This window comes from Ruegeria sp. BJ6 (assembly GCF_056537885.1).
In genome coordinates this window covers 167,981-224,319 of record NZ_JBQFSG010000007.1, presented here as the reverse complement: position 1 = coordinate 224,319, position 56,339 = coordinate 167,981, and the positions used below count along the sequence as shown (strand labels likewise).

The 56,339-nt window shown below is 59.0% G+C and carries 58 protein-coding genes (2 of these 58 running past the window's edge); 27 read left to right on the top strand and 31 right to left on the bottom strand.

What is annotated here, in order from left to right; translation table 11 throughout:
* From ACR0D6_RS15770 to ACR0D6_RS15755, 4 genes are all read right to left on the bottom strand, one after another.
* Nucleotides 1–355, bottom strand: partial view of an alanine/glycine:cation symporter family protein gene (locus ACR0D6_RS15770; RefSeq protein ID WP_170655834.1) — the 5' end (the start) only. 1,052 nt of this gene lie to the left of the window's left edge; only the first 355 of its 1,407 coding nucleotides appear in the window; it begins with the start codon at nt 353–355; the stop codon falls past the left edge of the window.
* Nucleotides 356–380: 25 nt separating this feature from the next.
* Nucleotides 381–1,325 (bottom strand): lipoyl synthase, encoded by a 945-nt coding sequence (gene lipA, locus ACR0D6_RS15765; protein ID WP_480766176.1) that lies wholly within the window; start codon nt 1,323–1,325, stop codon nt 381–383.
* 15 nt (nt 1,326–1,340) lie between these two features.
* On the bottom strand, nt 1,341–2,723 hold the full coding sequence (gene lpdA, locus ACR0D6_RS15760; protein WP_170655838.1) for a dihydrolipoyl dehydrogenase: 1,383 nt from the start codon (nt 2,721–2,723) through the stop codon (nt 1,341–1,343).
* A gap of 448 nt (nt 2,724–3,171) precedes the next feature.
* On the bottom strand, nt 3,172–4,356 hold the full coding sequence (locus ACR0D6_RS15755; RefSeq protein WP_480766175.1) for a Zn-dependent hydrolase: 1,185 nt from the start codon (nt 4,354–4,356) through the stop codon (nt 3,172–3,174).
* 158 nt (nt 4,357–4,514) lie between these two features.
* Here ACR0D6_RS15755 and ACR0D6_RS15750 point away from each other — a divergent pair, with 158 nt between their 5' ends.
* From ACR0D6_RS15750 to ACR0D6_RS15735, 4 genes are read left to right on the top strand one after another with little or no spacing between them, the layout of a single operon-like run.
* Complete coding sequence (locus ACR0D6_RS15750) at nt 4,515–5,165, top strand: histidine phosphatase family protein (protein ID WP_480766174.1); 651 nt, start codon at nt 4,515–4,517, stop codon at nt 5,163–5,165.
* 11 nt (nt 5,166–5,176) lie between these two features.
* Nucleotides 5,177–5,791, top strand: a complete 615-nt coding sequence (locus tag ACR0D6_RS15745) for a glutathione S-transferase family protein (protein WP_480766173.1) — start codon at nt 5,177–5,179, stop codon at nt 5,789–5,791.
* 14 nt (nt 5,792–5,805) lie between these two features.
* A complete protein-coding gene (locus tag ACR0D6_RS15740) occupies nt 5,806–6,867 on the top strand; it encodes a saccharopine dehydrogenase (RefSeq protein WP_480766172.1) in 1,062 nt (353 codons plus the stop codon).
* Nucleotides 6,864–8,006, top strand: coding sequence for a saccharopine dehydrogenase C-terminal domain-containing protein (locus ACR0D6_RS15735; protein ID WP_170655847.1), 1,143 nt, complete (start codon nt 6,864–6,866; stop codon nt 8,004–8,006). Before ACR0D6_RS15740 ends, ACR0D6_RS15735 begins: the two co-directional genes overlap by 4 nt.
* Before the next feature lie 165 nt (nt 8,007–8,171).
* Here ACR0D6_RS15735 and ACR0D6_RS15730 read toward each other — a convergent pair whose 3' ends face one another.
* The 6 genes from ACR0D6_RS15730 to ACR0D6_RS15705 form a co-directional block, all read right to left on the bottom strand.
* Nucleotides 8,172–8,372, bottom strand: coding sequence for a DUF1127 domain-containing protein (locus ACR0D6_RS15730; protein ID WP_170655849.1), 201 nt, complete (start codon nt 8,370–8,372; stop codon nt 8,172–8,174).
* 31 nt (nt 8,373–8,403) lie between these two features.
* A complete protein-coding gene (locus ACR0D6_RS15725) occupies nt 8,404–8,643 on the bottom strand; it encodes a DUF1127 domain-containing protein (RefSeq protein WP_170655851.1) in 240 nt (79 codons plus the stop codon).
* Between the two features lie 312 nt (nt 8,644–8,955).
* Entirely contained in the window at nt 8,956–10,053 is a 1,098-nt protein-coding gene (locus ACR0D6_RS15720; RefSeq protein ID WP_480766171.1) for a tetratricopeptide repeat protein, read from the bottom strand.
* 94 nt (nt 10,054–10,147) lie between these two features.
* Nucleotides 10,148–10,465, bottom strand: a complete 318-nt coding sequence (locus ACR0D6_RS15715; RefSeq protein ID WP_170655855.1) for a DUF3775 domain-containing protein — start codon at nt 10,463–10,465, stop codon at nt 10,148–10,150.
* Between the two features lie 134 nt (nt 10,466–10,599).
* Nucleotides 10,600–11,358, bottom strand: coding sequence for a DUF1365 domain-containing protein (locus ACR0D6_RS15710; protein WP_170655857.1), 759 nt, complete (start codon nt 11,356–11,358; stop codon nt 10,600–10,602).
* Nucleotides 11,355–12,653, bottom strand: a complete 1,299-nt coding sequence (locus ACR0D6_RS15705; RefSeq protein ID WP_480766170.1) for an NAD(P)/FAD-dependent oxidoreductase — start codon at nt 12,651–12,653, stop codon at nt 11,355–11,357. The genes ACR0D6_RS15710 and ACR0D6_RS15705 overlap by 4 nt, the downstream gene beginning before the upstream one ends.
* A gap of 108 nt (nt 12,654–12,761) precedes the next feature.
* Here ACR0D6_RS15705 and ACR0D6_RS15700 point away from each other — a divergent pair, with 108 nt between their 5' ends.
* The gene (locus tag ACR0D6_RS15700) at nt 12,762–13,421 is read left to right on the top strand and encodes a sigma-70 family RNA polymerase sigma factor (protein ID WP_480452459.1); all 660 of its coding nucleotides are present in this window, start codon (nt 12,762–12,764) and stop codon (nt 13,419–13,421) included.
* A 10-nt stretch (nt 13,422–13,431) separates the two neighbouring features.
* A complete protein-coding gene (locus ACR0D6_RS15695) occupies nt 13,432–14,082 on the top strand; it encodes a ChrR family anti-sigma-E factor (RefSeq protein WP_480766169.1) in 651 nt (216 codons plus the stop codon).
* An 8-nt stretch (nt 14,083–14,090) separates the two neighbouring features.
* Here ACR0D6_RS15695 and ACR0D6_RS15690 read toward each other — a convergent pair whose 3' ends face one another.
* From ACR0D6_RS15690 to ACR0D6_RS15665, 6 genes are all read right to left on the bottom strand, one after another.
* Nucleotides 14,091–15,323, bottom strand: coding sequence for a DNA recombination protein RmuC (locus tag ACR0D6_RS15690; protein ID WP_480766168.1), 1,233 nt, complete (start codon nt 15,321–15,323; stop codon nt 14,091–14,093).
* 57 nt (nt 15,324–15,380) lie between these two features.
* The gene (gene mutL, locus ACR0D6_RS15685) at nt 15,381–17,246 is read right to left on the bottom strand and encodes a DNA mismatch repair endonuclease MutL (protein ID WP_480766167.1); all 1,866 of its coding nucleotides are present in this window, start codon (nt 17,244–17,246) and stop codon (nt 15,381–15,383) included.
* Nucleotides 17,247–17,541: 295 nt separating this feature from the next.
* Nucleotides 17,542–18,471: a metal ABC transporter permease gene (locus ACR0D6_RS15680; RefSeq protein WP_480766166.1), complete on the bottom strand. Its 930-nt coding sequence runs from the start codon at nt 18,469–18,471 to the stop codon at nt 17,542–17,544.
* Nucleotides 18,468–19,673 carry a metal ABC transporter permease gene (locus tag ACR0D6_RS15675; RefSeq protein WP_170655870.1) on the bottom strand — a complete coding sequence of 402 codons (1,206 nt, stop codon included), beginning with the start codon at nt 19,671–19,673 and terminating at the stop codon, nt 18,468–18,470. The genes ACR0D6_RS15680 and ACR0D6_RS15675 overlap by 4 nt, the downstream gene beginning before the upstream one ends.
* Nucleotides 19,674–19,676: 3 nt before the next feature.
* Entirely contained in the window at nt 19,677–20,480 is an 804-nt protein-coding gene (locus ACR0D6_RS15670) for a metal ABC transporter ATP-binding protein (RefSeq protein ID WP_480766165.1), read from the bottom strand.
* A 3-nt stretch (nt 20,481–20,483) separates the two neighbouring features.
* Nucleotides 20,484–21,437 carry a metal ABC transporter solute-binding protein, Zn/Mn family gene (locus ACR0D6_RS15665; protein WP_480766164.1) on the bottom strand — a complete coding sequence of 318 codons (954 nt, stop codon included), beginning with the start codon at nt 21,435–21,437 and terminating at the stop codon, nt 20,484–20,486.
* Between the two features lie 197 nt (nt 21,438–21,634).
* On the opposite strand from ACR0D6_RS15665, the gene deoC reads away from it, so the two are divergent.
* Genes deoC through ACR0D6_RS15650 form a run of 3 tightly spaced genes read left to right on the top strand, consistent with a single transcriptional unit; the run spans nt 21,635 to nt 25,821 of the window.
* Nucleotides 21,635–22,624 (top strand): deoxyribose-phosphate aldolase, encoded by a 990-nt coding sequence (gene deoC / locus ACR0D6_RS15660; protein ID WP_170655876.1) that lies wholly within the window; start codon nt 21,635–21,637, stop codon nt 22,622–22,624.
* Between the two features lie 11 nt (nt 22,625–22,635).
* Nucleotides 22,636–24,969: an aldehyde dehydrogenase family protein gene (locus tag ACR0D6_RS15655; protein WP_480766163.1), complete on the top strand. Its 2,334-nt coding sequence runs from the start codon at nt 22,636–22,638 to the stop codon at nt 24,967–24,969.
* Nucleotides 24,970–24,993: 24 nt separating this feature from the next.
* Nucleotides 24,994–25,821, top strand: coding sequence for an SDR family oxidoreductase (locus ACR0D6_RS15650; RefSeq protein WP_480766162.1), 828 nt, complete (start codon nt 24,994–24,996; stop codon nt 25,819–25,821).
* A 21-nt stretch (nt 25,822–25,842) separates the two neighbouring features.
* On the opposite strand, the gene ACR0D6_RS15645 is transcribed toward ACR0D6_RS15650, so the two are convergent.
* The 7 genes from ACR0D6_RS15645 to ACR0D6_RS15615 all read right to left on the bottom strand — a co-directional run bounded on the left by ACR0D6_RS15645 (nt 25,843) and on the right by ACR0D6_RS15615 (nt 34,314).
* Complete coding sequence (locus ACR0D6_RS15645; RefSeq protein ID WP_480766161.1) at nt 25,843–27,153, bottom strand: M16 family metallopeptidase; 1,311 nt, start codon at nt 27,151–27,153, stop codon at nt 25,843–25,845.
* On the bottom strand, nt 27,150–28,490 hold the full coding sequence (locus ACR0D6_RS15640) for a M16 family metallopeptidase (RefSeq protein WP_170655884.1): 1,341 nt from the start codon (nt 28,488–28,490) through the stop codon (nt 27,150–27,152). The genes ACR0D6_RS15645 and ACR0D6_RS15640 overlap by 4 nt, the downstream gene beginning before the upstream one ends.
* A gap of 80 nt (nt 28,491–28,570) precedes the next feature.
* Entirely contained in the window at nt 28,571–29,089 is a 519-nt protein-coding gene (locus ACR0D6_RS15635) for a DUF3035 domain-containing protein (protein WP_480766160.1), read from the bottom strand.
* A gap of 50 nt (nt 29,090–29,139) precedes the next feature.
* Nucleotides 29,140–29,616: a signal peptidase II gene (gene lspA, locus ACR0D6_RS15630; protein ID WP_480766159.1), complete on the bottom strand. Its 477-nt coding sequence runs from the start codon at nt 29,614–29,616 to the stop codon at nt 29,140–29,142.
* A complete protein-coding gene (purH, locus tag ACR0D6_RS15625) occupies nt 29,616–31,205 on the bottom strand; it encodes a bifunctional phosphoribosylaminoimidazolecarboxamide formyltransferase/IMP cyclohydrolase (protein WP_480766158.1) in 1,590 nt (529 codons plus the stop codon). Before purH ends, lspA begins: the two co-directional genes overlap by 1 nt.
* A gap of 22 nt (nt 31,206–31,227) precedes the next feature.
* Complete coding sequence (locus tag ACR0D6_RS15620) at nt 31,228–32,967, bottom strand: heparinase II/III family protein (protein ID WP_480766157.1); 1,740 nt, start codon at nt 32,965–32,967, stop codon at nt 31,228–31,230.
* 87 nt (nt 32,968–33,054) lie between these two features.
* The gene (locus ACR0D6_RS15615) at nt 33,055–34,314 is read right to left on the bottom strand and encodes an RsmB/NOP family class I SAM-dependent RNA methyltransferase (RefSeq protein WP_480766156.1); all 1,260 of its coding nucleotides are present in this window, start codon (nt 34,312–34,314) and stop codon (nt 33,055–33,057) included.
* Nucleotides 34,315–34,406: 92 nt separating this feature from the next.
* Between ACR0D6_RS15615 and ACR0D6_RS15610 the strand changes: the two genes are divergently transcribed.
* Nucleotides 34,407–34,589 carry a DUF1674 domain-containing protein gene (locus tag ACR0D6_RS15610; protein ID WP_170655896.1) on the top strand — a complete coding sequence of 61 codons (183 nt, stop codon included), beginning with the start codon at nt 34,407–34,409 and terminating at the stop codon, nt 34,587–34,589.
* Between the two features lie 16 nt (nt 34,590–34,605).
* Here ACR0D6_RS15610 and ACR0D6_RS15605 read toward each other — a convergent pair whose 3' ends face one another.
* Nucleotides 34,606–35,466, bottom strand: a complete 861-nt coding sequence (locus ACR0D6_RS15605; RefSeq protein WP_480766155.1) for a LysR family transcriptional regulator — start codon at nt 35,464–35,466, stop codon at nt 34,606–34,608.
* Nucleotides 35,467–35,565: 99 nt separating this feature from the next.
* Between ACR0D6_RS15605 and tmpA the strand changes: the two genes are divergently transcribed.
* From tmpA to ACR0D6_RS15590, 3 genes are read left to right on the top strand one after another with little or no spacing between them, the layout of a single operon-like run.
* Nucleotides 35,566–36,702, top strand: coding sequence for a 2-trimethylaminoethylphosphonate dioxygenase (tmpA, locus tag ACR0D6_RS15600; protein ID WP_480766154.1), 1,137 nt, complete (start codon nt 35,566–35,568; stop codon nt 36,700–36,702).
* On the top strand, nt 36,699–37,289 hold the full coding sequence (gene tmpB / locus ACR0D6_RS15595; protein WP_480766153.1) for a (R)-1-hydroxy-2-trimethylaminoethylphosphonate oxygenase: 591 nt from the start codon (nt 36,699–36,701) through the stop codon (nt 37,287–37,289). Before tmpA ends, tmpB begins: the two co-directional genes overlap by 4 nt.
* Nucleotides 37,286–37,954 carry an ureidoglycolate lyase gene (locus tag ACR0D6_RS15590; protein WP_480766152.1) on the top strand — a complete coding sequence of 223 codons (669 nt, stop codon included), beginning with the start codon at nt 37,286–37,288 and terminating at the stop codon, nt 37,952–37,954. Before tmpB ends, ACR0D6_RS15590 begins: the two co-directional genes overlap by 4 nt.
* Here ACR0D6_RS15590 and ACR0D6_RS15585 read toward each other — a convergent pair.
* Complete coding sequence (locus ACR0D6_RS15585; RefSeq protein WP_480766151.1) at nt 37,941–38,624, bottom strand: DUF2306 domain-containing protein; 684 nt, start codon at nt 38,622–38,624, stop codon at nt 37,941–37,943. The genes ACR0D6_RS15590 and ACR0D6_RS15585 overlap by 14 nt on opposite strands.
* 38 nt (nt 38,625–38,662) lie before the next feature.
* Entirely contained in the window at nt 38,663–39,472 is an 810-nt protein-coding gene (gene dapB, locus ACR0D6_RS15580; RefSeq protein ID WP_480766150.1) for a 4-hydroxy-tetrahydrodipicolinate reductase, read from the bottom strand.
* Between the two features lie 92 nt (nt 39,473–39,564).
* Here dapB and rbfA point away from each other — a divergent pair, with 92 nt between their 5' ends.
* The 13 genes from rbfA to ACR0D6_RS15515 all read left to right on the top strand — a co-directional run bounded on the left by rbfA (nt 39,565) and on the right by ACR0D6_RS15515 (nt 50,684).
* Nucleotides 39,565–39,960: a 30S ribosome-binding factor RbfA gene (gene rbfA, locus ACR0D6_RS15575; protein ID WP_170655910.1), complete on the top strand. Its 396-nt coding sequence runs from the start codon at nt 39,565–39,567 to the stop codon at nt 39,958–39,960.
* Nucleotides 39,957–40,697, top strand: coding sequence for a phosphodiester glycosidase family protein (locus tag ACR0D6_RS15570; RefSeq protein WP_480766149.1), 741 nt, complete (start codon nt 39,957–39,959; stop codon nt 40,695–40,697). The genes rbfA and ACR0D6_RS15570 overlap by 4 nt, the downstream gene beginning before the upstream one ends.
* Before the next feature lie 91 nt (nt 40,698–40,788).
* Complete coding sequence (gene truB, locus ACR0D6_RS15565) at nt 40,789–41,700, top strand: tRNA pseudouridine(55) synthase TruB (protein ID WP_480766148.1); 912 nt, start codon at nt 40,789–40,791, stop codon at nt 41,698–41,700.
* Between the two features lie 122 nt (nt 41,701–41,822).
* A complete protein-coding gene (locus ACR0D6_RS15560; RefSeq protein ID WP_480766147.1) occupies nt 41,823–42,389 on the top strand; it encodes a hypothetical protein in 567 nt (188 codons plus the stop codon).
* A 109-nt stretch (nt 42,390–42,498) separates the two neighbouring features.
* Nucleotides 42,499–43,005: a DUF1643 domain-containing protein gene (locus ACR0D6_RS15555; protein WP_480766146.1), complete on the top strand. Its 507-nt coding sequence runs from the start codon at nt 42,499–42,501 to the stop codon at nt 43,003–43,005.
* 96 nt (nt 43,006–43,101) lie between these two features.
* Complete coding sequence (locus ACR0D6_RS15550; protein ID WP_480766145.1) at nt 43,102–44,130, top strand: calcium-binding protein; 1,029 nt, start codon at nt 43,102–43,104, stop codon at nt 44,128–44,130.
* A gap of 143 nt (nt 44,131–44,273) precedes the next feature.
* Complete coding sequence (gene rpsO / locus ACR0D6_RS15545; RefSeq protein ID WP_170655922.1) at nt 44,274–44,543, top strand: 30S ribosomal protein S15; 270 nt, start codon at nt 44,274–44,276, stop codon at nt 44,541–44,543.
* A 197-nt stretch (nt 44,544–44,740) separates the two neighbouring features.
* A complete protein-coding gene (locus ACR0D6_RS15540) occupies nt 44,741–45,619 on the top strand; it encodes a hypothetical protein (protein WP_480766144.1) in 879 nt (292 codons plus the stop codon).
* Between the two features lie 227 nt (nt 45,620–45,846).
* Nucleotides 45,847–47,997 carry a polyribonucleotide nucleotidyltransferase gene (gene pnp / locus ACR0D6_RS15535; protein ID WP_480766143.1) on the top strand — a complete coding sequence of 717 codons (2,151 nt, stop codon included), beginning with the start codon at nt 45,847–45,849 and terminating at the stop codon, nt 47,995–47,997.
* A 108-nt stretch (nt 47,998–48,105) separates the two neighbouring features.
* The gene (locus ACR0D6_RS15530; protein WP_480766142.1) at nt 48,106–48,609 is read left to right on the top strand and encodes a hypothetical protein; all 504 of its coding nucleotides are present in this window, start codon (nt 48,106–48,108) and stop codon (nt 48,607–48,609) included.
* Between the two features lie 12 nt (nt 48,610–48,621).
* Nucleotides 48,622–48,981 carry a hypothetical protein gene (locus ACR0D6_RS15525; RefSeq protein WP_170655929.1) on the top strand — a complete coding sequence of 120 codons (360 nt, stop codon included), beginning with the start codon at nt 48,622–48,624 and terminating at the stop codon, nt 48,979–48,981.
* Between the two features lie 211 nt (nt 48,982–49,192).
* A complete protein-coding gene (locus tag ACR0D6_RS15520) occupies nt 49,193–49,882 on the top strand; it encodes an outer membrane beta-barrel protein (protein ID WP_170655931.1) in 690 nt (229 codons plus the stop codon).
* Nucleotides 49,883–49,952: 70 nt separating this feature from the next.
* On the top strand, nt 49,953–50,684 hold the full coding sequence (locus ACR0D6_RS15515) for a glycosyltransferase family 25 protein (protein ID WP_170655933.1): 732 nt from the start codon (nt 49,953–49,955) through the stop codon (nt 50,682–50,684).
* A 69-nt stretch (nt 50,685–50,753) separates the two neighbouring features.
* On the opposite strand, the gene ACR0D6_RS15510 is transcribed toward ACR0D6_RS15515, so the two are convergent.
* Nucleotides 50,754–51,404, bottom strand: a complete 651-nt coding sequence (locus tag ACR0D6_RS15510) for a peroxiredoxin (RefSeq protein WP_170655935.1) — start codon at nt 51,402–51,404, stop codon at nt 50,754–50,756.
* A 252-nt stretch (nt 51,405–51,656) separates the two neighbouring features.
* Here ACR0D6_RS15510 and ACR0D6_RS15505 point away from each other — a divergent pair, with 252 nt between their 5' ends.
* Entirely contained in the window at nt 51,657–53,096 is a 1,440-nt protein-coding gene (locus tag ACR0D6_RS15505; RefSeq protein ID WP_480766141.1) for an aldehyde dehydrogenase family protein, read from the top strand.
* Nucleotides 53,097–53,228: 132 nt separating this feature from the next.
* On the opposite strand, the gene ACR0D6_RS15500 is transcribed toward ACR0D6_RS15505, so the two are convergent.
* The 4 genes in view from ACR0D6_RS15500 to ACR0D6_RS15485 are tightly spaced (at most 23 nt apart) and all read right to left on the bottom strand, a layout consistent with a single transcriptional unit that may run on beyond the window.
* A complete protein-coding gene (locus tag ACR0D6_RS15500) occupies nt 53,229–54,017 on the bottom strand; it encodes a heme ABC transporter ATP-binding protein (protein ID WP_480766140.1) in 789 nt (262 codons plus the stop codon).
* A gap of 3 nt (nt 54,018–54,020) precedes the next feature.
* On the bottom strand, nt 54,021–55,070 hold the full coding sequence (locus ACR0D6_RS15495; RefSeq protein WP_480766188.1) for a FecCD family ABC transporter permease: 1,050 nt from the start codon (nt 55,068–55,070) through the stop codon (nt 54,021–54,023).
* 23 nt (nt 55,071–55,093) lie between these two features.
* The gene (locus tag ACR0D6_RS15490) at nt 55,094–55,972 is read right to left on the bottom strand and encodes a heme/hemin ABC transporter substrate-binding protein (RefSeq protein ID WP_480766139.1); all 879 of its coding nucleotides are present in this window, start codon (nt 55,970–55,972) and stop codon (nt 55,094–55,096) included.
* Nucleotides 55,972–56,339, bottom strand: the 3' end of a protein-coding gene (locus ACR0D6_RS15485; RefSeq protein ID WP_480766138.1) for a hemin-degrading factor. The gene runs 688 nt beyond the window's last position; 368 of the gene's 1,056 nt are visible here — the last part of the coding sequence; its start codon lies beyond the right edge, outside the window; its stop codon occupies nt 55,972–55,974. Before ACR0D6_RS15485 ends, ACR0D6_RS15490 begins: the two co-directional genes overlap by 1 nt.

Here is a 56,339-nt window from a genome sequence, read left to right as displayed (position 1 = left end):
TCACGGCACAGACGGCTTCGGCATATTTGGTGGCCATGCCCACCAGGGCGGTCATCCACATCCAGAACAAGGCGCCCGGACCGCCCAGGAAGACAGCAGTGGCCACACCGGCGATGTTACCCGTACCGATGGTCGCCGACAGCGAGGTCATCAGCGCGTTGAACGGGCTGATCTGACCGTCACCCTGACCTTCGCGGCCCTGGAACAACAGCCTGAAGCCGGTGCCGACACGCAGAATCGGCATGAATTTCAGGCCGACCTGCAGGAAGAAGCCGGCGCCAAGGATGAGCACCAGCATTGGCACCCCCCAGACGACGCCATTTATGGCCCCTACGATTGAATTTAACGCTTCCATGGTTTCCCTCCCATATGCGTCAGGTTTATGCCCCGTTGGCGACGACCCGCTGGCGGGCCTGCTTGAGGGCGGCAAAATCTTCGTCCGCGTGGAACGATGACCGGGTCAGCGGTGTCGCTGACACGTGTAGAAAGCCCTTGGACCGGGCGATCTGTTCCAGTTGCTCAAACTCTTCGGGCGACCAAAAGCGGTCGATCGGATGGTGTTTCGGTGTGGGCTGCAAATATTGGCCCACGGTCAGGAAATCGACATTGGCCGCACGCAGGTCGTCCATGACCTGTCGTACATCATTCAAACTTTCCCCTAACCCTACCATAAGTCCGGATTTTGTGAAAATTCCGGGGTTTGCGCGCTTTGCATCGTCCAGCAAACGCAGCGATGTGTAATAGCGCGCGCCGGGCCGGACAGTCGGATATAGGTGTGGAACCGTTTCCAGATTGTGGTTGAAAACATCCGGTGCGGCCTCGAAAACAGCACTCGACGCGGCGCCCTTGCCCAGAAAGTCCGGCGTCAGCACCTCGACCGTGGTTTCAGGGTTCTGATGTCGCACGGCGCGGATGGTCTGCGCGATATGCTCGGCCCCGCCATCAGCCAAATCATCCCGGTCAACGGACGTGATGACCACGTGGCGCAGCCCAAGTTTTTTCACTGCAGCGGCAACCCGACCCGGCTCGAACACATCCAGCGCGTCAGGCCGCCCAGTGGACACGTTGCAGAATGAGCAGCCACGGGTACAGACTTCACCCATGATCATCATGGTTGCGTGCCGCTTGGACCAGCATTCACCAATATTCGGGCAGGCCGCCTCTTCGCATACGGTCGCTAGATCATGATCGCGCATCAAGCGGCGGGTCTCGTAATAGTCGCTGCTTTCGATTTTTTTCTTGCGAATCCACTTTGGCTTGCGCGGGATCACGCTGTCGGCCTTTTTGGCCTTTTCCGGATGGCGCGGGCGGAGCTGGATGGTCATCTGGCAGGCCTCAGTTCATGCGTGAATTGCACGGCCCATGGCGTCAAGGCAGGCCTCTTTGACCGCCTCACCCATCGCCGGATGCGCGTGGCAGGTGGCCGCAACCTCAGACACGGTCGCGCCTTTGGTCATCGCCAGAACCAGTTCGGCTATCAGGTCACCACCATGCGCGCCGCAGATATGTGCGCCCAGAATTTTTCCGCTGGCATCGGCCAGCACCTTAACCGCACCGTCGGTTTCACCGGTCGAGCGGGCGCGCGAATTAGCCATGAAAGCAAACTTGCCAGCTGTGTACTCGGTGCCTGCCTCCTTCAGCGCCTCTTCGGTCTGACCGACGGACGCCACTTCGGGATCGGTGTAAACCACGCCGGGAACCGTGTTGTAATCGACGTGTCCCGCGTGCCCGGCCAGCATTTCCACACAGGCAACGCCGTCTTCCTCGGCCTTGTGGGCCAACATCGGGCCGGGAATACAGTCGCCAATGGCATAGATGCCGGGAACCGAAGTCTGGAACGCGCCGTCCACCTCGATGACCCCGCGTGCGCTTACGGTGACACCCAGTTCTTCCAGCCCCAGACCGCGAGTCACAGGACGACGGCCAACGGCGATCAAAACCTTATCGGCTTCGATCACTTCTTCCTTGTCCTTACCAACGCGATCCACGGTCAACGCCAGAACATCGCCGTTTTTGTCTACCGCCTTCAGCGCGCGGCCAAGTTGGAATTTCAATCCGCGTTTGGACAGCGCCCGCTGCGCCAGTTTGGCAATCTCGCCGTCAATACCCGGCAGGATGCGGTCAAGGTATTCAACCACGGTCACCTTGGCACCAAGACGCGCCCATACCTGCCCCAGTTCCAGTCCGATCACCCCTGCGCCGATAACGACCAGATGCTCAGGCACGGTATCCAGAGCCAGCGCGCCAGTTGAACTGAGGACATCCACCTCGTCAATCTCGATACCCGGCAATGGGGTCGGCTCGGAACCGGTTGCGATCAGGATGTTCTTTGCCTCGTGGGTATCGTCGCCCACCTTAACCTGACCAGCAGCGGGAATGCTGGCCCATCCTTCGATCAGCTCAACATCGTTCTTCTTGAACAGGAAGCCGATCCCCTTGGTCAGATCGCCCACGATCTTGTCCTTGCGCCCCATCATTGCGCCCAGATCGATGCTGGCCCCCTCGACCGCAATGCCATGAGAGGAGAGATGGGAGAGTTCGGCATACTTGGCCGAGGAGGTCAGCAAGGCTTTGGAAGGAATGCACCCAACATTCAGGCAAGTGCCACCCAGAGCGCCGCGGCCTTCGACACAGGCCACCTTCATCCCCAATTGAGCCGCTCGGATAGCCGCTACATAGCCACCAGGTCCGCCGCCGATCACGATCAGGTCATATGCGCTCATCAATGTCCCTCCCAGTTCGTATCCCAGCATCGCGGCATAGGATGGCGCGCGATGATTTCGTCTCCTATAGGAAACTTTTTCTCCTTAATCAACATTTGTGTTCAAAAGTGCCCAGCATTCACCTTTGCGAATACAAAGACTGTTTGGGAAAATTTTGAGACCTTTCTGGTCGCGCGAACCTCCTGAAGGAAGAAGGTAAACGCCGAGAAATTCCGACGGGAGCGGCCGGAGACTTTTTTTCGACAAAGATTCAACAAGTTAGGGTGATCACCAAATTTTAAGCCATCCAACCATCGCTTCGCGAACATTCAAAAACGGTGAAAGTTACAGGGCGTTGCTTGGCCTGCGATAGCCAAGAGATTCAGCATCAGCCCAGTTTCCGAAACGACACAGACCGGTTTCCGCAAAGGGAATCAGCCTGCATTCTCTCGTTGGTAGAACTGTTTTTTCAGGTCAGTTTGGCGACTGCCTGTTCCAAAACCTTCAACCCGGCCACCAGATCCGACTCGGTAGTGTTTTCCGCAAAGTCGTGACTGATACCGTCAATCGATGGCACGAACAGCATTGCAACTGGCATCAGCCGCGAAACATTGGTGGCGTCGTGCAATGCCCCTGACGGCATCCGCCGCCACTTTCCGGGCGCCACTGCTTCGGCTCCGACCTCCAGCGCCTGCTGCAAACGTTTGTCCATGGCGACAGGCTCAAGCCCCAGCATTTGCCCGAAATGCAGATCAACGCCCCTTTTGGCGGAAACCTCCTGCGCGGTCTCGCGGATAATGTGTTCCATCCGGCCCAAGCGCTCGGCCTCGCTGTCCCGCCACTGCATGGAAAACCGTACCTGTCCGGGTACGATAGACGATGCGTTTGGATGAACAGACACATGCCCGATGGTCCAGACCGTGCGTGGCGTGACCACATTCCGGAAACGCTCATTGATAAGAGCGGTGAACTCGCCCAGCGCCTGAAAGGCATCCCTACGCAGATGCATAGGGGTGGTCCCCGCATGGTTTTGCTGCCCGTCAAACCGGATCGTCATGTCCCGAATGCCGACGATATCTGTCACGACACCTATCTGATCACCTTCGGCATCCAGCGTGGGACCTTGTTCAATGTGCATTTCGACAAAGCCGGTAAAGCGGTCGGGTTCAACAAATCCGGACTCGAGTTCGCCCATAGCTGCCCGGGCGGCCCCCAGTGTGACACCGGCATGATCCGTCAATTCATCGGCCTCAGACAAAGACAGCTGCCCGGACCATATTGCAGACCCCGTTGTCACGCCAAAACGACCCTCTTCGTCCTGAAAACTGACAACTGACACGGGGCGATCAGCCGAACGCGCCACTTCCAATGCGGCAATCACACCCAGCGCACCATCAAGCCAGCCCCCCTCTGGCTGACTGTCGGAATGCGAACCCAACAGGAGCGACGGCCCATCTGCCAAGCCAAAGAGGTTGCCGACCGTATCGAAATGCGCGTTCAGCCCGGCCTCTTCCATACGTCCTGCCAGCCACTTTCGCGCGTCAATATCCGCCTCGGAATAGGCGGGACGAACGACGCCCTTGCCAACGCCTGACGCGCCAAAGCTTCGCAGCTGATGCAGGTCCGCAAGAAACCGTTCTTCATTCACTGCCATGGCTGCCTCCTGTTATCGGGTCATTTTCAAGATATTACCGTCAGCCCCATCAACAAGATGCCCGGACGCAACGGCGCAGGTTTTCGCACGAATGGCGTCCGACACCTCTGGCCCCCAACCGAAACCTCCCCTAAGAGTTCCCGCAAGAGGAGCGGCCCATGTCCCACATCACACTAATCCGTCACGGCCAGGCCAACACCGAAGCGCGTGACGAGGAAAGCTATGACAAACTGAGCGAACTGGGTCATCAGCAGGCGCGCTGGCTGGGTACGCATTTGCACGAAACCCGCGCTCATCATAACCGCGTGTACTGCGGAACGCTTGTCCGCCATGGCGAAACCGCCCAAAGCATGGGATTATCGCAGCCCATAAAAGACCCACGACTGAACGAAGTGGAATATTTTGCGCTTGCCCAGTTGTTTCAGGAACAGCACGGTGTTCCGATCCCGGAAGACCGCGAAGGATTTGTCGAACACCTGCCAATGACATTCGAAGCCTGGGCAAGAGGTGAAATCCAAAATCCGCCGGAAACCTTTGCCGAATTCGAAGCGCGGGTTTCAGACGCCTTGCGCGAGATCGGCACCGAAGGCGGACCCGCCATCGTCGTGACATCCGGCGGCCTGATCTCGATGGTGGTGCGCCAGGCGATGGGACTGGACATACAGGCGATGGCACGCGTCGCCCTTGCCATCATGAACACGTCGATGCATCGTCTGTACCCGATTGGCACACATCTCAGCCCCGTGCTGTTCAACGCCGTCCCGCATCTGGAAGCACCAGAGCGGCAATACGCGCAGACCCATCTCTGACGGAGTTTTCGATGCAACTCTTCTATGCCCCGCGAACTATTTCAATCGCCGTAGCAATCGCACTGGAAGAGGCCGGTCTGGACTATGAAACTGTTCGGGTCGATTTTGCCAGCGCCGAACAGACGAAACCGGCTTACAAACAGATCAACCCCAAAGGGCGCGTACCGGCGCTGGTGGTTGACGGTGGAATCCTGACAGAAACCGGGGCTCTGCTGGATTTTGTTGCCGCCGCCGCACCCGAGGCGCGCCTGATCCCGGAAGACGCCGTAATGGCCGCGCGGATGCGTGAGGTGATGTATTATCTCGCCTCTACAATGCATGTGAATCACGCACATAAACTTCGCGGCGCACGCTGGGCCGACAAAAAGCCAAGCTGGAAAGACATGACGGCCAAGGTCCCGCAGACAATGACCGCCTCGTGCAAATATATCGAGGCGAACGGTTTGCGCGGCCCCTTCGTGCTGGGCGAGAGGTTCAGCCTGGCCGATCCCTACCTTTATGTGGTCTGCAGCTGGCTGGAAGGCGACGGTGTGGACGTTTCGGCCTTTCCCAAAATCCTCGCGTTCCGTGCTGCGATGGAAACACGCCCTTCGGTACAGGCGGTCAAAGCCGCCGGTATGCTCTGACAAAAGGAAACACTATGACACATCTCTGGGTCCGGGCAGAGCAACGCCCGAACGAGGATCGGGTCGGCCTGACGCCTTTCGGGGCAGAACAACTTATCTCGGCCGGTATCCGCGTGACTGTCGAAGAAAGCTCATCCCGCGCCATTCCGATTGAAGGATATGCCAATGCGGGTTGCGAAATTGCGGCCGAGAACAGCTGGCCACATGCCCCGCTGAACGCGATCATATTCGGCCTCAAGGAACTGCCCGAGGATGGCACCCCGCTGCCGCACAGCCACATCATGTTCGGGCACGCCTTCAAGGGCCAGCACTCGGGCCGCGCCTTGCTCGAGCGGTTCAGGACCGGTGGCGGCACATTGTACGACCTTGAGTATCTGGTTGATACAACCGGCCGCCGGGTGGCCGCATTTGGATATTGGGCCGGGTATGCAGGCGCTGCAGTCACACTCAAGACGTGGGCAGCGCAGCAAAGAGGGGAGCAGTGCCCTCCAGTCGGCGTTTACCCCAGCAAGGATACGCTCAACGCTGAACTGTCGGCCGAGCTTGACGTCGCAGGATCGCGCCCCCGCGCCATAGTCATCGGTGCCCTTGGCCGTGTCGGAACAGGTGCGGCGGATCTGTGCGAGTTCATGGGCGTCGAGGTCACCAAATGGGACATGGACGAAACCGCAAATGGCGGCCCCTTCCCCGAAATTCTTGAACACGATGTCTTCCTGAACTGCATCTTTGCCCGCCCGGGAACGCCCGTTTTCGTCCCGCGCGAGGCGCTGAACGCACCCCGGAAACTGACCGCGATCGGTGACGTGGCCTGCGATCCGGACAGCGACTACAACCCGATACCCGTCTATGACCGGGCTACCTCGTGGGAAAAACCGGCCCTGCGCGTCGCCACCGACCCGGTGCTCGACGTCATCGCCATCGACAACCTGCCGTCTATGCTGCCGGTCGAAAGCTCCGAGGATTATGCCGCGCAACTGCTGCCTTCGTTGCTGCGACTGACCGAGATCGACAGTGGCGTCTGGGAGCGGGCCAAAGAGACATTCAAAACTCATATGGAAGAAGGAACTGACCGATGACCATTCACTGGTGTGGTACCGGCCTGTCGGCCATTCCCGGACTGCGCCGCCTTATCGAGGCCGGGCAGCCCGTCATTGTCTGGAACCGGACCGTCGAGAAAGCAAAGGACGAAGTTGGTGATCTGACGGATGATATCCGCGCTTTCGATATCGACGTTCTGGCCGGCGTTCTGAAAAAGGGCGACGTTATCGTGTCTATGCTGCCGGGCGACTGGCACGTACCGCTGGCCGAGCTTGCGATCTCGAAAGGGGCGAATTTCGTTTCCTCATCCTATATCGCGCCTGAAATGCGGGCGCTGGATGACAAGGCGCGCGAGGCGGGTGTGGCGCTGGTCAACGAGGTCGGCCTGGACCCGGGCATCGACCACCTGATGGCCCACGCACTGGTGGACGACTACCGTGCCTCATCTGCGTTTGACGCCCAAAATCATCTGAGCTTCATCTCGTATTGCGGCGGAATTCCCAAGAACCCCAATCCGTTCCGGTACAAGTTCAGCTGGTCTCCGCTGGGCGTGTTGAAAGCGCTCCGGTCTCCATCGCGGTCGATCCGCGATTACGCACCGCTGGACGTAGCGCGGCCATGGGATGCGATCAGCAGCTATATCGCGCCCTTGCCGACACCGGAAAGTTTCGAGGTTTATCCGAACCGCGACTCGATCCCTTTCAAGGACCAATATCATTTCGAAGACCATTGGCCGGTCAAAGAGTTTGTCCGCGGCACCCTGCGCCTGAACGGCTGGGCCGACGCGTGGTCGGATGTGTTCGAGGAAATCGAGACACTCTCAGGGCCCGAAGGCGATGCGCGGCTCAAGGAGATGTCCGATCAGTTCTGGGCCGAGAACGCCTATGACGAGGGCGAGCCGGATCGCGTTGTTCTGTGCGTCGGGCTGAAGGCCGAGAAAGACGGCCAAGAGGTCTGGCACAAGACCTACGTCATGGATGCCTGGGGCGATGAACGCGGTACCGCTATGGCGCGTCTGGTGTCGATCCCGGTTTCACTGGCGGTTGAGGCGGTTCTGAACCGTGCCATTCCGGCAGGCGTTCATGCGGCGCCGAGCGATCCCAAATTGGTGTCGGGCTGGATGGGAGAGATCGACAAGCTGGCGCAGCATTTGCAGGTTGTGGATCATCTGGCGTAACAGGGTCAGTTGCCCGACCTTGAATGACCCGCCAGGGCAATCTGCTGATCTGACGCCTGAATTTGCAGAAGCCACTCCGCCGTTTCCGGAGTGGCTTCTGGGATCGCAACTTCAGCAATCCGCGTTCCCCTGTCAGACCGACATCGATTGCTTTCACTGCAGAGTTCAGATGTATCGTGCAATCGTATCCTCGATATCACTTCGATTGATACCAAGTTCTGAGAGCTCGCTATCCGACAGGCGATTCAGTTCGTGCGCCGCACCAACTATTTCCCCTTTGATCGCCTGAATTTTCATTGCCTGATCAAACAGCAACAGAGTGCTGGCAGACGCATTGGAACCTTTGAAACCGTCCACGTCAAACATCGTGTTCCTCCTTGAAAACTGATACCTTGCGTTACTGCCGAAGCGGCTGGTGATGATAAACACTGTCGTAGGCACGCCGTTTTATCTGATCACGCGGCAGGCCTATGTCCTGCAATTGCTCATCGCTGAGATTTTCGAGTTCCCGCACGGTTCTTGAAAAAATCCGGCGGCGAAAGTGTTCGACATTGGCTTCGACATAGTCGGAATACAAACCTGCGAAGACACCGGTCTGATTTTGGATTGCTGATGCGTGTTGCATTTGAAACTCCATCCAATTTCTGAACGTTGTGTTGCTCTGATTTCAGATAAAGGGTCGGCGTGTTAACCTTGTTGGAACAGAAGATTAAAGTTTGTTTAGTAAAATAACCTGAAGTTATGACTGGTGCTTGACTGCGTTTGGGATCAGACAGCTCAAAGCCTGCACCGACGATCCCGGCGGAGGTTTATGCGGCTTTGAGCGGAGATTGGTGTCCGTTGGATGGGCGAAGTCGACAAGCTGGCGAAGCATATGCGGATCGTGGATCAACTGGCGTTGCACAGCCATCTGATATGCCCCTTCCCGTCCCTGAATGGAAGGGGGCCGTCAGTTCACATGCGTATAAGCCAGATCCACCAGATTTCGCCGCAGTTCCGGGCCGTAAAGGTATTCTGCCGCGAACTTGCGTTCTTCGGCATCAAAACGCCCTCCGTCGGGGAAATCGAACACCCCGCCTGAGACGCAATCCAAAACACGGCTGTCCACGATCAGTCGGCCTGCGGCTTCTGCAGGCTTCCGTCCTTCAATCTCTCCGGCAGGTCCAATATATATCATATGCACGATCGCAGATGCACGCCGTTCCTCTTGGGTAAAAAAGTCGTCCAACGTATCATGCTCTGACGAGTTAAGGAGATCCTCCACAAGTTTGGGATATTGCGCGCCCCACTTTGCAATCGCATCCGTGCAACCAAGTTCGGGATAGCCAGCACGTCTTTCTGGAAACAAGGGTGGACATTCCGGTCCGGCGTACCTGCAGGCCGCAAGAAAACCCCTTTTGCTGAACTCGTCCATCGGATTAATCCGCAGAGCGTCGCCAAAGGTCAGCGCTGCCAAGCGGTACTCTTTGGACCGAAGTTGATATTCGCCACGAAAATTTAATACCCAGAGTTTCTCGGGATAGGTTTCGACAAGATTTGCAATGTAGTTCTCCATCTCATCAAACCGTTCCATGACCCGAAGCAGCTTTGCCTTTTGTTTCTGGGCGTAGTCATCTTTCGGTGCCACTTCCAACGCGCGGTCCGTGGCTTCCAGAGCAGCGGGGTAGTCTTTCAGATTTGCCAGAACAAAACCCTTCAACGACCAGGATGCATGACCCACGGGGTCAATCCGGGTGCCAGCTTCGGCGTCCCTCAAAGCGTTCGGCCAGTCCTTGAGCGCAATATAGGCCCGGCTTCGGTTTCGATACATCAAAGCCAGATCTTCATCGTTGAGAGGCCATTGTGCAATGACATCATCGCAGGCCACGATGGCCGCATGCGAGTCGGGGCCGGGGATTTTGCAGATATCAAACACGGCATAAAATTCTGCGGTGCGCTGCTGCTGCAAATACACCCAGCCCAACGAGGCGGCGGCCACAAGAACGGCCACCGCTCGGGTCAGGAATCTAATTTGGGTATCGCTGCCTGAAAGTTGATTTGAGCTCATGAAAACAACCAGAAGTAAGAACTCACGCAGAGTTCGCACTTTGGCTTAGAGCTGTCCATCGGAATAAACCGTGCACTCTGTTTGGGTGATCTGATTACATCAGATCGTTTTCGACGTCCTCGGCCGATATACCCAGTGCATCCAACCCGTTTTCCAGATGGTCCGACAGGTGTGGCGTTCCGATCAGATAGTCGGCGCAGGGGGTCGAGGCCTCGGACCTCGCAGTGGCGATGGCCTCGGCCAAATCTTCGGCGAAAAAGCTCTCGCGACCGATCCACATGATCGCAACCAATTCAGCCTGCTCATCCTCGCTCATGCGATCTACGAATGCGCGCAATTCGCCTTCGGCCCGGTCCAGTTCGCGCCCCATCATGGCGACCTGAGCAACCTTTCTTGCCGAGATTTCCAGCATTCTCCAAACTCCTCCGTCCGCTGTTCGAGCTTATCACAATCATCCCGGGCAGCGCCCGTCTTTGATCTTACGCAAACAAACGGTGATGGTGCGCAGAGTTACCGGCAAGTGGTGCAACCCGACCCCGATCGGGGTCATCCCCGGCTCACATCCGGTTTACGCGGGACTGGTGGCCGCCGGAAACCAGCACCCTTCAGCCACAATCTGAACGCCTGCCAATGGATCAACCCCAAAACGCGGCGCGCGCCCAAGGGGCGTCTCAGCATAGACCAAAGGATCGTTTTGTTGGTCAGTGGACGACGACGCCCAGCGAGAGTGGCAATCAATCCGCCCTTTTCGCGCCCGTAGTCGATCCAAACGCCAACGCGATCCTCCCGGTAGTCAAAACGGAACGTATAACCACCCGTCCGCGGCTGAAACGGGGATACGTGCAACTGCTTCTGCGCTGTCAGTCGGTCCGATGGCGCAATCCGGGACAGGTCAGGTTTGTGGCAGACATAGCTGTGGCGGGTGCCGTACGTATTCGTGACCTCAACCACCACCGCATAGAACGTGCCTGCCTCATCAAAACAAAACCAGAAGCTGACGGGATTAAAAACATGGCCCAGAACACGCGGCTGAGTCAGCAGCGACAACCGCGCAGGTTGTGGCAACTGAAATTCTGCAAACCTGTCGCGTACCCACATGGCCCCGCGCCCCATTCCGGGCGGGCCACCATGGTCACGATCGCGGACGCCGGTCAGATTTGCCCGATTGCGCGAGAACAACATAGGCGCGCTTTGGTCAAGCTCGGGGTCAAGCAATACGTAATCCACCGAATAGCGAAATCCGTTTTCAATCGTCCCCTTTCGCCCGTGATAGGTATGGGCGGCGATATGATCGACACTGCTCATTCCGCTGCCATCCGTGCCGCATCAGAGCGATTGATCCCTTCGGCAACATCAACCGCGCTAGCCAACCCGTCCTCGTGAAAACCGTGCCGCATCCACGCTCCGCAAAACCACGTTGAATTCGCTCCATTGAACTGCCTGATCTCCTCCTGCGCATTCAGGGCCGCAAGATCAAAAACCGGATGGCGGAACACGGCCTCGTCGTAAATCAGGTCTTCCCGAATGCGGCGGCGCGAGTTTAGGGTTACGAACATCGGATCGTCATCCGGTATCGGTTGCAGCGAGTTCATCCAGTAGGTGATATCGACGCGTGTGGAATCGGGGTGGGCATCCTCGGTATGCACCCAACTGGCCCAACATCTGCGACGGCGCGGCATCACGGACGGATCCGCGTGCAATACCACATCATTGGGCTGATATCGGATTGCGCCAAGGGCCGCGCTTTCCTGTGGTGTCGGATCGGAAAGAAGCGAAAGCGTGTCATCGGAATGCGTGGCAAATACGATCAGGTCGAACCGCTCCCACTCGCCCCCTTGCGCCTTCACCTGAGGTCCGTCAGCCATCCTGCGGACGCCGTCGATTGGCGCCCCCAGCCGAAGATCGACCTGCTTTTCCCGCAACACGGTTTCCATGCGCCTCACATACTCGATCGAACCGCCCTGCACCGTGTACCACTGATGATCCTGACGGGCGTCCAGCAAAAGATGATTGTCGAAAAACCTGATCATCGCATGTGCGGGGAAATCCAGGATCTTCTCCTTAGGGGTTGACCAGATCGCACCTGAAAACGGCTCAAGGTAATATGAGCGAAACCATTCTCCGGTTCCCAGATGATCCAGGAGTTCGCGTACTGTGATTGAACGGTCGTCAATGAAATCGACGGCACGGCTGTTGAACAGAAACAAATCCCGCAACATACGTAAAAATCGAGGCTGGACCAGATTTCGGCGCTGCGCAAACAGGGCATTCGCGCTGGACAGTGAATACTCCACGGCCCCGCCCCGCGCGGAGACACCAAAGCTCATATTGCTTTCGACAATCGGCACCTCTAGGCGATCAAACAACCGAACAAGATTTGGGTAAGTCGCCTTGTTGAACACGATAAACCCGGTATCAACGGGCTGATCGCCCCGTTTTCCCGCCACTTTGGTTCGGGCATGGCCACCAAGTCTTGGCGCGGCTTCAAACAGGGTCACCTGATTGGTGTCCGCCAAGAGGTTTGCAGCACCCATCCCGGAAATACCGCCGCCAATGACTGCGATTCTTCGTGGCGCCCCGGACATCTGGTCAAATGTCATTCCGTTCTCCGACTATCTTTACCAACAATTACGCAGATGAATGAAATCCGGATGACTTTTTTTACCGAACCAACTGATCCGGTTTGGGGGATCGTGCGTATTAGGTTTATGTTTACCGAGATGGACCCCGCAGATGAGATCCAGCCGGCCGAAGTTGAGGCCGGGTGTTTTCGATGTGAACACAGACCGAAACAGACCGGCAAGGCTTTGGTGAACAAAAGAAGTAACAATAAGGACACGCAAGGCGAATGGGTGGTTCATGTTCTGCGCATTCGGGACGCGCAGGACAAGGCGGCCTTTGCAGAGCTGTTTCGCCATTTCGCCCCGCGGGTCAAAGCGTTTCTGATCCGTTCGGGATCAGATGCGGCACTAGCCGAAGAGTGCGCGCAGGAGGTTATGGCGACCTTGTGGCACAAGGCCCATCTTTTTGATCCAGCCCGCGCGTCCGTGGCCACATGGGTCTTTACCATCGCGCGCAACAAAAGAATTGACGCGTTGCGAAAACAACGCCGCCCCGAGCCCGAGGATTTGTACTGGGGGCCCGAGGCTGAACCGGAACAGGAAGCAGTGATATCGCTGCAACAGGAAACCGTGCAGTTGCGCAGTGCCATGAAAGGCCTGCCGGACGCACAAAGGGAGTTGATCGAAAAGGCCTATTTCGGCGATCTGAGCCATCGCGAAATTGCCGCCCAGACGGGTTTGCCGCTGGGCACGATCAAATCCCGGATCAGACTGGCGCTGGATCGCCTGCGTCACGCGATGAGTTGAGTACAAGATGATGAACGAAAATATCAAACACCACCTGACAGACGATTTACTGATGGCCTATGCGGCCGGCGCCTTGCCCGAAGCGTTCAACCTTATGGTGGCGACGCATGTATCCCTGTGTGACCACTGCCGCGCCCGTGTTGAAAGCTATGATGCCGTTGGAGGCTGCGTGCTGGAAGAACAGAACGCCACGGAAAGCCTGAGCAACGATGCCCTTGCCGCCACTCTGGCGCTGATTGAAAAAGGTCCGCCACAGCCCAAGCCAACTCAGGCAACTTGTGACGTGTTGCCTGCCCCACTTCAGGATTACGTGGGCGGCAGAGTCGGCGATATCCGCTGGAAATCAATTGGCATGGGCGTAAAGCAATCCATTTTGCCAACGTCGAAAGATGCCTCGGCCCGGCTTTTGTTCATCCCTGCCGGGGCTGCGGTGCCGGATCATGGCCATCGCGGCATCGAGTTGACAATGGTCCTGCAGGGCGCTTTTTCAGATGAGGTTGATCATTTCGCCCGTGGCGACGTGGAAATCGCCGATCAGGAATTGGAGCACACGCCGGTGGCCGACATTTCCGAAGATTGCATCTGCCTTGCAGTCACCGACGCGCCGTTGAAGTTCAACAGCCTGATACCGCGGCTGGTGCAACCTTTCCTTCGGATCTGAATGCGCTGCTAGGTCTTGCTCAACGGGACCACATTTGCGGCCTCGTCCGGGGCCAGTTCCTCGAAGTCAAAATTGTCCAGCCTCTGCGCCCTGCGGCCTGCCTTTTCAGCGCTGATCTTGATCTCCGAGATATCCTTGGCTGCCTGACCAAAGTGACGGTCCAGATTGGCAACCCGATCTCCCAGACGTTCGACGTCCTTGTGCAGCAGGCCCAATTCCTTGCGAATTGCTCCGGCCTGCTCGCGCATCCGTGCGTCTTTAAGGATCGCGCGCATGGTGTTCAGCGTCGCCATGCAGGTGGTCGGGGATACGATCCAGACGCGTTTGGCAAAACTCTCCTGCACCAGTTCTGGGAACTTCGCATGCAATTCGGCATAGACCGCTTCGGACGGCAGAAACAGCAACGCCCCATCAGCGGTTTCACCATCAAGGATATATTTCTCGGAAATGTCGGTGATGTGCTTACGTACAGTACTGCGGAACATCTGGACCGCTGATTTCAACTCCATGTCATTCGTGGCGCCGATCAGAGCCTCATACGCCTCCAGCGGGAACTTGCTGTCGATCACAATTGGTCCCGGCGGGTTTGGCAGATGGATCAGACAATCCGCCCGCTTGCCGTTCGACAATGTCGCCTGCAGCGAATAGCTGTCCGATGGCAGCGCCTTGGACACGATGTCGTTCAACTGAATTTCGCCAAACGCGCCGCGCGTCTGCTTGTTCGACAGGATATCCTGCAGCGACAGAACATCACCCGACAATTTGGTTATGTTGTCCTGCGCCTTGTCGATGGTTGCCAGCCGCTCCTGCAGTTGTGTCAACGAAGTCGCGGTCTGTTTCGACGACCCATGCAGGGTTTCCTTCATCCGTTCCTGCATCTCGGCCAGAGCACGGGTGGATCTCATCGCATTGTCGGCAAGCCGGTCGTTCATCTGCTGCTGTACTGAGGACAGGCGCGCCTCGACCGTCTGGATTACCTGCACCTGCGCGTTGGCCTGAGTGTCCGAGACATGTTGCAAACCGCCGCGCAGCTGCTCCTGCCCCTGCCCCAATTGCTGAACATGCTGACCCAGATGGGCGAGTTGCTGCGACAACGGCGCTGCCATCCGTGCGGACCGGTTTGCCGCGCGCAACGACAGAAACAGCAGGAACAACACCAAAATCATCAGCCCCGCCCCAACCAGACCGGCCAGAACGAGCGGATCGCTCAGAGAATATTGTGTGCCTGCAATCTCAATCATCTCAATCCACGTGTTCTTGTTTTGTTTCTTTCCGTATACCCCTTGGGCACCGCGGGATCAACTGCGCCCGAACAGCCGCTCGATATCGCTCAGCTTCAGTTCCACATATGTCGGCCGCCCGTGGTTGCACTGCCCGGAGTGGGGCGTCGCCTCCATCTCGCGCAGCAAGGCGTTCATCTCTTCGGCGCGCATCCGGCGTCCTGATCTGACCGAGCCATGGCAGGCCACCCGACTGAGGATCGCTTCGATGCGGGCCTGCACAGTCTGGCTTTCACCCTGATCAGACAATTCGTCCAGAATGTCGTGAATCATCGCAGCCGCATCAACTTCGCCCAGAATTGCCGGGGTTTCACGCACCGCTACCGCACCGCCCCCGAACGGCTCGATGGTCAGGCCGAGACCGGTCAGATCGCTGGCAACTTCCATCAGGCGCGCGCAGTCACCCTCGGACAGCTCCACAATCTCGGGGATCAGCAGCGCCTGTGCCGCAACACCGTTATCCGCCATCTGGCGTTTGAGCTTTTCATAGACCAGCCGTTCATGCGCCGCGTGCTGATCAACGATCACCATGCCATCCGCGGTTTGTGCAATGATGTAATTTTCATGCACCTGCCCACGAGCCGCGCCAAGCGGCAGGTGCTCGGCAGGCTTCGGAGAATCTTGCACTTCTGGCTCTTGCTGCACCTCGGGTTCAACAACACTGCCGCTATAGTCCCTCGCGATTTCGGCAAAACCCGGGGACTGTGCCTGAAACGCTGTCCGACGCGCCGCCTGCGACGGGCGGTCCATCTGATACACACGCGCAGGTTCGGTTTTGTCCTGCTCAGGTCGCATCGCCCCCAATGTCGCCCCCGCAACCGTAGTAGACGCACGATGGCCCGCATCCGCCAATGCGTGCCGCAAGGCAGAAACGATCAGGCCTCGTGCGACACCCGGGTCGCGAAACCGCACCTCGGATTTTGCCGGGTGCACATTCACATCGACCAGCATGGGATCGCAGTCGATAAACAAGGCCGCCGCCGGGTGCCGGTCACGGCTGAGGAAATCGAAGTAGGCCGCCCGTAACGCTCCGGTCAACATCTTGTCCCGTACGGGCCGCCCGTTGACAAACAGGTACTGCGCAACAGCCGCGCCCCGCGAATAGGTCGGAAGCGCCGCATACCCGAAAAGTCGCACATCTTCCCGCGTGGCATCGATCCTCAGGGCATTCTCGGCGAATTCTCGGCCAAGTATCCGCGCCAGTCGGGCGTGAAGCGCGTCAAACAGGTCTCCGTTTTCCCGATCAGCCCGGAAAACCACGCGTCCCTCACCCCCGCCCGAAACATCGCGCAGGGTGAACGTGATCGCCGGTTCCGACATCGCCAGTCTCTTGACGGTATCGGTTATGGCCTGTGACTCGGCCCGGTCCGTTCGCATGAACTTGAGCCGCGCCGGCGTGGCAAAGAACAGATCGCGCAGTTCGACAATCGTACCCGCCCGCAAAGCTGCAGGTTTCACCGGTTCGATTTTACCACCGGAGACGTGGATCATGGCCGCCTCGCCTCCGGGGACACGGCTTGTGATCGTCAAACGCCCCACTGCGCCAAGCGAGGGCAGCGCCTCACCCCGGAACCCGAACGTATGGATGTTCAACAAATCCGACCCGTCGATCTTTGACGTCGCATGACGGGCCAGCGCCAGCGGCAAGTCGTCAGGCGCGATGCCGCAGCCGTCGTCAGTGACACGAATAAGCGTCTTGCCACCGCCGGATATATCGATGGAAATCCGGGACGCCCCGGCATCGATGGCGTTTTCAACCAGTTCCTTAACGGCAGAAGCCGGGCGTTCAACCACTTCACCCGCTGCAATGCGGTTGATCGCGGTCTCGTCGAGTTGGCGAATGACCGGACGATCTTCGCGGATATTGGGGTTTGCCTGCGCCATACCTCAATACCTAGCATGGCCAGCTACGATTCTGCCACCGGTTTGATTGGCATGATCAGGTCAGAAAGATACACCAGAATCGTTTCGTCCGGCTAATCCCGTGGGCCAACCTGATCGGTTGGTATCCGCGTGCTGGACTGGCCGGACGAACGTTGGTGAGTGGTGGTCATCCAATTGGTTATGTCGCAACACGTAGCATAGACGTGTTTCCAAATCAGCCAGAGCGCAAGCGATGTGTGATTTGAGCGATGTTCAGCCGATGCCCCGCAAAAGACAGTGGCAGGAAAGCGCCAAGTCAAGACTGAATTGGCGCCCCTGCACGAGTCCGGCATGGCCCGAAAATCGCCGTCAATGCGAGTATCAGGCCCGACATGGTTGCGATCATACCGGCCGCGCTGACGGCCTCGGCGCCACCCAGCCAGATCGGGCCATACCCTGCCAGAACATATCCGGAAACGGCAGAGGCAACAGCAAAACCGATACTCCAGATAATCTGCGCCTCCAGACGATTGGTCATCATCCGGGCAGCCGCCGGCGGGCAAATGAACATCGCAATAACGATGATCGAACCTACGGCATCAAAGGCGGCAACTGCGGCAACTGCTGCGGTCACGACCAGTGCCATACCCAGCATATTGGTCCGGATGCCGATAGTGCGGGCGAACCCCTCGTCAAAGGTGGAAATCTTGAGCGGACGCCAGAACAGCCAGGTGAAAAGGCTTACACCCACAAGTGCCAGTGCCATCCGGGGCAATTCTGCTGGCAAACCGGCCAGTGCCTCGGGATCAAGCAGTGAAGACCAGCCGGTTGCATCCAGCCAGATCAGGCTTTCAAGATTGCCATAAAGCGCGTGTTCGACATCCAGATGCACAGTCGATGTGTCGGTCTGCTCCAACAGCAGAACGCCAGCGGCGAACATCGTGGTGAATACCACACCCATCGCGGCGCCCGGCTCGATCTGACCCAGACGGCGCACCGCCTCGATCAGAACAACCGCCAGAACGGCCGCCCCGGCAGCGCCCAGCATCATCGGCCAAGTGGAAATGGCACCCGTCAGCAGAAACGCGACCACGATGCCGGGCAGCACCACGTGGCTGATGGCATCCCCGATCAGGGCCTGTTTGCGCAAGACCAGAAAATTCCCCGGCAAAGCGCATGCGATGGCTGCGAAAACGCCGATCAAAAGCGGTGTCAGTGAAAGGGGTACAAATTCTTCACCGCTCATGGCCGAACCTCTTGTGGGCCACCGATCCGGCGGTCGATTTCATCGATCTGATCACGGGTCAGCACCGTTTCGATATCGCGAAGCCCGTCGTAAAGCGCCGCTGCGGCTTCGTGCGCCTGATCAGCGCGAACGATTTCCCAGCGATTTTCGTCGCGCAGAGCCTTGGCCGCGCGTGCCTTGCCCGCCTCGGTCACAACCCCATCGGCACGCACCAGACCGGCGCGGCGCAGCAGGCGAAGGGTTAGCGGCTCATAAATCTGCTGACCTTGCGCCAATGCCAAAAGCCCCTGCCGCATGTGGACGCGACGCTGGAACCGCAGGTGGCGCAAGACTGCGGCCAATACACCTCGCACCGGCGCAAAGAACAACGACAGCGCGAAAAAGGCAAAGCTGACAAGGACGATGATGGGGCCCGTAGGCAGATTCGGGGCCGAAGCTGACAGCGCCGCCCCAAGATACCCGGCCAGCCCACCGGCAAGACCACTAAGCAAGACCACGCGATCCGACCTCTCGGACCAGAACCGGGCCGTCACGGGTGGAATGATCAGCAAGGCGACGATCAGGATCAACCCTACGATCTTGAGGCCGACGACAGTGACCGCCATGACAAGCCCCATCATCGCCAGATCGATGCGCCCGACCGGCAGCCCGCGTGCCGCTGCGTATTCCGGGTCGAACGCCACCAGCATCATCGGACGGCGAATGATCATGACCAGCGCCAGCGTTGCCGCCCCGCCAAACGCGATGATCAGCGCATCCGCCCATAGCATCCCTGCGGTCGATCCCAGCAGGAAACCCTCCAGTCCTGCCTGACGACCGGACCCCATGGTCTGGATAATTGTCAGAAGGACAACACCGAACCCAAAGAACACAGACAGAACCGCACCGATGGCGGCATCTTCGGCCAGCCGCGTGCGGTTGGTCAGCCAGTTCATGCATAACAGGCCTACCCAGGCCGAGATGGCCGACCCGGCGAGCAAACCGATCAGGTTGCGCCCGTCTGCGCCCAAGGCAACCATGGCCATGAAGGCGATACAAACCCCCGGCAAGGTCGCATGGCTGATCGCATCGCTGACCAAAGCGCGCTTGCGCAGGAACAGAAATGTGCCCGTCACGCCAGCGGAAACACCCAGCAATGTCGCACCAATGGCAACCAGCGTGGCGTTATAGCCAAGCTGAAGAGTCAGAGCATCCCAAAGCATGAATTATCCCAAGGCGCGGGAAATCTGATCGATCTGCGCCGTCGCCAGCCGCCCTCCATAAGCAGCCTGCAAAGTTTCGGCTGTGAAGGCATCGGCGACCGCGCCTTCGGCAACCTTACGCGTGTTGATCAAAAATACGTGGTCGAAATAGTCGGTCACGGTGGCAAGGTCATGGTGAACCACCACTACGGTTTTGCCGGCCTGTTTCAACGATTTCAAAACTGCGATGATCGCCTTTTCCGTGGCCGCATCGACGCCCGCAAACGGTTCATCCAGAAGATAGAGATCGGCGTCCTGCGCCAACGCCCGAGCCAGAAAGACCCGCTGTTGCTGTCCCCCCGACAATTGTCCGATCTGACGATCCGCGAAATCGTGCATGCCGACCCGATTGAGGCAATCCATCGCCTTGGCCACGTGGCGCGCACGAACCCGCCCCAACAGACCCAATTCATGATTGAGCCCCATAAGAACCACATCCAGAACGCGCGTCGGGAAATCCCAGTCAACGCTTGCACGCTGCGGTACATAGGCAATCTGACGTCGCTGTTCATCCAGCGGCTTGCCAAACACTGTGATCTGACCCGAAAGCGGTTTGACGATCCCCAGCGCCGCCTTGAGCATTGTGGATTTACCAGCCCCGTTCGGCCCGATGATCGCCGTCATCGCGCCCGGCTGTACAGTCATATCCACCGAGAACACGGCGGGCTTTTGACCGTATGACACCGTCAGCCCCCGAATACACAGCGGGCTTTGTCCCGGTTCGTCCTTGGAAAGGACAGTACCTTCGCTGGCCGCAAGCTCAATCATTCCTCAAAACCCCGCCGAAAGCTTGCTGTCCATGCCCCGCGCAGGAACATCGGCCCCTAGAGCACCCGCAATCACGGTGAAATTGTGATCCAGCATGCCTAGATAGGTGCCTTCATACGTGCCCGGCTCACCCATCGCGTCCGAGAACAGTTCGCCACCGACACCGACCTTGTGCCCTCTGGAAGCTGCGCCTTCGATCAGAGCCCGCATCGAGCGGTCAGAGACCGAGCTTTCTACAAATACCGCAGTCAACTTGCGATCAACCAAAGTGTCGACCAGAGCTCCGATGCGATTCAGTCCGGCCTCGGACTGTGTTGATATTCCCTGAATACCCAGCACCTCGAAGCCGAAATCCTGCCCGAAATACCCAAAGGCATCGTGGGCCGTAACCAGAACGCGGCTTTCTTCGGGAACCTCGGACAATACGCTATTTGCATAATTCACCAGACGGTCGATATCGGCCAGATGCCGTTCAGCATTGGCAGCGAAGGCATCCGCAGCCTCAGGTCGCGCCTCGGTCAGGGCCTTTTGCACTTCGACAACCACATCGCGCCACAAAACCGGGCTCATCCATACATGCGGATCGTATTTGTCGGCGTAATCATCGTGGGCGCGCAGTTTGGATTTGTCGACACCCTCGGCCACCGCGACAACGTTCCGCTTCCGCCCTAGGTCGTGAAAGAACTCTTCCATCTGCGCCTCAAGATAGAGGCCATGCCACAGAACCAGATCGGCGCGGGTCATCGCCACGATATCGGTGCGGGTCTGGCGATAGGCATGCGGGTCGACGCCCGGCCCCATCAAGCCCTTGACCTCGACCTGATCACCCCCGACCTGACGCGCGGCGTCGGCGATCATGCCCGTGGTCGCGACCACTTTCAGTGGTGCCTCGGCCCAAGCCGTCAGTGGCAATGCAGCCGCAAAAGCAAGCGCTGCAATAAAGCTGCGACGAATCATTTCCGACCCCTTTTCGGTATCTCTTGAGAATGAATATGCGAACCATTCGCAACTAAGTCAACGCTATTGCGAATTATTCGCAAAAAAACACTCAATTTGTCCAAATGGTCAAAAATTTCCCTCATTGGGAACGGGTGCACCTTCCATTCCTGTGTCTCACGTGCGATTTTGGCGCAAACCTCCCAAAGGAAGCGATGATGGAAACGCAGAGCCTTGAACGCACCGCGCATCTGCCGCAAGTGACCGAGCCCAGAAACCCCGGAATGGCCCTTGATCTGGACTGGGTGCGCGCCGTGCAGGCCAACACCTCGGCGATCGAGCGCCGCGCCGCGACCCTGCCCGGTCGGCGGTCAGTGAAAAAAGATTATCAGGCGGCGTGGCTGCTAAAGGCGATCACCATGATCGACCTGACCACCCTGTCGGGTGATGACACGGTGGGACGCGTACGCCGCCTGTGCGCCAAGGCGCGCCAACCGGTTGCGTCGTCCGTTCTGCAGGCGTTGGACATGCCGCCGATCACCACCGGGGCCGTCTGCGTCTATCACGACATGATCGAAACCGCCGTCGAGGCGCTGAAGGGCACTGGTATTCCCGTTGCTGCGGTATCCACCGGATTTCCGGCGGGCCTGTCGCCATTTCACCTGCGCGTGGCCGAGATCGAGGAAAGCGTAAAGGCCGGGGCCGAGGAAATCGACATCGTGATCTCGCGCCGCCATGTGCTGTCCGGCGACTGGCAGGCCCTGTACGATGAGATGAAGGCGTTCCGCGTCGCCTGCGGGGATGCACATGTCAAAGCCATCCTTGCCACCGGGGAACTGGGCAGCCTGCGTAATGTCGCGCGCGCCTCTCTGGTCTGCATGATGGCGGGCGCCGATTTCATCAAGACCTCGACTGGCAAGGAAAGCGTCAACGCCACTTTGCCAGTGTCACTGGTGATGATCAGGGCGATCCGCGACTTCTATGATCGCACCGGATATCGGGTTGGCTACAAGCCTGCGGGTGGGATCTCCAAGGCCAAGGACGCGCTTGTCTACCTGTCGCTGATCAAGGACGAACTGGGCGACCGCTGGTTGGAACCGGACCTGTTCCGCTTTGGTGCGTCGTCACTGCTGGGCGATATCGAACGGCAGTTGGAACACTATGTCACCGGGTCCTACTCGGCTGGCTACCGTCACTCCATGGGCTGAGGACAAGAACAATGACAGTCAAAGAGATTTTCGAAACCATGGATTACGGCCCTGCCCCCGAAAGCGCTGCCGAGGCCTTGGCCTGGCTGGTCGATCAGGGCGACAAGTTCGGTCACTATATCGACGGTGCCTTCACTAAACCTGGCAAAGGGTTCGAAAGCCGCAACCCAGCGACCGGAGAGGTTCTAGCTAAGCTGACGCAGGCGAAACAGGCTGATGTGGACGCTGCCGTCGCCGCTGCCCGCAAGGCGCAGCCTAAGTGGGAGAAGCTGGGCGGCGCAGGTCGTGCGCGGTACCTCTATGCCATTGCACGGTTGCTTCAGAAGCATTCGCGCTTGTTCGCGGTGCTCGAAAGCCTCGACAACGGCAAGCCGATCCGTGAATCGCGCGACATCGACATCCCCCTGGTGCAGCGGCATTTCTATTACCACGCAGGCATGGCCCAGCTGATGGAAAGCGAAATGCCCGATGCTGAGGCACTGGGTGTCTGTGGTCAGATCGTGCCGTGGAATTTCCCCCTGCTGATGCTGGCGTGGAAAATCGCCCCGGCGATCGCAATGGGCAACACGGTAATTCTGAAACCGGCCGAGTACACCTCGCTGACCGCGTTGCTGTTTGCCGATATCTGTTCGCAAGCCGGACTGCCTAAAGGCGTGGTAAACATTGTCACCGGCGATGGTGCGGTGGGTGAGATGATCGTGGCCTCGGACGTGGACAAGATCGCCTTCACCGGCTCGACCATTGTGGGCCGTCGTATCCGCGAGGCAACCGCTGGCTCGGGCAAAGAGCTGACGCTGGAGCTGGGTGGCAAGTCTGCCTACATCGTCTTTGACGACGCCGATATCGATTCAGCCATCGAAGGTCTGGTCGATGCGATCTGGTTCAATCAGGGTCAGGTCTGCTGTGCGGGCTCGCGCCTGCTGGTTCAGGAAGGTATTGCCGACCGGTTCCACGAAAAACTGCGCGCGCGGATGGATAAGCTGCGCGTGGGAGACCCGCTGGATAAATGCATCGACGTGGGCGCAGTTGTGGACCCGGTCCAGTTGCAGACCATCAAGGGTATGGTCGAAAGCAACACGGTCGGCCACGTGCATCAGGCGGCGTGCGAACTGCCCGCGAATGGCTGCTACTACCCGCCGACCCTAATCTCGGGGCTCGAAACCTCGGACCCGTTGATGCAGGAAGAGATTTTTGGCCCGGTGCTGGTGTCGTCCACCTTCCGCACCCCGGAAGAGGCGGTGGAGCTGGCCAACAACACCCGTTACGGGCTGGCCGCGACGGTCTGGACCGAAAATGTGAACCTCGCGCTGGATATCGCACCCAAGCTGGTTGCGGGCGTAGTTTGGGTGAACGCCACCAACCTGTTCGATGCCGCTGCTGGTTTCGGCGGTGTGCGCGAAAGCGGTTTTGGCCGTGAAGGCGGCTGGGAAGGGCTGATGGCCTACACCAAGCCCAAGGGCAAGGCCAAGCCGCTGTCAAAGGTCGAAGCGGTCACTGGCGAAGGTGCACCGATCGACCCGATTGACCGCACTGCCAAGATGTATGTCGGCGGCAAGCAGGCGCGGCCTGATAGCGGTTACTCGAAACCCGTCTGGGGCAAATCCGGCCTGCTGGGTCATGTGGGTCTTGCCAACCGCAAGGATGTCCGCAACGCGGTTGAGGCTGCGGCGGGGGCCAAGGGCTGGTCCAAGACCACCGGCCACTTGCGGGCGCAGATCCTTTATTACATCGGCGAAAACCTCTCGGCCCGCGCCGATGAATTTGCCACACGCATCGACGCCATGACCGGCAAGAAGGACGGCGCGAAAGAGGTCGAAGCCTCGATCCAGCGTCTGTTCACAGCTGCCGCCTGGGCCGATAAATATGACGGTCAGGTGCATGGCGTGCCGATCCGAGGTGTCGCCATCGCCATGAAGGAACCAGTGGGTGTAATCGGCGCGCTTTGCGCGGATGAGGCACCTCTGCTGGGTCTGGTCTCGGCCATGGCCCCGGCAATCGCGATGGGCAACCGGGTGGTTCTGGCGGCATCCGAGCCTTACCCACTGGCGGCGACCGACTTCTACCAGATCCTCGAAACCTCGGACGTTCCTGCGGGCGTGGTCAACATCCTGACCGGCAGCCACGCGGAACTGGCGAAACCGCTGGCTTCGCACCTGAACGTTGATGCGGTCTGGTCGTTCTCCTCTACCGACCTATCGCAGGAGATCGAGGTCGTCTCGGCCGGGAACCTGAAGCGCACCTGGGTCAATAACGCAACGTCCTTTGACTGGGGCGTGGACCACAGCAAACGCTTCCTTCAGGCTGCGACCGAAATCAAGAACATCTGGGTGCCCTACGGAGAGTAGGGCTCCCGCTTCAGGGAGGCCTACATGAATTTTTCAGACGAGTTTGCGGGCAAGGCCGTAATCGTGATCGGCGGCACCAGTGGTATCAACCGCGGCATTGCCGAGGCCTTTGCGGCCTCGGGTGCCAGAGTGGCCGTCGCAAGCCGATCTCAGGAGAAGGTCGACGATACTGTCGCGGCACTCAGCGCAGCAGGCGCAGCCGAAGCAATCGGTGTGGCATTCGACGTGCGCGACCCCGATGCTGTGGCGGAAGGTCTGAAGCAGTTTCACGATGCATTCGGTGATATCGACATCCTTGTTTCGGGCGCCGCGGGTAACTTTCCGGCTTTGGCCGCGGACATGTCCGTCAATGCGTTCAAAACCGTGATCGACATTGACCTGATGGGAACCATCCACGTGATGAAGGGGGCTTACCCCTACCTCAAGCGTCCGGGCGCCAGCATCATCAACATTTCGGCCCCGCAATCCTATCTGCCTTACGAGGGGCAGGCCCATGTTTGCGCCGCCAAGGCAGGTGTCGATCAGATCACCCGCACGCTGTCGATGGAATGGGGCATCGAAGGCATACGCGTGAACTCGGTCGTTCCCGGTTTCATCGAAGGTACCGAAGGGGCCAAACGACTGGCCCCGACCGAACAGGCCGAGCAGATGTTTCGAGCGGACGTGCCTCTTGGGCGCTGGGGTACCACAGATGATGTCGCGAATGCCTGCCTGTTCCTCGGGTCGGATATGGCCAGCTATATCAGTGGCACGGTACTGGCTGTTGACGGGGCACTTTATCAGCGCGGGTCCGGCCGGTTCGGTCAGATGATGGGACAGATGCTGCGCGGTATGAAAGGCAAAAGGGGTTGAGCAATGCTCAACCCCATCTAATCAGTTAGTTGTTTCCAGCCCCTCTGGCTTGCCCACAACCGTGAAATGCAACCCCTCCGGGTCCAGCAATTCCTTTGCGACCCGGTTTGCATCTTCCAGCGTCACCGCGTTCACCTTGTCGTTCCGGGTCGCGATATAGTCGATGGGCAGACCCTGCATCTGCATCCCCACCATAATCCCTGCAATCTGGCCATTGCCGTCAAACCGCAAGGGATAGGCACCGGTCAGATACGTTTTGGCATCCTGCAGTTCCTGTTCTGTCACGCCCTCGCTGGCTGCGCGTTCCCATTCGCTGCGGATGACATCGATTGCCTCTGCAATCCGGCCGTTGGCTGACGACACCGAACCAAGATAGACCGAGGCGAGATCCTTGGGCACGAGATAGGAATAGACTCCATAGGTCAGCCCGCGCTTTTCCCGAACCTCCTGCATCAGACGGCTTTCAAACCCGCCTCCACCCAAGATGTGATTCAGCAGATATGCCGCAAAGAAATCTGGATCGTCGCGGTCGATACCTTGTTGAGAAAACAAGGCGACCGACTGTGGAGTGTCAAATTCGACCACGCTGACGCCGCCCGGAATATTGACCTCGGCCTTGCCAGGGATCGGCTTGCCGGTCTCGGGCAGGTCCGCCAGCAGCTTGTCCAGCAACGCGCCGAGTTCTTCCGGAGTAATGTCGCCAACCGCGCCGACATATAGACGGTCTTTGGCAAAGACACTGTCATACGCCTCAACAATGTCATCGCGGGTCAGTGCGGAAACGCTTTCTATCGTGCCCTTCCCGTCCGACGCATAGGGATGGTCACCATAAGCCATTCGGGCAAAATTCAGCCCGGCAATGTCATTGGGGTCAGTTTCATCGGATTTCAGCCCCGACAGGACCTGAGCGCGCACCCGGTCGACCGCATCCTGATCAAAGCGCGGTTCATGGATCGTCGTGCGCAGCAGATCGACCACTTCATCGCGGTTCTCGGTCAAAAACTGCGCAGAAATCGCCAGCGAATCGTCCGTTGCCTTGTACCGGAACGAGGCAGCCAGAGACTCAAGCTTGCGCGTGTAAGCCCGGGCATCCATGTCGCCTGCGCCTTCCTCGATCAGTCCGCTCATCAGATAGACAGCGCCCCGCTTGTCCGGATCATCCAGAGAGGTGCCGCCGCGAAAGCGGATTTCCAGCGCGGTGAAAGGGATCGAGTGTTCTTCGACCAGCCAAGCCTTGATACCACCGGGGGATGTCACTTCCTGAATCTCGACCTCAGCCCAGACAGGCAGTGCCAGAAAAAACGCGATCAGGGTTGTGAAGAAGGTTTTCATTGGGTCACCTCGTCATCACGCATCAGCCAACCTGTGACCGATCCTTCGGGCTGCAACACCTCGCGGGCGGCGGCGATAATTTCCTCTCCGGTCACGGCCTGCAGGATTTCGGGCCATGCCTGAACGTCCTCAACCGTCAAACCGCTGGTCAGGGCCTGACCGTACCGGTTTCCGATGCCGTCCACGTTGTCGCGCGCATAAACCTGTGCCGCGCGCAGCTGCATCTTGATCCGGTCAAGGTCTTCCTGCCTTACGCCTTCGGCTATGAAATCAGCTACGGCCTGATCCATGGCCTCCTCGGCCTCTTGCAGGGAAACACCCTCGGCCGGAACGATAATCAGATCAAAGGTCGTATCATCCAGCGAAACACCGCGATAGAACGCCCCGGTATAGACCGCTGTCTGATTATCGAATTGCAGCTTTTCATTCAGATACGACGTCGTCCCGCCGCCCAGCAGTTCCGCAAGAAGAAACAAGGCGGCAGCCTTCTCCTGCTCGCCGGCGTCCCGTTCCGGCGCCAGATAGCTGCGCTGAACATAAGGCTGCGCGACGCGCGGGTCCTTATAGGTCAGGCGCCGTTCCGCCGTCTGAGGTGGCTCTTGTGAGCGCACACGCTCTGGCAGATCAGGGTTTGCAGGAATAACGCCATAATATTCCTCGGCCAGCGCCTTTACCTCTTGCGGGTCGACGTCACCGGTGACGACGAGAATTGCATTATTGGGGGAATAGTAGGTCTGGTAGAAGGATAACGCATCCTCCATATCCAGCTCTTCCATCTCGTGTTTCCAGCCGATGATCGGCACGCCATAGCGGTGGTTGAGATATTGAGCGGCATTCATCTGCTCGCCAAACAGGGCGCGGGGATTGTTTTCGGTACGCTGGTTGCGCTCTTCCAGAATTACATCGCGTTCCGTTGCGATATCGCCTTCGGTCAGGCGGATGTTGCGCATCCTGTCCGACTCCATCCGCATCATCAGCGCCAGACGGTCAGCAGCAACACGTTGATAATACGCGGTGTAGTCATAAGACGTGAACGCGTTGTCGTTCCCCCCATTGGCCGCAACGGTGGCCGAAAACTCGCCCGGTGCCAGCGTGTCGGTCCCTTTGAACAGCAGATGTTCAAGGAAATGTGCCACACCAGACGAACCTACAGGTTCATCCGCCGAGCCCGCCCGGTACCAGACCATATGCTGCACCACCGGTGCGCGGTGATCTTCGACCACCACGACGTCCATACCGTTGTCCAGCGTAAAGGTTGTCACCGCTTCCTGCCCGTCCAGGGCAAAAAGCGGAGTGGCGGTAAGCAGGGCGGCTGACAATGCCAAAGCCCGGACCATGCGGCGTCCTCCGTTTCGTTTCAACAGTCAACCTACGGCGCAGGCGCGCGGGATCAAGAGCGATGACGAAAAGTTAAGGATTATTCACCAAATGGCGGGGCTGACGGTGTGCCAAGCCCCTGCTTGCGCAATGCGTCCGTCTGTTTGTAGGGGTCCAGCGACTGCTTGCGATAAGCCTGTTCGTACCGGTCCACCGGGAACAGACGGATACGCGTGAATCGCGACTGACGCTTGCGGAACTCGGCATCTTCCTGTGCCAGTTCCTGACGGGTGTTTGGCGGAACGCCATAGCGACTGGATGCCGTCACCAAGGCCTGATCCGTTGACGGTACGGCCCGCGCCGGATTCAGCGCCGCAGCGTTTCCGCCCAGGGCAACAACAGCGTCTTCGGTCGGATTGGGATCTGTCAGATTCGCCCCACCCGGGGTCGGAGCCGGAAGAAAGGAATAATCCTTGGGCTCGGTCAACGGCTTCACCGGCAGAACCGCAAATTCATCCGGACCCGCACCCTGAGGCCGGATATCCTTGAGCCCTTTGCTGGAACAGCCCGCAACCGTTACGGCAGCGGTCAGTATGATTGTCGCCAGCGGCATCCGCATGGTCATCTCCTGCCTGTTTCAGGCGCTTTTATCGCATTTCATCCGGCGCGTCACGAGGCCTTTTTGCCGTCAAACAAAACCAGACCGATAGCCCCGGCAAAAATGAATACATCCGCCAGATTGAAGACAAAAGGATTGTTGATACCGCAGCAGGACATGTTCAGAAAATCCAGAACATATCCGTACAACAAACGGTCAATCACATTGCCCAGCGCGCCGCCAATCAAAAGGCCCCCGCACAACAGCATGACTGTCGAACGCGCGCCCCGTCCGAGCCAGACGAGTACAGCCACACAGACCACGACCGAAATACCAATCAGAATCCAGCGCGCAGCGTCACCGTCGCCCTGAAACAGGCCGAAATTGATGCCGCGGTTTTCGCCGTACAAAAACACCAGATACGGCGGCAGTACGTCGATTCCGTTGGGCTTGTCGGCGACGCGCATGACATGCACGACCAGATACTTGCTGATCTGGTCGATCAGAAACGCCGCCATCCCGACCCAGAAGAGAATCCCGTAACGCATCAGTGCCGGAAGTGCCGCATGCCGGTAAAGACCATCGCAAGACCAGCCTCATCCGCCGCCGCTATCACTTCGTCGTCACGCATCGAACCGCCCGGCTGGATCACGCAGGTCGCGCCTGCCTCGGCGGCTTCCATCAGACCGTCAGGAAAGGGGAAGAACGCATCCGAAGCGACGGCCGAGCCGATGGTCAGCGGCTGCGGCAAGCCCAGCGTGTCTGCCATTCGTTCGGCCTTTTTGGCCGCGATCAGGGCCGAATCGACACGACTCATCTGACCCGCTCCGACGCCGACAGTCGCGCCGTCCTTGACATAGACGATGGCGTTGGACTTGACGTGTTTTGCCACTTTCCACGCGAACAGCAGATCGCGCATCTGCTCGTCGGTTGGTGCCTTTTTGGTGACGACCTTCAGATCATCCATGCCAACAAAGCCGTTATCCTTGTCCTGCACCAGCAGGCCACCTGCCACCTGACGCACGGTTTTGCCGCCTGCGGTCACGTCGGGCAGGCCCTCGGTCGTTAACAGGCGCAGGTTTTTCTTGGCCGCAAAGATCGCCTTGGCCTCATCGGACGCACCGGGCGCGATCACCACCTCGGTGAAGATGCCGGTGATCTCCTGCGCGGTTTCCGCGTCCAAAGGCTGGTTCAGCGCAACGATGCCGCCAAAAGCCGACGTGCGGTCACAGTCGAACGCGGCTTTGTATGCCTCAAGCAGAGTCGCGCCTTTGGCCACGCCACAGGGGTTGGCGTGTTTGATGATCGCACAGGCAGCACCGTCGGCGGGGTCGAACTCGGCCACCAGTTCAAAGGCCGCGTCGGTGTCGTTGATGTTGTTGTAGCTCAGTTCCTTGCCCTGATGCTGAATGGCGGTCGCAACACCGGGGCGACCCGTGCCATCGGTGTAGAACGCCGCCGCCTGGTGGCTATTCTCACCATAGCGCAGGGTTTGCTTCAGCTCACCCCCAAAGGCACGACGGCGCGGAGCCTCGGCGGCCAGCGCATCGGCCATCCAGTTCGAAACAGCTGCGTCGTAAGCGGCAGTGCGGGCATAGGCCGTCTGCGCCAGACTTTGACGGAACGCATAAGAGGTCTGGCCATCATTGGCCGCCAGTTCAGCCAGCAGCGCGTCGTAGTCCTGAACATCGACCACCACATTAACAAAAGCGTGGTTCTTCGAAGCCGCGCGGATCATCGCAGGTCCGCCGATATCAATGTTCTCAATGCAGGTGTCGTAATCGGCCCCTTTGGCCACGGTCGCCTCAAACGGATAGAGGTTTACCACCAGCAGATCGATCGCGCCGATGCCGTGCTCATTCATCGCCGCCACATGAGTGTCGTTATCCCGCAGCGCCAACAGGCCACCATGCACCATCGGGTGCAGCGTCTTGACCCGGCCATCCATCATTTCAGGAAAGCCGGTGACCTCGCTAACATCCTTCACCGCAAGCCCCGCTTCGCGCAGCGCCTTGGCCGTGCCGCCGGTCGACAGCAGCTCGACCCCGCGCTCGGCCAGCGCCTTGCCTAGCTCGATCAGCCCGGTCTTGTCGGAAACGGAAAGCAACGCGCGGCGCACGGGGTGAAGATCGGTCATGGGTCCAAAGGTCCTTTTGGCGTCAGTCAAACTCGGGCTCGTCCCGGTGCAGGTCGCGCACGGCATAGGCTGTATCCTGTGCCTTGCTCAACGTCCACCGGATGCGCGTCGCATACTCCATTGCGCGACCAGATAGAACGATCTGTTTTGTCGCGCGTGGCTTTAATCGCCCGTTTTCGAGATAAACACTTGGCGCCAGAGACAATTTACCGCCGTTTTCATGCCGGAAAACCCAGATTTCTCCGCTTTTGAGCGCCATGGAAACGGCTGCACCGCCCAGATCCACCGCCGCGTCGACATCCGGATGAAGGTGCAATCTGATGTCGAAACCGATGCCATTCAGTCCCGAACTGTCCATGGCCTGATCAAACCGGCGCCTTGCCTTGTCGCTTAGCGCCAGCAGGATATCCTCGCCCGACAGTTCCCGCCCATCAAATCGCAACTGGAGAACACGCGCATGTGTCAAGCCAAAAACCTTGACATAGCCATCGTGGCCGCCCTGCAGTTGTACCCCTTCAAAACCCTCTTCAACTTCAACCGGAACGTCGTGCGGCGCGTCAATCAGCGCCTCATGGGCCGTCCCCCTCAGCGGCTCTGACAGGCGCGCGCTAGAGTAACCATCGAGACACAAGGTGGAATGCGAGGGTGTGGCCCGTCCGGCCCGACGCCAATCCAGACCAAAACTGGACCCCGATCCGCAACTGACGATCAAAGGACGCCGCCCAGATGTCAGTTCGAACGCCAGTGTGGACGCGTGTCCGTTATACGATGCGGCACCGTTGGGCGGCGCACTGGCATCAACAATGACGCTGGTGCGCCCAGCGGCCAAACGGGCATAGCCCATCGACAGCCCGACAGGATGCTGCGGCTTTACACCGCTCTGCGCCAGGGCCTGATCCAGCCGCCCGTCGACACCCCGGCCGCCACCATGAAATCGCGCCAGCGCCCCGTCAGCATGGCGCAGGCTGCGCAAGGTGGGCGCGATCCGCTTGATTGCCTGCGTCTGCGCTGCCGGTGTACCCCGCCCGACCTCATGCAGGGCCGCAGCCGTCCAAGTGAGCAGGGTGAAAACCTCCAGCAGTTCCTCGGGATTGCGGGTTGGAATGCCGCCTTGTTCGTCGATCTGGCGATCACATTCACCGGCCATCGCCCGCAAGGCCGGGTCGGCCATGTGTTCCAATCCTTCCAATGCCAAACCGGCGTAGATCAGACCGGCCAAAGCCTCGAATCGCGGCAACCCCGGTGTGGTCGCCTGCCAGCGTTTGGACAGAAACCAAGTTTGTTGTGAAAGCGAGCGAAAGAACAAGCGGCTCTGATCCTCGCTGGCCCCGCGCAACAGAAAGACCGCGTGATTGATCCAGCGGATGACCCGGCGCCCAGTCAGATTTGGAACCCAGCCCGGGCCTTGTCCGCGGCCGTGCTCTTCGATCCAGCCCCAGACCCAGCGTTGCGCCTTTTCCCGCGCGCGTGCATCCCCTACTGCGGCCAGATCATCGAGCCATGCAAAACCATGCCGTTCCTCGTCAAAGGCAGCTGTAGGGGCCGCAACGTCCCACAACCCGGTGTCCTGCGCTTCGACGAGATACCCGGCAAAAAGCAAATTGCCCGCCACCAGCTGCCGCCCCCGCGCAAACGATCCGACAGTGCGCGGCTCGGGCTGACCGACAAAGCCCTTAACCCCTTTTTGCCTTTGGCTGAGGCGCGCATAGAGACGGTTCTGAAACCGCATCCATCGTCTGACCATGGTTTCCGGATTCGACATGGTTCCCGTTACTCTGCCTCACACGCTCTGGGGCGTTTGAGGCAACGATAGCCGGGGAATTTCGTCGAGTCACCGAAAAGCGTCAACTCAGACCGATTTGCGCAGGCAGGCGACATAAAACCCGTCCATCCCACCGGCCTCGGGCCAATAGTCAGGGCGCAGACGCAGGCCGCCTTCCTCGGTGACCCAGCTGCCCTCAATGCCCGGCAGGTGCAGCGCCGCGCGGTCGATGGTCATATCCGGGTGTTCCGCCAACGCTTCCTCTACCTGCACTTCGCCCTCATCGGGCAAAAGCGAACAGGTGCAATAAACCAGACGCCCGCCCGGCTTCAGCAAGGTCCAAGCATGCCGCAGCATGTGTGCCTGCAGCTCGATCAGACCACCGAATTCGGACCCGTCCTTGGCATGCGGCAAATCCGGGTGCCTGCGGATCGTACCCGTGGCGGAACAGGGCGCATCCAGAAGTATGGCGTCATACTGGCCGGAATGTTCCAGCGCATCCCCAACAAGGATACTGGCCTGCAGGCCAGTGCGCGCCAGATTTTCGCGCACTCTTTTCATCCGCGCCTCGGAAACGTCCAGCGCTGTCACTTCTGCCCCGGCGGCGGCAAGCTGCATCGTTTTTCCACCCGGCGCGGCGCACAGATCCAGCACGTTTTCCCCGGACTGGGGGGCCAGTACCCGCACCGGCAACGCCGCCGCTGCATCCTGTACCCACCATTCACCCGCAGCGAAGCCCGGCAGGGCAGACACCTGCCCGGCGTCCCGCAGCCGTACTGAACCGGTCGGCAACTCCTCACCACCCGGACCTGTAACACCGGGTTTGAGCGTCACGTCCAGTGGCGCGCCGTCGAAATGCGCTCGCTCCATTTCCTTTACCGCGTCCTGACCCCAGGCCTCGATCAAAGGCTCACGCAGCCAATCCGGCAAGCGGGGCACACGCATTTTGGGCCACGCATCCGGCCCATCCGCTGCCACTTTGCGCAATAACGCGTTCACCAGCCCCTTGAGGCGCCCATGCTTGCGCGACCGCCCGACGATCTCGACCATGGAGTTGACCACACCATGCGCCGCTTCTCCCTGACACAGTTCGACCGTACCCAGCCTAAGAGTATTGAGAACCGTCAAATCGGGGGTTTTCCGCAGATGCCCTTCAAGCAGGCGATCAGCGCGTTCCAGCCCTCGCAAGGTTTCCAGCGTCAACCGCTGCGCCCGCGCGCGGTCTTCATGGCCCAGACGATCCAGAGCGCCCGCTGCAAGGCATTCGGACAACAATCGCCCCTCGCCCAGAATCTGATCCAAAAGATAAATTGCGCTGCGCCGTGCCGTTGTTGCACCGTCCGACATGTTCCCGCCTTTTTGACTGTGACCTGCGCCCGCATTGCCTTGGGCCGACGCGGGCGTATATCAAGGGCGTGCACGGAAAGGAACCCAATGCCATGAGCGACAAGCAACAAGACCTGCCCCCTGCTGCACAACGCGCGCTTGCCGAAGCAGAGGAGCGCCGCAAGAAAGCCGATGCAGCGGCCAAGACGGCACCCAAAGAACTTGGCGGTCGCGACGGACCGGACCCTGCCCGATATGGCGATTGGGAAAAGAAGGGGATCGCGATCGATTTCTGATCCCCGCTTCGGGGGCTCAGCCTTTGGCCCGAAGGGTTTCGGCAAAGTCCCAGATCAGCGCTTTTTGTTTCTTCGAACGGGCGCGCTCTTCCGGCCATGTCAACCAGTACCCGTCTTTGGTTTCCAGTTCGGGCAGGTCCAGCCGCAACAGCACACCCGACGCCAAATGGCTGCGCGCCAACGGGGCTGACCCCAGTACCGCACCCAATCCCTGCTGCGCCGCCGTCAGCGCATGTTCCATCGAATCCACACTCAGCCGCGCAGCAGGAGGTTCGGGTAACCCGGCATTCCGGGACCAGTCCCTCCACCCCGGCCTTTCGCCGCGCAACTCGATGACACCATCATCCAGTCTCACGCCCGGAGCGACCATGGGCACCAGCACTTCGGGCGCAATCAGAGTGGCCTCGCGTCCCAGCCAATTGCCACGCCCGTACCGGATCTGCAGCCATGTCCGCTCTTCATCCAGCGTTGAACGGCGCGCCACCGAGTCGGTCACCAGCCTGACCTTGGGCCGCTTTTCGTGAAAGGCCGCGACGCACGGCAGAACCAATGCGTGCACATGCGAACTCAGTGCAGCTACCCTTAGCTCGCGTGGCGATTTACCAAACAGGTCTTCAGTGTTTTGTTCCAGTGCAGACAGGCTGTCCTGCACCATCGGCAAATAGCTTTCGCCCTCGACTGTCAGCGTCACGCCGCGCGCCTCGCGCACGAACAGGGAACGGCCAAGCCATGCCTCAAGGTTGCCGATCCGCTGGCTGACAGCGGCCTGCGTCAGCCCGAACTCGCGCGCCGCGGCGGAAAAGCCACCCAGCCTGCCGGCGGCCTCGAACACCCGCAGCCAGTCAAGCGGCGGCAACCCGACCTTTTTCTTAGCCATTAGAATTTCCAACTCTCAGGCGGAATAAGGATTAATTGTCGTAATGCCATGTCGGTTATATTTCCACAAGCACAGCCCGCGCCGAACAGGAGACCCCCAATGCTGCGCTCTGCCACCCACGACGGTTCTGTCGTCACTGTTGAATTCACCGACAACACCCGCGCCCGTTTTCACGCCATCTGGCTGCGCGACAATGCGCTTGACCCCGAAACCCGCGCAGCGGGCAATGGTCAGCGCCTGATCACGATTGGCGACATTCCTGCCGATATCTCGGTCGCTGCGGCTGAGATCGTGAACGGCGATCTGTCCGTTACCTTCGCACCCGAAGGCAAAACCGTTACCTTCCCTGCCGCCTGGCTGTCGGATCACAACTACGACCGCAATCAATCTGAAGAATTCGGCCGGATAGCGCCTGGCATTACCACCTGGTCGCGCGGCATCGAAGCACCCAGCGCCGACTGGACCGAAGTTCACCAGAACCCCTCAGCCAAACGCGGCTGGCTGGCGGCAGTGGCCGAGTACGGCTTTGCCAAACTGACAAATGGTCCGACCGAGCCGGAATCGCTGCTGAAAGTGGCCGATCTGTTCGGCTATGTGCGCGAGACCAATTATGGCCCCTATTTCGAGGTCCGGACCGAGGTGAACCCGACCAACCTCGCCTACACCGGCCTTGGCCTGCAGGCCCATACCGACAATCCATATCGTGACCCGGTGCCAACGCTGCAGATCCTCTACTGCCTTGAGAACAGCGCTGAAGGCGGTGATTCAATTGTTGTCGACGGCTTCCGTGCCGCCGAAAAGCTGCGTGACCAAAACCCCGAAGGTTTTGCACTTCTGGCAGGCTATCCGGCCCGCTTCGAATACAAAGGTTCGGACGGGGTCTGCCTGCGCTCGCGCCGCCCAATGATCGAGCTGTCGCCGGATGGAGAACTGGTCGGCATCCGCTTTAACAACCGCTCGTCGGCCCCATTCGTGGACATCCCCTTTGACCAGATGGAGGCCTACTACGCCGCCTATCGGCAACTGGGCGAAATCATCGACGATCCGGACATGGGCGTGTCGTTCAAGCTGGAACCGGGTGAAAGCTTTATCGTCGACAACACCCGCGTATTGCACGCGCGTCTGGGCTATTCCGGCGCAGGCTCACGCTGGCTGCAGGGCTGCTACGCCGACAAGGACGGGCTGCTGTCGACGCTGGCCGCGATGGAGATGGCACAGCCGGAGGCAGCAGAATGAAACCGGATTTCTCGACCCTGAACCGCGACAACATCGTGGCCTTCATCGGTGACATTTTCGACCGCCGAGGTGGAGAAGAATATCTGGGCGAACCCGTAACCATGGCCGAACACATGCTGCAAGGCGCCACAATCGCCGAACAGAACGGCCAGCCCGAGGAAATCATCGTCGGCGCGTTGCTGCACGATATCGGCCATTTCACATCCGAGTTCGGCACCTATCACCCCGACGACACCGAAGACCGTCATCACGAGGACGCGGGCGCCGAAGTGTTGGAACAGTTCTTCCCTTCGGTCATCACCGACTGCTGCCGCTATCACGTGGCCGCCAAGCGGTATCTCTGCGCCACCAAGCCCGAATACTTCAATCGTCTGTCTACGGCTTCGATCCATACACTGGAACTGCAAGGCGGTCCGATGAATGCCGACGAGGTCGCCGAATTCGAAGCCAATCCAAACCTGAAAGAGATCATTCAGGTGCGCTATCTGGACGAGGCTGGCAAACGCGCAGACATGGAAACACCCGATTTCGCGCATTTCGCACCGATGGTGCAACGCATGGTCGACAGACATCTGGGTGCAGCATGAACGCACCGGAGTATATTTTCGAGGCCAGTTCGAAACCCTCGCTGCCCTGGCATGAGGTTCCCCTGATCCGGGCAACGGACACATCGGTCAAGGGCTATGGCTGTCTGGTCGATGACCCCGAGGGGTTCGAGATCGAAATCGCCCGCTGGCCGCAGCAGGGCTGGCGGCCAATCGACGAGGGCACCGGCGACGAAGGCGGCTGGGTCGAAGGCACGTTCAAATGCGACTGGAAGGGCGATGTGCTCTATGGCGAGAACGAAGCGGTCAAAGGCCATTATGTCCTCGGCTGGTCTGCTGATCCTCAGCAGGCACAAACGGACCGGCAAACCGCGCCGCGCGATCAGGTGCTGTTGTGGCACATGAACTATCACCCGGATGGCGGGCAGATGTTCTGGCCGCTGGACAACAAACCCTTCATCGTGCCCGCCGCTCTGCCTGGCGACAACCTGACCCCTGAAAAGGTGGTGGCGTTCTGGTGCGACGGCTCACGCGGCCTCTATATCCATCCCGGCATCTGGCACGAGGGGATTTTCCCGGTCGAGGACAACCAGCGTTTTCTGGATCGTCAGGGCCGGGTCCACGCGCGGGTCAGCGCCGATATCGGCAAAGAGTTCGGCGTTTATCTGTCCTGCCCGCTACGCGCGGATAAGGTCAGGGATTTGTGACCAACGCCCCCTGATGACCCGGGCGCTTGCGCGCAATCCAGATCTGCACGGCTAGCAGATAAGGCACAAAGAACGCGAAATTCTGCACCAGATCAAAAGGGCCCGAGAAATCGGGCTCTGACCCCACCCCTCCGGTCAGCAGATACCAAAGCGTGTAGTGGACACGGTAAAGCCACGACCCCAACGCCAACCAGAACAGCCGCAATCCCCAAGCCCAATGGCCTTCGCGGTCGCCAGTCAAAGCCTTCCGCGCCAGCATCAGTGCCGCAGTAAACAGGCACAGCCCATAAATGAAAAAACCCACGGACATCACTGGTCCGCCTATCGTTCCACGCAGGGGTATATAAATCATCCCGGCCAGACCGGTGACCAGCGCCAGTGTGATCAACACCGTACCCAGCGCGCGGTGAAAGCGGTTGAAACTCTGCCGAAGCCCTCTGATTAACTGCAGCGGCACCAATGCCACCAGAACCGTTCCGGTCAAGATATGTAGCAGCATGGCTGCGTTACCGATTCTTTGACCATCCACAAACAAATAACTTTGTTTGGCCGCATCATCAGACAGCTCAGTGCCGATCATTCCAAACCCGTGCACAACAAAAGGCAGCAGTGTCAGATAAAACACTGACAGCAATACTCCGGTTGCCACGCGAGATTTCAGGGTTCGCATTCCCGAACTGTAGCGTCGACTGGCGGGTCGTCTATGGCTTAAAGGCCCAGCACATCCACCATGTCATACTGGCCGGGGGCCTTGCCCTGCCCCCACAGTGCCGCCTTCAGCGCGCCGCGGGCAAAGATGGCACGGTCCGAGGCCAGATGGCGCAGTACGATACGTTCTCCGGGGGCGGCGAACAGCACGTCATGTTCGCCGACGATGTCGCCTCCGCGAATGGCGTGGAACCCGATGTCCCCACGCCTGCGTGCGCCGGTAATGCCGTCACGGCCCCGATCAGACACATCGTCCAGCTTGACCCCTCGGCCTTCGGCAGCAGCTTCGCCCAACATCAGCGCGGTGCCCGAGGGCGCATCTACCTTGTGATGGTGGTGCCCCTCGATGATCTCGATATCGAAATCCTCGTCCAATGCGGCCGCGACCTTTTTGGTCAGTTGCACCAGCAGGTTTACGCCAAGGCTCATGTTGCCCGCCCGCACAATGACGGCATGGCGTGATGCCGGCTCCAAAGCCGCTATCTGCTCATCCGTCATACCTGTGGTGCCGATCACATGCACACAGCGCGCCTGCGCAGCCAGCGCCGCGAATTCCAGCGTTGCCTCGGGCGCGGTGAAATCAATGACAGCCTGCGCCTGAGCGAATGCCTCCAGCGGATCGTCGGTCACGGTCACACCCAATGCCTGACCACCCATCGCTTCGCCTACGTCCTGTCCGATCCAGTCATGACCCTTGCGTTCGACCACGCCGACCAGACGCGCCTGATCGCTATCCGTGACGGTCTTGATCAGCATCTGCCCCATACGGCCCGAAGCCCCTGTGATGACGATCCCCGGAATATGGGTCATTGCGCTGGTCCTTTTGTTGAATTCGGCTCAAAGCCTCCTACCCCGTTCGCGCCCGCTTGGCAAAGCCCTGCTTTGCGCTTAGATCGGGGGTTATGGCTAAGAACAAATTCCACGATGGCCCCGGCCCTTCCCAAAGACAACTCCGCGTCGGCGAACTGATCCGCCGCACCCTGTCCGAGGTTCTGGCGCGCGGCGATGTGCACGACCCCGACCTGAACCGTATGTCGATCACCGTGGGTGAGGTACGCACCTCTCCTGACCTCAAGATCGCCACTGCCTATGTGCTGCCGCTTGGCGGCAAAGGGCAGGAAAACGTGATCGAACTGCTCGCCCGCAACAAAAGCGAGTTGCGGCGTATGGTGGGCAAGAAAGTCGGCCTGAAATTCTCGCCCGATCTGCGGTTCCGTCTGGATGACACGTTTGACCGGTTGGACGACACCCGCCGCATGTTCGAACAGGACGCGGTGCGCCGCGATCTGGACGAGTGATCCGCACGGCTCTGACGCTGTGCGCGGTCCTGTGGGCGGCGCAAGCCTCTGCGGTCACATGTAAAAAACTGGCCCATGAGGACAAGCGGTATACCATCTGCGAGGTGGATGCCGCCAACGAAGACCTGCGTCTGTTTCTGAACGACAACAATGGCGAGGTTTTGGGTTACTTCTCTTCCGTAAACAACGCGCTGAACCCGGACGGAGAACGGCTGGCCTTTGCCATGAACGCCGGGATGTATCACGACGACCGCTCGCCCGTTGGTCACTATGTCGAAGACGGGCAGGAGATTATGCGCGTGATCCCCAATGCAGGGCCGGGTAATTTTGGTCTGCTGCCCAATGGGGTGTTCTGCATCCGCGACGGACGCGCAGATGTGTTTGAAACGCTGACATTCGTCGAAGATGCCCCCGAATGCCGCTTTGCCACGCAGTCAGGCCCGATGCTGGTGATCGATGGCGAATTGCACCCGCGCTTTCTGGTCGATTCGACCTCGCGCTATGTGCGCAACGGAGTGGGCACCAGCAAGGACGGCGCAAGAGCGGTCTTTGCAATATCCGATGACTACGTGACATTTCATGAATTCGGCAGCCTGTTCCGGGACGTTCTGAAAACCCCGAATGCCCTGTTTTTCGACGGCAATATCTCTCGCCTCTACGCCCCGTCTCTGAACCGGGCTGACGTTGGCTTTACCTCTCTGGGTCCCATCGTCGGCGTCGTCGAAAGCCTGGAATAAGCCGCACTGATCTGCATTCGGCATTCTGTTAGTTTGACAGCGCCCGACCGATCCGTTAGGTCGCGCGCCTCGATAAAATTCAAGGTGAAATATGGGACGCAAACGCAAGGGTCGCGACATTTCCGGCTGGCTGGTTGTGGACAAGCCCGCGGGCCTGACTTCGACCGCCGTTGTGAACAAGGTCCGCTGGGCCATGGACGCCAAAAAGGCCGGGCATGCAGGCACGCTGGACCCTGAGGCGACCGGCGTACTGGCCGTCGCCCTTGGCGAGGCAACCAAGACCGTTCCCTACATCACCGATGCGCTCAAGGCGTATACCTTCACCGTGCGCCTTGGTCAGGCCACCAACACCGACGACGCCGAAGGCGAGGTGATCGCCAGCAGTGACGCACGCCCGACCGACGATCAGATCAAAGAGGCCTTGCTGCCTTTCGTGGGTGAGATCATGCAGGTCCCTCCGAAATTCTCGGCCGTCAAGATCGATGGTCAGCGCGCCTATAAGCTGGCCCGCGATGGTGAGGATGTCGAAATCGCCGCGCGTCCGCTCTGGGTCGAGGAACTGGTTCTGGTCGACCGACCCGATCCGGATCATGTCATGCTTGAGATGACGTGCGGCAAGGGCGGGTATGTCCGTTCGATTGCGCGTGATCTGGGCGCGGCGCTGGGATGTCATGGCCATGTAAAGGAGCTCCGCCGCATCTGGTCCGGACCTTTCGAGGCCGAAAACGGCCTGAGCATCGAGCAGATCGACGAAATGGCCAAGACCACAGCGCTGGACGAATACCTGCACCCGCTGGAGGCCGGTCTGGCCGATCTGCCTGAGGTGAAATGCACGCCCGAAGGCGCCACCCGCCTGCGCAACGGCAATCCGGGCATGGTTCTGACCTCGGATGTGGAGTATGGCGACGAAGCTTGGGCCTCTCTGGATGGCCAGGCTGTGGCCGTGGGCGTCTATAAATCCGGCGAATTGCATCCCAGCCGGGTGTTCGTGCAAAGCTCTTGACCGACGACGGGCCCACAATTCAAACCCAGTGTATCAACAGGATGTTGCCGGGGTGAAATTGGACGGACCGCCCGATTTTTGCTATAATAGCATCATTGGTTTAGTTGTCTGGAGGGTTGGTTATGTTTAATTCCTTACGCAGCAAAGCGTTGAAAGCGCTGACCCTCTCAATCACCGCAGGTATCCTTTCGGCGCCAATGGCGAATGCCATAACCGTTAGCTACAATATCACCGTTGGTACCTCGGTCGGCATATTTGAGGCGCCGGATACCGGAGGACTTCTGACCAGTTTCAACATCACCATAGACGGCGTCACATTCGACACACTAGGGACTGGCGTTGGCGCGCCTGTTTACGATGCGGTAAGCAATGACATTCGCGGCAACCCTTCCACGGAAGGGTTCATCACGAACTCTGCAGCTGGGTCAGGTTGTCTGGCGATGGAGTGCATCCTGTCCCTGGAGGATTCCGTTAACCCCGGCGTGCAGCCACCTCTTTACGCGATTTTCCCGTTGGTCGGCGGATTTCCGGGCGGTGTAACCAACTCTGGCGAATATTCGATAACTCTGGCCCCACCGATGAGTCCCGTCCCACTCCCAGCGCCACTTGCGATGCTGGCAAGTGCGCTCGTACTCATAATTATACTAGGATGGCAGAGGCAAAGGCGCCCTGTCACGCAACCGATTTGATTCCGTCAGAACCGGCTCACTTCGCCCAATAAAACGCATGGCGTGCGCCTGTCACAAACTCCAGTCAGTCGTTATGGCCCCATCTGGTGAAGCATGGTAAGCCAGCGGCATGATTACCCGTTCCCACACCAAGGGCGATGCGCCCTCGACCGCCGTTTACTCGGATTGCGAATGCTATCGCTACAGCCTGACCCGGGTCTGGGATCCGGCCGGGCGCAAGGCTCTGTTTGTAATGCTGAATCCCTCGACAGCAACCGAGGTTCAGAACGACCCCACCGTTGAACGCTGTGAACGGCGCGCGCGGACGCTGGGATTTGGCGCATTCCAGGTCACCAATATCTTTGCCTGGCGCGATACCGACCCGCGAAAGATGCGCGCAGCCGCCGATCCCATTGGCCCCGAAAACGATGATGCCATTCTGGCCGGGGTTAATTGGGCCGACCAGATCGTTGCCGCATGGGGCACCCACGGCACCCATCTGGAACGCGGCCCCGCGGTCGAGCAGCTTTTGCGCGGAACAAAACAGCCCCTGTTCCATCTGGGATTAACCAAGGACGGGCATCCAAAACACCCGCTTTACATTGCTTATTCCCAACAGCCTCAGCATTGGGGCTAAAGACCTATCGTTAACCAACAAAGCGGTTCGGCTTTGACCAACCCCTTGATTCACAGGATATTCTGACCTCACGCACTACTTTGGCAGAGGTGTCCCATGTTTCTGATCGGGTTGCTCAGCATGGCAGCAGTCGGCGGCGCAGCCTATGCGTTGGGCGACGTGTTTTCCGATGAGGAAGACGATCCAGACGTAATTGACGACGGCATCACCGAAGGCAACTACTCCGAAGGAACTTTCATCGAGATCGGAGAGGACGTTGATGAACCGTCCGAGGCATCCGATGATAAATCTGTTGACGGGTTGATAAGTGACTACGACGGCAATCTGGTCATTGCCGGTGAGGGTGGTGACGACACTCTTGCCGGGCAGGATGGCAACGATCAGATCAACGGATATGGCGGCGATGACACGGTTGTTGGCAACGGCGGGAATGACGTTCTGCTGGGCGGGGCAGGTGATGACATCCTGAAGGGCGGGGACGGCAAAGATATCCTGCATGGTGAGGACGGCGAGGACCAGCTTTTCGGTGATGGCGAAGACGACAGGTTGTTCGGTCATTTCGGTAACGACCAGTTGAACGGCGGCGATGGCGATGATGAACTGGTGGGCGGTCAGGGCGACGACATTCTGGTCGGAGAACAAGGTCAGGATTCACTTCTAGGCGGGGATGGCGACGACATTCTGGATGGCGGCACGGGGACTGACACCCTGTTCGGCGGCAGCGGCGATGATGTTCTGTCCGGTCAGGACGCTGACGAGGAAGGACAAGTCACGGACTTCCTCAATGGCGGTGAGGGGGATGACGTGATCATCGCCGGAGGGGGCGATGTCGTGACCGGAGGGTCCGGCGCAGACGAAATTATCCTGGGCGAAAATGCTGCTGAAAGTGAGGTCACCGTGATGGACTTCACACCGGGCGAGGACAAGTTGCTCGTGACCTGGGAAGACGCAGAGAACCCCGATCCGGACATCGAAATCCAGCCCGACGCACAAAACAGCGACCTTATGCGCGTGCTGGTCGACGGTCAGGAAGTGGCGCATCTGTTTGGTGCGGACGGCCTGTCGGCGGACGACATCGAACTGGTGCGCGAAACCGAACTGCCAACTTTGGGCCTAAGCGGATAAATCCGCAGATTCCCTTTGCAACTTAACAAAATTGCGCCTATACGCGCCCATCCGTATCGGATTCGGTGCGGTTATCTCCATGGGCCTGTGCTGGACGACATCCCGGCCTGCGCCATTCACTCTAACCCTTAAAGGAGACCCCGATGTCGATTACTGCTGACGAAAAAGCACGCGTGATGAAAGAATTCGCAACCAAGGACGGCGACACCGGTTCGCCAGAAGTTCAGGTTGCGATCCTGACCTCGCGCATCAACACCCTGACCGAGCACTTCAAAACCCACAAAAAAGACAACCACGGTCGTCGTGGTCTGTTGAAGATGGTTGCTCAGCGCCGCAAGCTGCTGGACTATCTCAAGGGCAAAGAAGAGGCCCGTTATCAGGACCTGATCAAAAAGCTGGGTATCCGCCGCTAAGCGCGTTTCTTCCGGTTTGTACTAGACAATAGACCGGGATCTTCCGGTTTGTACGCCCGCCATTCGGCGGGCGTTACCATTTTGGCCACCCGAATAGCGGAACCTCGGCGGGGGTCCGCACCCGAACTAGTTGACACTGCCATTTAGTTGAGGCGTGACTGCCCGCACAACCAAAGGTTACAACAGGGCTCTTTTCCGTGACACTCATCCTTAGCTCTTTCATCCTGTCGCTGAGCGTCTTTCTACGCATGATCGGCCCTGTCATCGTCATAGGCATCGCTTCTTCGATCATTTGGTCCGTGCTGAACATTCCAACGGCGGGCTACGCAAGCTACCTGAGTGAACCGATCACCGCGACCTTTGTCGGCCTGTACGGCATTCGCACGGCTCTTGAGCTCAAAGGCGACCTGCGCCGCCCCGACTTCAGAATACTGATCCTGAAATCGGTTCTTTATGGTGTTTTCTTTTTCGTCGTTATGGGCGTTTTAATCTGGTTTGCCAACGCTGTGGCTGTTCTGTTTGCCATGTGGCAGGTTGGTGAACCCCTTTCAGCTGATGCGTTCACGGGCGCCTCGCAATCAACTCAGGGGGCTGTTGCCTTGCTGGCGGTCGGCAGCAAAACAATCATCGTCATTGTGGCCTTGGCAGTTGCCAACACCGTAATGGCCGTACCGTTGGCAAGCGCCGCCCGCGAAGCCAGCTACAGTGCAGCCAGCATGGGTTTCTTTTATGGCATAGGCCGCAGATTTCTTCCCTTGTTCTGCATCTTCTTCGTGTCCTTCTTTCTTCAAATCTACTTTGAGCTTTTCACCTTTCTTTTCGCGCTTGTCCCGGTACTCCTGTCCATTTTTTCCATCATTCTTGCGCAATCTCTTCCGGAATTTGATCCGAATACCATACTGATGGGCATTGCCGCCCTGGCCGGGCTGTTATGGTTGAATTCCTGGGTCTGGTCGGCCTCGGCATTGGCGCTGATAGGGTTCGATGGCGGGCACACCACCAGGCAGTCCCCAACGCCAACCGAAAGTGCTGTTTCGACGTCCGATATCCGGGCATTGCGCAAGTCTCGGGAATAGGCCGTGAACAGGTGCATGCCGCTCGCAGCAGGCACTCAACAATGGGGTCAGGCGCTGCTGTCAGACCTCTTTCAATCCGGTTCATTCTCATGTATTGGCCACCCATCTGAGACGTTGTGCCATGGCCCCGGCACTCGAACGGAAGATAAATGGGGTCGGCGGCAATGGGGCCGCCATGCAAACGGGAGACCCGCAGGGGCGGGAGTGCTCTCATCTAGGATACGCAAATGTTTGATGTAACTAAGAAATCTATGCAGTGGGGCGAAGAGACGCTGACACTGGAAACCGGCAAGGTTGCCCGTCAGGCCGACGGCAGCGTGATTGCCACGCTGGGTGAAACCAGCGTCATGGCGAACGTGACCTTTGCCCGTGCGCAAAAACCCGGTCAGGATTTTTTCCCGCTGACCGTCCACTATCAGGAAAAATACTATGCCGCCGGTAAGGTTCCGGGCGGCTTCTTCAAGCGCGAGGCGCGCCCGACCGAGAAAGAGACGCTGACCGCGCGTCTGATCGACCGTCCGATCCGCCCGCTGTTCGTTGACGGATTCAAGAACGAAGTTCTGGTGATGTGCACCGTGCTGAGCCACGATCTGGTCAACGACCCCGACATCGTCGCGATGATCGCTGCATCTGCTGCCCTGACCATCTCGGGCGCGCCGTTCCGTGGCCCGATCGCCGGTGCCCGCGTTGGGTTTGAAGATGGCGAATACGTTCTGAACCCGACCGTCGACGACATGCAGGACCTGCGCCTGAACCCCGAACAGCGTCTGGATCTGGTTGTTGCCGGCACCAAAGACGCCGTGATGATGGTTGAATCCGAAGCATACGAGCTGTCCGAGGCGGAAATGCTCGGCGCGGTAAACTTCGCGCATGAGCAGATTCAGCCGGTCATCGACCTGATCATCTCGCTGGCCGAAGAAGCCGCGAAAGAGCCGTTTGACTTCGAAGCGCCTGATTACTCGGAGCTGTCCGCCGCTGTTAAGGCCGCCGGTGAAGAGCAGATGCGCGCCGCCTTCGCGATCACCGACAAGCAGGAGCGCACCGCCGCTGTTGCCGCCGCCCGTGAAGCGATCAAGGAAGCGCTGACCGAAGAGCAGCTGGAAGACGGCAACCTCGGTTCGGCAATGAAAAAGCTGGAAGCAGGCATTCTGCGCGGCGACGTCGTCAAGGGCGGCAAGCGGATCGACGGTCGCTCGACCACCGATATCCGTTCGATCGTTGCGGAAACCTCGATGCTGCCGCGGACCCATGGTTCGGCTCTGTTCACCCGTGGTGAAACACAGGCGCTGGCCGTGACCACGCTGGGCACCGGCGATGATGAGCAGTTCATCGACGCACTGCATGGCAACTTCAAATCGAACTTCCTGCTGCACTACAACTTCCCTCCGTATTCGGTTGGTGAAGTTGGCCGCGTTGGTGGCCCGGGCCGTCGTGAGATCGGCCACGGCAAGCTGGCATGGCGCGCCCTGCAGGCGGTTCTGCCTGCGGCGACCGACTTCCCCTACACGATCCGCATCGTGTCGGAGATCACCGAATCCAACGGCTCTAGCTCGATGGCGTCGGTCTGCGGCGGTTCGCTGTCGATGATGGATGCGGGTGTTCCGCTGAAAGCACCGGTTGCCGGTGTAGCCATGGGTCTGATCCTGGAAGATGACGGCGAATACGCCATCCTGTCGGACATTCTGGGTGACGAAGACCACCTGGGCGACATGGACTTCAAGGTTGCGGGTACCGAAAACGGCATCACCTCTTTGCAGATGGACATCAAGGTCGCGGGCATCACGCCCGAGATCATGGAGAAAGCCCTGGCGCAAGCCAAGGACGGCCGGATGCACATTCTGGGTGAGATGGGCAAAGCCCTGTCCGAGACCAACGAATTCTCGGTCCACGCCCCGCGCATCGAGACCATGAACATCCCCACCGACAAGATCCGCGAAGTGATCGGCTCGGGCGGTAAGGTCATCCGCGAGATCGTGGAAACCTCGGGTGCCAAGGTCGACATCAACGACGACGGCGTGATCAAGATCGCCTCGCCGGATGGTGAATCGATCAAGAAGGCCTATGACATGATCTATTCGATCGTGGCCGAGCCGGAAGAAGGTCAGGTTTACACCGGCAAAGTCGTGAAGATCGTCGATTTCGGCGCCTTCGTGAACTTCTTTGGCAAGCGCGACGGTCTGGTCCACGTGTCCCAGATCGAAAACCGCCGCCTGAACCATCCGTCGGATGTTCTGAAGGAAGGCCAGGAAGTAAAGGTCAAGCTGCTGGGCTTTGACGACCGCGGCAAGGTACGCCTGTCGATGAAAGTGGTCGATCAGGAAAGCGGTGAAGAGATCGTTCCCGAGAAAAAAGAAAAGAAAGAGGAAAGCGCGGACTAATCCGCGACCCCTCATGATCACGAAGGCCCCGGTTTCCGACCGGGGCCTTTTTTCTTGCCAGAAAATCAATCGGGATCGTAGTCTGGTTGATATTTTCTGGAGAGTATTATGCCAAATCCCATTTATCGAACCAGGTCGGTCCTGATTGGTTTCCTGCTTGTGGCAACCGCTTGCACGATACAGGCGGTGCCATCGTATGACGCGGAGCTGGAGGAAAAACTGAATGCAACGCACGAAAGGACACTTGCCGTATTCAGCGGATTGAGCAGTTGCCCAAACTCTTGCAGCTTCAGCACATACTCGGAAAAATACGATGCGATAATCGGTGCGTTCGGTGCAACGCGGGACAAGGCCAAAGCCCGCCCGACACCTCCGCTGGGTGTTCGGTTCGCGCAGTCACCGCAGCTTGAGGAAGTCTGCCGGGACAGCACACCGCAAAAGTGTCTCAATACCACGCCGGAAAAACTCCAACTTGTTGTCGAAAGTCTTTCCGATCTGCGAGACACCCACCGTCTCGGCACGTTACAACCCGGAACCGTTGAGCTTTTTTTAAAGGATTACACCGCAGCGATCGAACCTACGCTGATCGTTGAAGCAACATTGAAGCGATAAGGAATTGATCTCATGAAAGTATCTGAAATCGTATCCAACATCTTGGGTGAACTCAGCAACGAACTTGGTAACGGGTTTGCCAGTGTCCGTACATTTGCAAAGAACCAGTCGGAAAACATCGCGGAACTGGCTGTCGTGATTTCGCGCGAACGGGTTTCTGGAATCCTCAAAACCAACAACCAGATGTTCAATCGTTTCGTCGAAAGGCTCAAAAAACATGTCGAGCTTTTCGCCCGCGACCTGGCACTGTTGACGGTGCTTACCATCGAAAAGGCCTGGAATCTGATTGTGGGCGAAGTATGGGGGGCGATCAACTCGGCAATCAGCAGTGTCGGAGTACCGCTAAAATTGCCGCTGCCGCCGCAGCAATAGCTTTCCGGCAACTGAACAACCGGTCAGGCGGCGGTAAACCGTCGGGAAAGTTTTCATGATAGCCGCTCACGGTGTCTGAACCGCCGCGCCGGACCAGTCCCCTCACACCACCCAAAAAACCTGTGAATCGAAGTGAAGCCTCAGTGGCTTTCCTTCGCGCGTGCGTCGCCCACATGTGCGTCATGTATTTTGCGGAACAAAGGACCTGACCATGCAAACCCGTCTCATTCTCGCCTCTGCGGCCCTGACCCTTAGCGCCTCTACATTGGCCGCCCAAACCCTGCCCGACGGCGTGTATATTCAGGGCTTCGCAGGCTACAGCCAGTTACAGGACAGCGATTTTTCCGGCTCGATCGGGGGCGGAACCCAATCAGTGGATACCGAATTTGACGGTGGCTTTGGACTGGGTGTGGCCGTCGGCACCGAAATCCCCGCATGGTCGAATGACAGCATCGGCACCCGGATCGAGTTGGAGTTGTCCTATCGCGACAATGACGTGGACGCGGTGAATTTCACCGGCAACGGACCGGGGGCTGAAGGGAATGTATCGGGCGATGTCAGCCAGACCTCGCTGTTCGCCAACCTTCTGTTTGACTTCAAACAAGGCGGCGCGATCACACCCTTTGTCGGGCTCGGTGTGGGTGCGACCTATTCCGATCTGGATTTCGTCTACGGGCCGGGTGTGGCGTTGGACGACAGCGACACCAATTTCGCGGCCCAGCTGATTGCCGGTGTCGCCTATGACATCAGCGACTCGACCGCGTTCACGGTCGACGCCCGCTATTCCCGCGCGTTTGATGTTTCGTCCCAGCGCCTCGCGCCGAATGGTACGTCAACCGGCACGTTTGAAGACGATCTGGATACGTTCAGCCTCAACTTTGGCCTGCGCTACAGCTTCTGAACACAAACGGGGAAGCGTTTCGATCCGGTTTCTCTTCCCCAGCATGTCCCCGTGTTCTATGCACGGGGGCATGCGCTCATTCATCATCCATATGTCGGCCAGCACCAAACGCCGCCCCAACGCCGAGCAGCTGCGCGCGGATCTGCCAAATGCCGAATTGTTCGAGGCCGTGAACGGACGCGATCCCGACCAGATTGCAGGCGTTGAACTCCACCCTGGCAATCTGCACCGGCCCCGCTATCCGTTTCCGCTGCGCCCGGCCGAGATCGGCATCTTTGAAAGCCATCGGCGCATCTGGCGCAAGCTGGTCGAGGACAAGATCGATCTGGCGATCATTACCGAGGACGATCTGCGGGTTGATCCGGCAAAAATCGCCCGGGCGCTGGAACTGCTGCGCCCCCTCGCAACACCGGATCACTATATCCGCCTGCCGGTAAAACAACGCGAAACACCGGCCCAGACGATTGCTGGTCAGGACGACATGCGTTTGATCCTGCCGCGCGTGATCGGCCTGCAATGCGTCTGTCAGGTCGTGGGACGCCACGCCGCTAAACGCCTGCTGGACGCGACTGACCGGATCGACCGCCCTGTGGACACGTTTCTGCAAATGCACTGGATCACCGGCCAGCCCATCCACGCCCTTCTGGGCACAGGCAATCAGGAAGTGGCCGGAGAGATCGGCGGATCAACCATTCAGACTAAACCGCCACTCAGCGACAAGCTGACCCGCGAATTCAAACGCGCGGCCTACCGAGCGCAGCTGCATCTGCATCCGCAGCGCCCGCCTGCTTCATTTGGCTAAAAATACTCTCGGGGGGAATCGCGCCCATGCGCGATGGGGGGCAGACAGCCCCCCTGCCCCGGCCCCGCCTTACGACGGTGCCTTGGTCTTGCGCAGATACGGGAAGATCGTCTCGAACTCTCCGAATTTCTCTTTGGCTTCCTCGTTGGACACGGCAGGCGGTATGATCACATCCTCGCCCGGCACCCAGTTCGCAGGTGTCGCCACGCCCTTGGCCGTCATCTGCAGCCCGTCCAGCGCGCGCAGAATCTCGGCAAAGTTCCGGCCGACGGTCATCGGGTAGGTCATCGACAGTTTCAGCTGCTTGTCCGGCCCGATGATAAAGACCGAACGCACGGTCGCACTGTCCGCCGGGGTGCGGCCATCGGGCAGATAGGCCTCGGCGGGCAGCATGTCAAAGGCTTTGGAAACGGCCAGACCATCATCGGCGATGATCGGGAAACCGGGGTTGGCATTGCCATATGCCTCGATATCCTTTTTCCACTTCTTGTGATCCTCAACCCCGTCTACCGAGACACCGATCACCTTGGTGTTGCGCTTGGCCCATTCGTCGTTCAACTGGGCCACAGCCGAAAACTCGGTGGTGCAGACGGGGGTGAAATCCTTGGGGTGCGAGAACAGGATCGCCCAGCTGTCGCCGATCCAGTCATGGAACTGAACGGTACCCTGATCCGTTTCTGCGGTGAAATTCGGGACAGTATCGTTAATACGCAAACCCATGGTTCATCTCCTTTCGCGTGAAGTATCCGAGTCGGTTGGTGACAACCTAATCATTCAGACGCCACGTTAAAGCATCCGCACCAGTCTGCGATGAAAAATCGTACTCATTGGCCTAGGAAAAGCCCGATCCCAGTCGGGCATAATATTTGATCATATTCCCAACCCCCACTTGCCCACTTGTTTCGGGGGTGACAGAGTGGCCCCGTAAAACCGACCGCACGGTCGAAAGGATTCTGATCGGGAGGGAGAGCCATGATCGACAAACGCAACTTCTACATCAACGGCAAGTGGGTCGCACCCGCCACACCCAACGACTTTGAGGTCATCAACCCTTCGACTGAGGAACCCTGTGCGGTGATTTCACTGGGGTCGGAAGCAGACACCAATGCCGCCGTTGCTGCCGCCAAAGCCGCCCTGCCCGGCTGGATGGCAACCCCGCCGGAAGAACGTATCGCGCTGGTCGAAAAGCTGGTCGACATCTACAAGACCCGGGGCGAGGATCTGGCCGGTGCCATGTCGCTTGAGATGGGCGCACCCATCGACATGTCGCGCACTCAGCAGGTCGGTGCGGGCATCTGGCACCTGAAAAACTTTATCAGGGCCGCCAAAGAATTTCAGTTCGAACGCCCGCTTGGCGATCACGCGCCGAACGACCGGATCATCCATGAGGCTGTGGGCGTGGCCGCGCTGATCACACCATGGAACTGGCCGATGAATCAGGTCACGCTCAAGGTCGGTGCCGCCGCGATTGCGGGCTGTACGATGGTTCTGAAACCGTCCGAGCAAAGCCCGCTGAACGCGATGATCTTTGCCGAAATGATGGATGAGGCCGGGTTCCCTCCGGGTGTCTTCAACCTTGTGAATGGCGACGGTGTGGGCGTTGGTTCGCAACTGTCGGGCCACAGGGATGTGGATATGGTCAGCTTTACCGGCTCGACCCGCGCCGGCACGGCGATTTCCAAAAACGCCGCCGACACGCTGAAGAAGGTGCATCTGGAACTGGGCGGCAAGGGCGCCAACGTGGTCTTTGCCGATGCGGATGAAAAGGCCGTCAAGCGGGGCGTCCTGCACATGATGAACAACACCGGCCAAAGCTGTAACGCCCCCAGCCGGATGCTGGTACAGCGCCCGATCTATGACAGGGCGGTCGAGATGGCGGCAGAAGTGGCCGACAAGGTTTCGGTCGGCAACGCGCTGGACGAAGGCCGCCATATCGGACCGGTGGTCAACGAGGTCCAGTGGGGCAAGATTCAAGACCTGATCCAGAAGGGCATCGACGAAGGCGCGCGGCTGGTTGCCGGGGGCACCGGGCGGCCCGAGGGTCTGAACAAGGGCTATTACGTGCGCCCCACCGTCTTTGCAGATGCCAACAACCAGATGACCATCGCGCGCGAGGAAATCTTTGGCCCGGTCCTGACCATGATCCCCTTTGATACCGAGGAAGAGGCTGTCGAGATCGCCAACGACACGCCATATGGCCTGACCAATTACGTGCAGACGCAGGACACCGCGCGGGCCAACCGCATGGCGCGGCAACTGCGGTCAGGCATGGTCGAGATGAACGGCCAGTCCCGCGCTGCGGGATCTCCTTTTGGTGGCATGAAGCAGTCCGGCAACGGCCGCGAAGGCGGTCTCTGGGGACTTGAGGATTTTCTGGAGGTCAAGGCGGTTGGTGGCTGGGCCGCCGAATAGGCTGAGGGAATTGCATGAATAATTGCAAGGCGTTGTCATACGCCTTGCAAATCTCGTCACCTATGGCGGCAAATCACTGACCTTGTTTGTCGCATTCTGATCCTTGCGGAAGTTTTGCGTACGCGACCGAACTCAGGTGGCACAAACTACCTTCACCGTCTGAGGCAACACGAATGGCACATGGGTCGGCGGCAGTTTGTTGATTTTTGCGTTGATCCGATAAACATCTGTCATCATCTCGTCGGTCAGAACATCCGCCGGCGTTCCGAACCCCCACACCTCACCCTGCGACAGAACGCAGATCATGTCTGCGAACAATGCGGTCAGGTTCAGGTCGTGCATCACCACAATCACGCCGCCGCCCCGGGCGGCAAAATCCTTGGCGATTTCCAGAACCGTAAACTGATGGGCAATGTCCAGACTGGCGACCGGTTCGTCCAACAGAAGCCATCTGGGCTGGTCATGACTCTGAGCGTCCCAGACTTGCGCCAGCACCCGCGCCATTTGCACGCGCTGCTGTTCACCTCCGGACAGATCCTGATACGAACGGTGCTCGAACCCTCTGAGGTCAACGTGAGCGAGGGCTCGGGACGGTAGATGGTCGTTTGTCGCGGCCAATCCGTCTGCCAGCCCGAGCCGGACAACTTCGAGAACGTTGAATGGAAAGGCAACAGTCGAGGATTGGGGTAAGACGCCGCGCATTGCCGACAATTGCCACGGCTTCAGCGCCGAAATGTCCCGCCCATTGAGAAGGAGCCTACCCGATGTGGCGATTTCACCTGACAAAACCTTGAGGAAGGTAGATTTCCCCGACCCGTTCGGACCAATGATCGCGGTCACCTGTCCGGGCTGCGCGTTAAATTCAATATCACGCAGGATTTCCTTGCCGCCCAGCCGGACGTGAATGTTTTCGGCCTTCATTGCTTACGCTCCCATCATCCCGTGGCGCCGCAGCAGAATCCACAGAAATACCGGCGCCCCGAGTACGGCCGTCACGATACCGATCGGCAACTCGGCGGGTGCGACGACGATGCGGCTGATCATGTCGGCGCATAGCAGCAGGCTGGCACCCAGAAGTGCGGAATTCAGCAGCAGTCTGTGGTGATCGGGGCCCGTTGCGATGCGAAGCAGATGCGGCACGATAATCCCTACGAACCCGATACCACCCGACACCGCCACGGCGGCACCTGTCGCGGCGGCCACCGCCAGAATGGCAAGGCTTTTGCTGCGTTGGACCGGGATGCCGATATGATGCGCCACGGCCTCTCCCATGGCCATACCGTTCAGCGCGCGGGCCAGAAATTGCGCGGAGACGATGGCGATCAGGATAATCGGCGCGACGGTCACAACCTTGGTCCATGTCGCGCCTGCCAGCGATCCCATTCCCCAAAAAGTCAAATCACGCAGCTGCTGATCATCGGCCATGTAGACCAGAACACCCGAAACCGCGCCGGACAACGCGCCCAGCGCGATACCGGCCAGCAGCATGGTCGCCACTGATGTCTGACCACGCCGGGTCGAGACCCGGTACAGAACAAGGACCGAGGCCCAGCCGCCGAAAAACGCCGCGAATGCGACCAGCCCGTTGCCGACCCAGCCCAGTATTGCTGCGGGCAAATAGGCGCCAAGGATGATCGCCGAAATTGCCCCCAGACTTGCCCCGGCACTCACGCCCACGATCCCGGGATCGGCCAGCGGGTTTCTGAACAGGCCTTGCATCACCACACCGGACACAGCCAGTGCTGCCCCGACAAGTATACCCATCGCCAGACGCGGCAGGCGGATATCCCACAATACGATCCTGTTCAGATCCGACACATCCCGTCCCGTTATCAGGTCCGTTACTGCGTCTCCCAGCGATGCGGATGACGCACCGACGGAAATACTTGCGACACTGACAAGTATCAGCAGCATCACAAGAAATACCGACATCATTCGCGCAGCCGCTCGACGGTCCGCCGAGGGGATGGTCATACCATCATGCCCGGAAACAAGGGTCACAGGCCTTGCCCGTTTCGTTGCAACGCAGCAGACAATTCAGTGATCGCCGAGGCGGTCCGGGGCCCGAAGCCCAGAAGATACAGCCCCTTCATGCGCACCAGTCTTTTGTTCCGACCGGCCGGGGTCAACGCAAGCGCCGGCAACTCGAAAAGCTCGGTCTCGCTGGTTGCATGATCATCGCCCCTGTCCATCATCAAAATGATATCCGGAGCAGCAACGGCCAGAGCCTCGGGAGTGATCGGTTTGAACCCCGAAACATTCGGGACAGCGGTTACGCCACCGGCCAGCCGTATGATGCTGTCCGCCTGTGTCTCGGTACCGCCAACCAGAATTCGGTCATCCCGTGCAGACAGGATAAAAAGAACGCGCATCGGGTTGGACCCGGTCGCAGCCACAGCCGCTGCGTTGGCCGCGTCAATTTCCGCCCCGACCTGATCCGCCAGCGCATTGGCGGCAGACTCCTCATTCAGGGCGGCGCCAACGGCCCTGATCTTGGCCACCACGCCGTCCCGGCTGAATTCATCAGTAATTTCCACGAAGTCCACACCTGCGTCCTTGAGAACGGCAATCGTCTCGGGCGGACCGGCGCCTTCAATCGACAGAATCATGTCCGGGGCGACGGACAAAACGCCTTCGGGTGTCAACGCGCGCATGTAGCCGATGTCCGGCAGGTCTTGCGCCTCGGGGGGGAAGCTTGACGTCCGATCGCGTCCGACCAGCCTGTCCTGTTGACCCAATGCATAAACAATCTCGGTCACGGATCCGCCAATCGCAATAATGCGATTGGCCTCTGTTTCCTGTGCAGATGCCGCGTGTGGTGCAGCCCATCCGGCAACAACAAAGCCGACGCTCAGGACGGTGCGCCACATACCCATCAGGCAACCTCCGACGTTTGAAGCGGCTCGAGACCCGACACGAGCTTGTCCCAGGCAGGACGGTGGTCCGTCTCACCCGAGCGGCGTCCGAAAATCTGAAAGATCAGGCCCCCGTCGGCATCGAAAGCCTCGACCGACACGGCCGGTCCGCGCTGGGTCGGTTTGGTGACCGCCCAGACTTCGGCAATGTGATCCGACCTCAGGTGCAGGTTGAAACGGGGGTCGAGAACATTGAACCACGGTCCCATCTGTTTGATCGTCCGGACCGGCCCGCCGTGTATCTCGATGCAACCGCGGTTTCCGACAAAGATCATGACCTCAAGTTCCTGAGCCCGCAACTGTTCAAACATCGTCTCAATCGCGCTGA

Coding starts and splice junctions, on each gene's coding strand:
- lipA (WP_480766176.1), bottom strand. CDS start 1,325: ATGACCATCCAGCTCCGCCCGCGCCATCCGGAAAAGGCCAAAAAGGCC.
- lpdA (WP_170655838.1), bottom strand. CDS start 2,723: ATGAGCGCATATGACCTGATCGTGATCGGCGGCGGACCTGGTGGCTAT.
- ACR0D6_RS15755 (WP_480766175.1), bottom strand. CDS start 4,356: ATGGCAGTGAATGAAGAACGGTTTCTTGCGGACCTGCATCAGCTGCGA.
- ACR0D6_RS15750 (WP_480766174.1), top strand. CDS start 4,515: ATGTCCCACATCACACTAATCCGTCACGGCCAGGCCAACACCGAAGCG.
- ACR0D6_RS15745 (WP_480766173.1), top strand. CDS start 5,177: ATGCAACTCTTCTATGCCCCGCGAACTATTTCAATCGCCGTAGCAATC.
- ACR0D6_RS15740 (WP_480766172.1), top strand. CDS start 5,806: ATGACACATCTCTGGGTCCGGGCAGAGCAACGCCCGAACGAGGATCGG.
- ACR0D6_RS15735 (WP_170655847.1), top strand. CDS start 6,864: ATGACCATTCACTGGTGTGGTACCGGCCTGTCGGCCATTCCCGGACTG.
- ACR0D6_RS15730 (WP_170655849.1), bottom strand. CDS start 8,372: ATGTTTGACGTGGACGGTTTCAAAGGTTCCAATGCGTCTGCCAGCACT.
- ACR0D6_RS15725 (WP_170655851.1), bottom strand. CDS start 8,643: ATGGAGTTTCAAATGCAACACGCATCAGCAATCCAAAATCAGACCGGT.
- ACR0D6_RS15720 (WP_480766171.1), bottom strand. CDS start 10,053: ATGAGCTCAAATCAACTTTCAGGCAGCGATACCCAAATTAGATTCCTG.
- ACR0D6_RS15715 (WP_170655855.1), bottom strand. CDS start 10,465: ATGCTGGAAATCTCGGCAAGAAAGGTTGCTCAGGTCGCCATGATGGGG.
- ACR0D6_RS15710 (WP_170655857.1), bottom strand. CDS start 11,358: ATGAGCAGTGTCGATCATATCGCCGCCCATACCTATCACGGGCGAAAG.
- ACR0D6_RS15705 (WP_480766170.1), bottom strand. CDS start 12,653: ATGACATTTGACCAGATGTCCGGGGCGCCACGAAGAATCGCAGTCATT.
- ACR0D6_RS15700 (WP_480452459.1), top strand. CDS start 12,762: ATGTTTACCGAGATGGACCCCGCAGATGAGATCCAGCCGGCCGAAGTT.
- ACR0D6_RS15695 (WP_480766169.1), top strand. CDS start 13,432: ATGAACGAAAATATCAAACACCACCTGACAGACGATTTACTGATGGCC.
- ACR0D6_RS15690 (WP_480766168.1), bottom strand. CDS start 15,323: ATGATTGAGATTGCAGGCACACAATATTCTCTGAGCGATCCGCTCGTT.
- mutL (WP_480766167.1), bottom strand. CDS start 17,246: ATGGCGCAGGCAAACCCCAATATCCGCGAAGATCGTCCGGTCATTCGC.
- ACR0D6_RS15680 (WP_480766166.1), bottom strand. CDS start 18,471: ATGAGCGGTGAAGAATTTGTACCCCTTTCACTGACACCGCTTTTGATC.
- ACR0D6_RS15675 (WP_170655870.1), bottom strand. CDS start 19,673: ATGCTTTGGGATGCTCTGACTCTTCAGCTTGGCTATAACGCCACGCTG.
- ACR0D6_RS15670 (WP_480766165.1), bottom strand. CDS start 20,480: ATGATTGAGCTTGCGGCCAGCGAAGGTACTGTCCTTTCCAAGGACGAA.
- ACR0D6_RS15665 (WP_480766164.1), bottom strand. CDS start 21,437: ATGATTCGTCGCAGCTTTATTGCAGCGCTTGCTTTTGCGGCTGCATTG.
- deoC (WP_170655876.1), top strand. CDS start 21,635: ATGGAAACGCAGAGCCTTGAACGCACCGCGCATCTGCCGCAAGTGACC.
- ACR0D6_RS15655 (WP_480766163.1), top strand. CDS start 22,636: ATGACAGTCAAAGAGATTTTCGAAACCATGGATTACGGCCCTGCCCCC.
- ACR0D6_RS15650 (WP_480766162.1), top strand. CDS start 24,994: ATGAATTTTTCAGACGAGTTTGCGGGCAAGGCCGTAATCGTGATCGGC.
- ACR0D6_RS15645 (WP_480766161.1), bottom strand. CDS start 27,153: ATGAAAACCTTCTTCACAACCCTGATCGCGTTTTTTCTGGCACTGCCT.
- ACR0D6_RS15640 (WP_170655884.1), bottom strand. CDS start 28,490: ATGGTCCGGGCTTTGGCATTGTCAGCCGCCCTGCTTACCGCCACTCCG.
- ACR0D6_RS15635 (WP_480766160.1), bottom strand. CDS start 29,089: ATGCGGATGCCGCTGGCGACAATCATACTGACCGCTGCCGTAACGGTT.
- lspA (WP_480766159.1), bottom strand. CDS start 29,616: ATGCGTTACGGGATTCTCTTCTGGGTCGGGATGGCGGCGTTTCTGATC.
- purH (WP_480766158.1), bottom strand. CDS start 31,205: ATGACCGATCTTCACCCCGTGCGCCGCGCGTTGCTTTCCGTTTCCGAC.
- ACR0D6_RS15620 (WP_480766157.1), bottom strand. CDS start 32,967: ATGTCGAATCCGGAAACCATGGTCAGACGATGGATGCGGTTTCAGAAC.
- ACR0D6_RS15615 (WP_480766156.1), bottom strand. CDS start 34,314: ATGTCGGACGGTGCAACAACGGCACGGCGCAGCGCAATTTATCTTTTG.
- ACR0D6_RS15610 (WP_170655896.1), top strand. CDS start 34,407: ATGAGCGACAAGCAACAAGACCTGCCCCCTGCTGCACAACGCGCGCTT.
- ACR0D6_RS15605 (WP_480766155.1), bottom strand. CDS start 35,466: ATGGCTAAGAAAAAGGTCGGGTTGCCGCCGCTTGACTGGCTGCGGGTG.
- tmpA (WP_480766154.1), top strand. CDS start 35,566: ATGCTGCGCTCTGCCACCCACGACGGTTCTGTCGTCACTGTTGAATTC.
- tmpB (WP_480766153.1), top strand. CDS start 36,699: ATGAAACCGGATTTCTCGACCCTGAACCGCGACAACATCGTGGCCTTC.
- ACR0D6_RS15590 (WP_480766152.1), top strand. CDS start 37,286: ATGAACGCACCGGAGTATATTTTCGAGGCCAGTTCGAAACCCTCGCTG.
- ACR0D6_RS15585 (WP_480766151.1), bottom strand. CDS start 38,624: ATGCGAACCCTGAAATCTCGCGTGGCAACCGGAGTATTGCTGTCAGTG.
- dapB (WP_480766150.1), bottom strand. CDS start 39,472: ATGACCCATATTCCGGGGATCGTCATCACAGGGGCTTCGGGCCGTATG.
- rbfA (WP_170655910.1), top strand. CDS start 39,565: ATGGCTAAGAACAAATTCCACGATGGCCCCGGCCCTTCCCAAAGACAA.
- truB (WP_480766148.1), top strand. CDS start 40,789: ATGGGACGCAAACGCAAGGGTCGCGACATTTCCGGCTGGCTGGTTGTG.
- ACR0D6_RS15560 (WP_480766147.1), top strand. CDS start 41,823: ATGTTTAATTCCTTACGCAGCAAAGCGTTGAAAGCGCTGACCCTCTCA.
- ACR0D6_RS15555 (WP_480766146.1), top strand. CDS start 42,499: ATGATTACCCGTTCCCACACCAAGGGCGATGCGCCCTCGACCGCCGTT.
- ACR0D6_RS15550 (WP_480766145.1), top strand. CDS start 43,102: ATGTTTCTGATCGGGTTGCTCAGCATGGCAGCAGTCGGCGGCGCAGCC.
- rpsO (WP_170655922.1), top strand. CDS start 44,274: ATGTCGATTACTGCTGACGAAAAAGCACGCGTGATGAAAGAATTCGCA.
- pnp (WP_480766143.1), top strand. CDS start 45,847: ATGTTTGATGTAACTAAGAAATCTATGCAGTGGGGCGAAGAGACGCTG.
- ACR0D6_RS15530 (WP_480766142.1), top strand. CDS start 48,106: ATGCCAAATCCCATTTATCGAACCAGGTCGGTCCTGATTGGTTTCCTG.
- ACR0D6_RS15525 (WP_170655929.1), top strand. CDS start 48,622: ATGAAAGTATCTGAAATCGTATCCAACATCTTGGGTGAACTCAGCAAC.
- ACR0D6_RS15520 (WP_170655931.1), top strand. CDS start 49,193: ATGCAAACCCGTCTCATTCTCGCCTCTGCGGCCCTGACCCTTAGCGCC.
- ACR0D6_RS15515 (WP_170655933.1), top strand. CDS start 49,953: ATGCGCTCATTCATCATCCATATGTCGGCCAGCACCAAACGCCGCCCC.
- ACR0D6_RS15510 (WP_170655935.1), bottom strand. CDS start 51,404: ATGGGTTTGCGTATTAACGATACTGTCCCGAATTTCACCGCAGAAACG.
- ACR0D6_RS15505 (WP_480766141.1), top strand. CDS start 51,657: ATGATCGACAAACGCAACTTCTACATCAACGGCAAGTGGGTCGCACCC.
- ACR0D6_RS15500 (WP_480766140.1), bottom strand. CDS start 54,017: ATGAAGGCCGAAAACATTCACGTCCGGCTGGGCGGCAAGGAAATCCTG.
- ACR0D6_RS15495 (WP_480766188.1), bottom strand. CDS start 55,070: ATGACCATCCCCTCGGCGGACCGTCGAGCGGCTGCGCGAATGATGTCG.
- ACR0D6_RS15490 (WP_480766139.1), bottom strand. CDS start 55,972: ATGGGTATGTGGCGCACCGTCCTGAGCGTCGGCTTTGTTGTTGCCGGA.